50 protein-coding genes are annotated in these 57,671 nt (G+C 42.6%); 32 read left to right on the plus strand and 18 right to left on the minus strand.

What is annotated here, in order from left to right; all coding sequences use genetic code 11:
- Positions 1-69: 69 nt before the first annotated feature.
- From AC19MX_RS06465 to AC19MX_RS06505, 9 genes are all read right to left on the minus strand, one after another.
- On the minus strand, positions 70-1,158 hold the full coding sequence (locus tag AC19MX_RS06465) for a methyl-accepting chemotaxis protein (protein ID WP_498297156.1): 1,089 nt from the start codon (positions 1,156-1,158) through the stop codon (positions 70-72).
- A 208-nt stretch (positions 1,159-1,366) separates the two neighbouring features.
- The gene (locus tag AC19MX_RS06470; protein WP_498297158.1) at positions 1,367-2,182 is read right to left on the minus strand and encodes a sterol desaturase family protein; all 816 of its coding nucleotides are present in this window, start codon (positions 2,180-2,182) and stop codon (positions 1,367-1,369) included.
- Positions 2,179-2,850, minus strand: a complete 672-nt coding sequence (locus AC19MX_RS06475) for a CDP-alcohol phosphatidyltransferase family protein (protein ID WP_498297159.1) — start codon at positions 2,848-2,850, stop codon at positions 2,179-2,181. The genes AC19MX_RS06470 and AC19MX_RS06475 overlap by 4 nt, the downstream gene beginning before the upstream one ends.
- A gap of 99 nt (positions 2,851-2,949) precedes the next feature.
- The gene (locus tag AC19MX_RS06480) at positions 2,950-3,615 is read right to left on the minus strand and encodes an ATP-binding cassette domain-containing protein (RefSeq protein WP_498297161.1); all 666 of its coding nucleotides are present in this window, start codon (positions 3,613-3,615) and stop codon (positions 2,950-2,952) included.
- 8 nt (positions 3,616-3,623) lie between these two features.
- Positions 3,624-5,276 (minus strand): ABC transporter permease, encoded by a 1,653-nt coding sequence (locus AC19MX_RS06485; RefSeq protein WP_498297257.1) that lies wholly within the window; start codon positions 5,274-5,276, stop codon positions 3,624-3,626.
- 50 nt (positions 5,277-5,326) lie between these two features.
- Positions 5,327-6,511, minus strand: a complete 1,185-nt coding sequence (locus AC19MX_RS06490) for an ABC transporter substrate-binding protein (protein WP_498297163.1) — start codon at positions 6,509-6,511, stop codon at positions 5,327-5,329.
- A gap of 94 nt (positions 6,512-6,605) precedes the next feature.
- On the minus strand, positions 6,606-7,361 hold the full coding sequence (locus AC19MX_RS06495) for a DUF547 domain-containing protein (RefSeq protein WP_498297259.1): 756 nt from the start codon (positions 7,359-7,361) through the stop codon (positions 6,606-6,608).
- Between the two features lie 233 nt (positions 7,362-7,594).
- Positions 7,595-9,748 (minus strand): dihydrolipoyl dehydrogenase family protein, encoded by a 2,154-nt coding sequence (locus tag AC19MX_RS06500; RefSeq protein ID WP_498297165.1) that lies wholly within the window; start codon positions 9,746-9,748, stop codon positions 7,595-7,597.
- Between the two features lie 11 nt (positions 9,749-9,759).
- Positions 9,760-12,120 (minus strand): TonB-dependent receptor, encoded by a 2,361-nt coding sequence (locus AC19MX_RS06505; protein WP_498297260.1) that lies wholly within the window; start codon positions 12,118-12,120, stop codon positions 9,760-9,762.
- A 233-nt stretch (positions 12,121-12,353) separates the two neighbouring features.
- Here AC19MX_RS06505 and AC19MX_RS06510 point away from each other — a divergent pair, with 233 nt between their 5' ends.
- The gene (locus tag AC19MX_RS06510) at positions 12,354-12,767 is read left to right on the plus strand and encodes a hypothetical protein (protein WP_498297167.1); all 414 of its coding nucleotides are present in this window, start codon (positions 12,354-12,356) and stop codon (positions 12,765-12,767) included.
- Between the two features lie 169 nt (positions 12,768-12,936).
- Here the strand turns inward: AC19MX_RS06510 and AC19MX_RS06515 are convergent, their stop codons facing one another.
- A complete protein-coding gene (locus tag AC19MX_RS06515; protein WP_498297169.1) occupies positions 12,937-14,958 on the minus strand; it encodes a cytochrome c/FTR1 family iron permease in 2,022 nt (673 codons plus the stop codon).
- Between the two features lie 604 nt (positions 14,959-15,562).
- On the opposite strand from AC19MX_RS06515, the gene AC19MX_RS06520 reads away from it, so the two are divergent.
- Complete coding sequence (locus AC19MX_RS06520) at positions 15,563-16,222, plus strand: flagellar brake protein (protein WP_498297171.1); 660 nt, start codon at positions 15,563-15,565, stop codon at positions 16,220-16,222.
- 124 nt (positions 16,223-16,346) lie between these two features.
- Here AC19MX_RS06520 and AC19MX_RS06525 read toward each other — a convergent pair whose 3' ends face one another.
- Entirely contained in the window at positions 16,347-17,753 is a 1,407-nt protein-coding gene (locus AC19MX_RS06525; RefSeq protein WP_498297172.1) for an FAD-dependent oxidoreductase, read from the minus strand.
- A gap of 2 nt (positions 17,754-17,755) precedes the next feature.
- On the minus strand, positions 17,756-22,204 hold the full coding sequence (gene gltB / locus AC19MX_RS06530; protein ID WP_498297173.1) for a glutamate synthase large subunit: 4,449 nt from the start codon (positions 22,202-22,204) through the stop codon (positions 17,756-17,758).
- 522 nt (positions 22,205-22,726) lie between these two features.
- On the opposite strand from gltB, the gene mnmL reads away from it, so the two are divergent.
- The 3 genes from mnmL (at position 22,727) to oxyR (ending at position 25,397) form a co-directional block, all read left to right on the plus strand.
- A complete protein-coding gene (gene mnmL, locus AC19MX_RS06535) occupies positions 22,727-23,692 on the plus strand; it encodes a tRNA modification radical SAM protein MnmL/YtqA (protein ID WP_498297175.1) in 966 nt (321 codons plus the stop codon).
- A gap of 228 nt (positions 23,693-23,920) precedes the next feature.
- The gene (locus AC19MX_RS06540) at positions 23,921-24,286 is read left to right on the plus strand and encodes an Hpt domain-containing protein (RefSeq protein ID WP_432399324.1); all 366 of its coding nucleotides are present in this window, start codon (positions 23,921-23,923) and stop codon (positions 24,284-24,286) included.
- Positions 24,287-24,479: 193 nt separating this feature from the next.
- Positions 24,480-25,397, plus strand: a complete 918-nt coding sequence (oxyR, locus tag AC19MX_RS06545) for a hydrogen peroxide-inducible genes transcriptional activator OxyR (protein WP_432399323.1) — start codon at positions 24,480-24,482, stop codon at positions 25,395-25,397.
- Positions 25,398-25,404: 7 nt separating this feature from the next.
- On the opposite strand, the gene AC19MX_RS06550 is transcribed toward oxyR, so the two are convergent.
- The gene (locus AC19MX_RS06550; protein ID WP_432399322.1) at positions 25,405-26,433 is read right to left on the minus strand and encodes an adenylate/guanylate cyclase domain-containing protein; all 1,029 of its coding nucleotides are present in this window, start codon (positions 26,431-26,433) and stop codon (positions 25,405-25,407) included.
- A gap of 233 nt (positions 26,434-26,666) precedes the next feature.
- Positions 26,667-27,335, minus strand: a complete 669-nt coding sequence (gene mutH, locus AC19MX_RS06555) for a DNA mismatch repair endonuclease MutH (protein ID WP_498297177.1) — start codon at positions 27,333-27,335, stop codon at positions 26,667-26,669.
- A gap of 1,053 nt (positions 27,336-28,388) precedes the next feature.
- Between mutH and rppH the strand changes: the two genes are divergently transcribed.
- From rppH to AC19MX_RS06570, 3 genes are read left to right on the plus strand one after another with little or no spacing between them, the layout of a single operon-like run.
- A complete protein-coding gene (gene rppH, locus AC19MX_RS06560; protein WP_432399320.1) occupies positions 28,389-28,907 on the plus strand; it encodes an RNA pyrophosphohydrolase in 519 nt (172 codons plus the stop codon).
- Between the two features lie 24 nt (positions 28,908-28,931).
- Positions 28,932-31,169 (plus strand): phosphoenolpyruvate--protein phosphotransferase, encoded by a 2,238-nt coding sequence (ptsP, locus tag AC19MX_RS06565; protein ID WP_498297179.1) that lies wholly within the window; start codon positions 28,932-28,934, stop codon positions 31,167-31,169.
- Between the two features lie 55 nt (positions 31,170-31,224).
- Entirely contained in the window at positions 31,225-32,025 is an 801-nt protein-coding gene (locus tag AC19MX_RS06570) for a sulfite exporter TauE/SafE family protein (protein ID WP_498297180.1), read from the plus strand.
- A gap of 71 nt (positions 32,026-32,096) precedes the next feature.
- Here the strand turns inward: AC19MX_RS06570 and AC19MX_RS06575 are convergent, their stop codons facing one another.
- Positions 32,097-32,948 (minus strand): thymidylate synthase, encoded by an 852-nt coding sequence (locus AC19MX_RS06575; protein ID WP_498297182.1) that lies wholly within the window; start codon positions 32,946-32,948, stop codon positions 32,097-32,099.
- Between the two features lie 204 nt (positions 32,949-33,152).
- On the opposite strand from AC19MX_RS06575, the gene nhaA reads away from it, so the two are divergent.
- The 5 genes from nhaA (at position 33,153) to AC19MX_RS06600 (ending at position 36,497) form a co-directional block, all read left to right on the plus strand.
- Positions 33,153-34,337, plus strand: coding sequence for a Na+/H+ antiporter NhaA (nhaA, locus tag AC19MX_RS06580; RefSeq protein WP_498297184.1), 1,185 nt, complete (start codon positions 33,153-33,155; stop codon positions 34,335-34,337).
- Positions 34,324-34,710 carry a hypothetical protein gene (locus AC19MX_RS06585; RefSeq protein WP_432399315.1) on the plus strand — a complete coding sequence of 129 codons (387 nt, stop codon included), beginning with the start codon at positions 34,324-34,326 and terminating at the stop codon, positions 34,708-34,710. Before nhaA ends, AC19MX_RS06585 begins: the two co-directional genes overlap by 14 nt.
- Positions 34,711-34,841: 131 nt before the next feature.
- Positions 34,842-35,765: a transcriptional activator NhaR gene (nhaR, locus tag AC19MX_RS06590; RefSeq protein WP_432399314.1), complete on the plus strand. Its 924-nt coding sequence runs from the start codon at positions 34,842-34,844 to the stop codon at positions 35,763-35,765.
- Positions 35,766-35,785: 20 nt separating this feature from the next.
- The gene (locus tag AC19MX_RS06595) at positions 35,786-36,034 is read left to right on the plus strand and encodes an FAD assembly factor SdhE (RefSeq protein WP_432399501.1); all 249 of its coding nucleotides are present in this window, start codon (positions 35,786-35,788) and stop codon (positions 36,032-36,034) included.
- Positions 36,015-36,497 carry a protein YgfX gene (locus tag AC19MX_RS06600; RefSeq protein WP_498297186.1) on the plus strand — a complete coding sequence of 161 codons (483 nt, stop codon included), beginning with the start codon at positions 36,015-36,017 and terminating at the stop codon, positions 36,495-36,497. The genes AC19MX_RS06595 and AC19MX_RS06600 overlap by 20 nt, the downstream gene beginning before the upstream one ends.
- A 134-nt stretch (positions 36,498-36,631) precedes the next feature.
- On the opposite strand, the gene nadB is transcribed toward AC19MX_RS06600, so the two are convergent.
- Complete coding sequence (gene nadB / locus AC19MX_RS06605) at positions 36,632-38,248, minus strand: L-aspartate oxidase (protein WP_498297188.1); 1,617 nt, start codon at positions 38,246-38,248, stop codon at positions 36,632-36,634.
- Positions 38,249-38,482: 234 nt separating this feature from the next.
- Here nadB and rpoE point away from each other — a divergent pair, with 234 nt between their 5' ends.
- From rpoE to AC19MX_RS06665, 12 genes are all read left to right on the plus strand, one after another.
- The gene (gene rpoE / locus AC19MX_RS06610) at positions 38,483-39,061 is read left to right on the plus strand and encodes an RNA polymerase sigma factor RpoE (protein ID WP_498297190.1); all 579 of its coding nucleotides are present in this window, start codon (positions 38,483-38,485) and stop codon (positions 39,059-39,061) included.
- Positions 39,062-39,087: 26 nt separating this feature from the next.
- Positions 39,088-39,699 (plus strand): sigma-E factor negative regulatory protein, encoded by a 612-nt coding sequence (locus tag AC19MX_RS06615; protein WP_498297192.1) that lies wholly within the window; start codon positions 39,088-39,090, stop codon positions 39,697-39,699.
- Between the two features lie 40 nt (positions 39,700-39,739).
- Positions 39,740-40,672 carry a MucB/RseB C-terminal domain-containing protein gene (locus tag AC19MX_RS06620; RefSeq protein WP_432399309.1) on the plus strand — a complete coding sequence of 311 codons (933 nt, stop codon included), beginning with the start codon at positions 39,740-39,742 and terminating at the stop codon, positions 40,670-40,672.
- A 229-nt stretch (positions 40,673-40,901) separates the two neighbouring features.
- Positions 40,902-41,375: a SoxR reducing system RseC family protein gene (locus AC19MX_RS06625; protein WP_432399500.1), complete on the plus strand. Its 474-nt coding sequence runs from the start codon at positions 40,902-40,904 to the stop codon at positions 41,373-41,375.
- Between the two features lie 206 nt (positions 41,376-41,581).
- On the plus strand, positions 41,582-43,372 hold the full coding sequence (lepA, locus tag AC19MX_RS06630) for a translation elongation factor 4 (protein ID WP_432399308.1): 1,791 nt from the start codon (positions 41,582-41,584) through the stop codon (positions 43,370-43,372).
- A 192-nt stretch (positions 43,373-43,564) separates the two neighbouring features.
- Positions 43,565-44,479: a signal peptidase I gene (gene lepB, locus AC19MX_RS06635; protein WP_432399307.1), complete on the plus strand. Its 915-nt coding sequence runs from the start codon at positions 43,565-43,567 to the stop codon at positions 44,477-44,479.
- A complete protein-coding gene (gene rnc, locus AC19MX_RS06640) occupies positions 44,479-45,159 on the plus strand; it encodes a ribonuclease III (protein ID WP_432399306.1) in 681 nt (226 codons plus the stop codon). Before lepB ends, rnc begins: the two co-directional genes overlap by 1 nt.
- Positions 45,156-46,160 carry a GTPase Era gene (gene era, locus AC19MX_RS06645; protein WP_498297193.1) on the plus strand — a complete coding sequence of 335 codons (1,005 nt, stop codon included), beginning with the start codon at positions 45,156-45,158 and terminating at the stop codon, positions 46,158-46,160. The genes rnc and era overlap by 4 nt, the downstream gene beginning before the upstream one ends.
- A 45-nt stretch (positions 46,161-46,205) precedes the next feature.
- On the plus strand, positions 46,206-46,919 hold the full coding sequence (recO, locus tag AC19MX_RS06650; RefSeq protein WP_498297195.1) for a DNA repair protein RecO: 714 nt from the start codon (positions 46,206-46,208) through the stop codon (positions 46,917-46,919).
- Positions 46,920-47,014: 95 nt separating this feature from the next.
- Positions 47,015-47,752, plus strand: coding sequence for a pyridoxine 5'-phosphate synthase (gene pdxJ / locus AC19MX_RS06655; protein ID WP_498297196.1), 738 nt, complete (start codon positions 47,015-47,017; stop codon positions 47,750-47,752).
- Positions 47,752-48,132 (plus strand): holo-ACP synthase, encoded by a 381-nt coding sequence (acpS, locus tag AC19MX_RS06660; RefSeq protein ID WP_498297198.1) that lies wholly within the window; start codon positions 47,752-47,754, stop codon positions 48,130-48,132. The genes pdxJ and acpS overlap by 1 nt, the downstream gene beginning before the upstream one ends.
- 115 nt (positions 48,133-48,247) lie before the next feature.
- Complete coding sequence (locus AC19MX_RS06665) at positions 48,248-48,769, plus strand: Mpo1 family 2-hydroxy fatty acid dioxygenase (protein ID WP_498297199.1); 522 nt, start codon at positions 48,248-48,250, stop codon at positions 48,767-48,769.
- Positions 48,770-48,854: 85 nt separating this feature from the next.
- Here AC19MX_RS06665 and AC19MX_RS06670 read toward each other — a convergent pair whose 3' ends face one another.
- A complete protein-coding gene (locus AC19MX_RS06670) occupies positions 48,855-50,144 on the minus strand; it encodes an HlyC/CorC family transporter (protein ID WP_498297201.1) in 1,290 nt (429 codons plus the stop codon).
- A 151-nt stretch (positions 50,145-50,295) separates the two neighbouring features.
- Positions 50,296-51,084, minus strand: coding sequence for a cytochrome C assembly family protein (locus AC19MX_RS06675; RefSeq protein ID WP_498297203.1), 789 nt, complete (start codon positions 51,082-51,084; stop codon positions 50,296-50,298).
- Between the two features lie 274 nt (positions 51,085-51,358).
- On the opposite strand from AC19MX_RS06675, the gene ffh reads away from it, so the two are divergent.
- The 7 genes from ffh (at position 51,359) to tyrA (ending at position 57,546) form a co-directional block, all read left to right on the plus strand.
- Positions 51,359-52,732, plus strand: coding sequence for a signal recognition particle protein (gene ffh / locus AC19MX_RS06680; protein WP_188955533.1), 1,374 nt, complete (start codon positions 51,359-51,361; stop codon positions 52,730-52,732).
- Positions 52,733-52,961: 229 nt separating this feature from the next.
- Positions 52,962-53,213: a 30S ribosomal protein S16 gene (gene rpsP, locus AC19MX_RS06685; protein WP_160053063.1), complete on the plus strand. Its 252-nt coding sequence runs from the start codon at positions 52,962-52,964 to the stop codon at positions 53,211-53,213.
- A gap of 25 nt (positions 53,214-53,238) precedes the next feature.
- Entirely contained in the window at positions 53,239-53,769 is a 531-nt protein-coding gene (gene rimM / locus AC19MX_RS06690; RefSeq protein ID WP_160053064.1) for a ribosome maturation factor RimM, read from the plus strand.
- 15 nt (positions 53,770-53,784) lie between these two features.
- Positions 53,785-54,531 (plus strand): tRNA (guanosine(37)-N1)-methyltransferase TrmD, encoded by a 747-nt coding sequence (trmD, locus tag AC19MX_RS06695; RefSeq protein WP_160053065.1) that lies wholly within the window; start codon positions 53,785-53,787, stop codon positions 54,529-54,531.
- Between the two features lie 33 nt (positions 54,532-54,564).
- Positions 54,565-54,918: a 50S ribosomal protein L19 gene (gene rplS, locus AC19MX_RS06700; RefSeq protein WP_188955527.1), complete on the plus strand. Its 354-nt coding sequence runs from the start codon at positions 54,565-54,567 to the stop codon at positions 54,916-54,918.
- A 385-nt stretch (positions 54,919-55,303) separates the two neighbouring features.
- Positions 55,304-56,395 carry a 3-deoxy-7-phosphoheptulonate synthase gene (locus AC19MX_RS06705; RefSeq protein ID WP_498297205.1) on the plus strand — a complete coding sequence of 364 codons (1,092 nt, stop codon included), beginning with the start codon at positions 55,304-55,306 and terminating at the stop codon, positions 56,393-56,395.
- A gap of 11 nt (positions 56,396-56,406) precedes the next feature.
- Complete coding sequence (gene tyrA, locus AC19MX_RS06710; RefSeq protein ID WP_432399297.1) at positions 56,407-57,546, plus strand: bifunctional chorismate mutase/prephenate dehydrogenase; 1,140 nt, start codon at positions 56,407-56,409, stop codon at positions 57,544-57,546.
- Positions 57,547-57,671 lie beyond the last annotated feature (125 nt).

Here is a 57,671-nt window from a genome sequence, read left to right on the forward strand (position 1 = left end):
ATGGCCAAAAACCGCTGGCGGAGCGTTATCCTGCCAACGGTTTTAAATCGATAATTGAGTTAAAGAGGGCTATTGGTGCTGACTTTGCGACAATAAATTATCGATGGCTTTCACTACGCGAATACTGGCATCTTCCATGGTTTCAAGATGAGCTAAAATCGTGGATTCATCACCAGATTGCATGGCTGCAACCGCGGCTTTACCTTCGCTATGCACAGTTTTATGTGGTTGCTCAATCGCCTTAAAGCTGGATAAACTAGCAAACTGCTGGCCTTCGCCATGGTAATACCATTTGCCGAGTCGACATTCGGTGTGACTGTTGACACTGGCTTTGCTGTCTTTATTGGCTAATATACTGTAAACGTTACTCTTCCAGACGCTATGGTCTAACTTCACCGTGGTTAAAAATGCGGTCATTGACGCTTCACCAATAACACGTTTCATTACACCAGAGCTTTGCAGCACTTCGGTAACCACTTGATCAATTTGTTCTGACGAGACGGCTATTTCACTTGAACAAGTTTGGTTGGTTATCACAACTTGTTTAATTTGTTCGGTTTGCTCTATGACCGTTGCAACTAATTTTTCAATATTGGCACTGGCGTCATGAGCATTACTGGCTAATTGCCTAACTTCACTGGCAACAACGGCAAAGCCTCGACCAGCATCTCCCGCACGCGCCGCTTCAATGGCAGCATTAAGCGCAAGTAAGTTCGTTTGTTCAGAAATTTGTTGAATTGATGACACCAGATTGCTGATGCCATTAGCGGATTCGCTCAACTGTGCTGCTGTCGCCATACTTTTTTCTGCATGATCATTTAAATGCCCTGCACGGCCTTTTAAGTTACCAATAGCGACACGAGTCTGATTAAACAGTTTGTCTACTTCAGACAACATCTGTTTTTCGTCATCTAACTTGATTGAGTTCGCCAGAGTGGTGTCTCGGATATCGTTGAGCATCGTGGCGCCTTGTAACTGTAAATTAGCGCGTGCTGCATCGTATTCAGATTGATTATCAGACGTCGTTAATTGCTCGGTTAAGGTCGCAACACGTTGTTGTAATTGAGTGAGTTCATCACTATGTTGTTGCTCTTTTCTAACAATTTGATGTTCTAGGTCGGCAATGCGGGCTTTCAAGCTTTGGGTAAAACCGATCATAGTTACTCTATTGGTTATTTGTATATTAGTAATATAGTGGTCAGGTTTTACTGTTTAATCAAGCATTGTAGATGTTACGTATCACAAATTGAGAGAATAAAAATCACAACATTAAATGAACTAATGAGTATGGAGTTCTCTTTATACTTTTTAATACAACACGTTGCCGTTAACTTAACTTGCTGTATTACAATAAGATTCTAAAGTGTTATTTGTTCTTGTTACTAAACGGCATCCACAATAAACCGTTTAACCATGCATTTTGTTTTGCGTTTGGGTATTGGGTTAACCCTATATCGATTTGATTATCAGGTTTACTGGCTTTGGCGGTATAAGTGCCAAAAATTTTGTCCCACCAGATAATACTAAAACCAAAATTACTGTTACTTTCGGCCATTATCTGGCTGTGATGAATGCGATGCAATACCTGGGTGACCAGAACCAAGCGAGCTAGTTTTTCAGCTTTGGCGGGTAAGCGTATGTTGGCGTGGTTAAAAATAGCAAAGCCATTGAGCAATATCTCAAACAAGATCACCGCTTCTGCAGGGATACCCAATGCCACAATGGCAATCGCTTTTATGCCAAGGCTGGCAATGATTTCGATAGGGTGAAAGCGCAATGCGGTGCTGCTGTCGACGTGGCGGTCAGCATGATGCACTTTGTGCAAACGCCATAATAATGGAATGCGATGAAACAACCTGTGCTGCCAATAAATCAACATGTCTAACAGCAGTACACTGACGCCGATATTAAGCCAAAGCGGTAAACTCAAATAATGTAATAACCCCCATTGTTGTGAGCTGACATATAAGGCGAAGCCGGCTAAACCTAATGGCAGTATTAATCTTGCGATTAGTGATGAGATAATTAACAAGCCAAAATTACCCAACCACCTTGTTGCCATTGACGCTGCTTGAGGGGCTTTGCTCAGTGTTCTGGCTGGAAATAATAATTCCAGACTCATCATTAACACTAAAATGCTTAAAAACACGCCCAGTCGGATTGCTGCCATATCATCTATCATTTTTTAGGCTCCTCAAGGTTATTCTTTTGCTGGTGATTGGCTTGCAGGTTAGTAGGGTGATTTTTTAAGGTGTTATAACCACCATGAATACGGGTGAAAATAGTAATTGCCCCTAAAAAAGCAAACGTATAAGCCAGCGCTGGAAAGTAAGTCGGCCATAAACAGAATGCCACAAAAAAGCCGATAGTTTCTGTGCCCTCGGTCAGGCCATTCAAAAAATAAAAGCTTTTATGGGCAAACTGCGGCCGCGGTAGATTGAGTTTTTCGGCTGGGATTGCAAAAGCTAAAAAGCTCGAACCTGTTCCGATAAATACCGTCAGCAGCACCGCAGCGGCTAACGCGTTTTCATTGGGATTGGCGAGTGCAAACCCTAAAGGAATCGCGGCATAAAACAAAAAGTCGAGACAGATATCTAAATAACCCCCCGATGGCGTAGTGTGTTTTTGATGACGGGCAAGGGCACCATCAAGTCCGTCAATAATGCGGTTTAATACGATAAATAATAATGCTACGTACCAGGCTTGTAGAGCTAAAAAAGGCACTGCTAACATTCCAACCACAAAGCCGATGAGTGTAAGTTGATCGGGTTGTACTTGTTTTTTATCCAGTAGCAATACAATCGGTTTAAGCATGGGCTTAATCACTGGCGTAATAAATCTATCTAGCATTTGTGGTTTCCAATTAATTGATACATTTGTGGTTTATGTATGTTGAATAAAGTGTGTTGAACAATATCTCTAGAATAACCTGTACCTATTTTACCCACGCTAAAACAGCGAAATAATCTTCCCGTGAGCGGCATCAGCATCGCTTTGGTCATGAGTGACCATAATCGCGGGCAGTTTGTGCTGACGAATTTGCTCAAACACCAGTTGACGCGTTTCTTGGCGTAATTGGCTATCAAGCTTACTAAAAGGCTCATCAAGTAAAATGGCTTTGGGCTGACTTAATAACACCCTCAGCAGTGCGACTCTAGCTTGTTGTCCACCCGATAAGCTTTGTGGGCTGCGATGCTCTAAACCGGCTAATCCTACTTGAGATAATGCCTGGCTAATATCCGCTTGGCGTTGTGACTTGCCACCCGCTGGCATAGCGAAGCTAATGTTACCGGCGACAGTGAGGTGCGGGAACAGTAAAGGGTCTTGATATAATAAGCCAATACGACGCATGTGGCTGGCAGTGTCAGTGATGATCTGTCCATTTAGGTATAAATTGCCTTTGGCGCTGAATCCTTTAGGCAACATACCGGTGAGCCAATTTAACAACGTCGATTTCCCGCTACCCGACGGCCCCATGATGGTCAAAATATCACCGCCGGCAATGGTTTCGTTTAATGACAGCAACACCTGTTGTTGTCGTTGTATGCTTAACTGTTCAATCACCAATGAAGAGGTGTTAGAGCTTGGCGCATTTGTTTGCTCTGGCGTTGGCATATGTGTCCTTATTCGCGGTGTGTTAACAGCATTTTAGGCAGTGCCCATGCGAGCAGAAAACCAAGCGCTGGGAGTAACATTTGGACTAAGGCATAAACTGCACTGGTACGTCGGCTGGCGCCATTAGCCAGTGATACCGCCTCAGTGGTAATGGTGTTGATACGGCCACCGCTAGCTAATAATGTAGGTAAATATTGACTAAAGCTAATGGCTAAGCCTAATGCACAGGCTATTAAAATTGGCGCCAGTAACATGGGCAGTTTTATTTGCCAAAATATTTTTGCCTGGCTAGCGCCTAAACTGGCGGCGACATGACTAAAGCGTGGATCTAAACGCCGGTAACTGCTGGCCAGCGATAAAAATACATAGGGCAATACAAAGAGTAAATGCGCTAGTACCACATTGATAAAAGTATGGTGGCTGTTGATTTGTTCCAATACCCACACCAGGCCAAATAAAAACGCAATGCTGGGAATAAGCAAAGGTAAGTAAATGATCACGCTGCTTAATTTTGATGCTGTTTTACTGGTGTGTTGCTCGGCTTCAAGTGTCAGTAAAGTCAATACAATGGCTAATCCTGTGGCACAAAATCCAATTAACAACGTGTCGAGTAATGGCGTGTGCATTTGTTGTAATGCAGATTGCCAGTGCTGACCAACAAACGTCTGAGGCAGCAGATCAGGATAAGCCCAAAAACCTGCGAAAGACCATAACACCATGCCCAGCAAGGCTAAGCCGATAATCGTTAACATCATCACGGTTATTACGTGAGTGATGTTTTGCATGATGGCGCCGGCATATTCGCGCTTACCATTAACCAACATAGATTGAGACAGGGTTTTAATGAGCTTTTCAGCGAACCACCAGCCAAGCAGTAAGAGTAACGTCAATGCTATTTGTACTATAGCGCCAGCGGAGGCTTTAATACGCAAGCTTAAATCGACATCATGAAACCATTGCATAATGGCCACCGCAAGCGTTGGTGGACTATTAGGACCTAAAATTAAGGGGATTTCGACACTGGCACTGGCATAGGCGAGTACGGCTAAAATCGGTAAGCGCAAAAAGGGATATAAGCTGGGAAGCACGACTTTAAAAAAAGCAGTCATCGGGCAATAACCCAGGCTTAAGGCCACTCGATGTTGAGCGCGCAGCGTATGGCCTAACTCGGGCTGTGCCAGCACACCCAGTGCCATTAACAATAAAAAAGGCAATTCTTTGAGGGTTAAGCCTAAAATAATACTTAGGCCCATTGCATCATGTGGGAATAGCCAGTCGGGTGGTGTCTCCCAGCCACTTAACCAGGGTGACACCAGCCGTGAAAACATCCCTGACGGGGTAACTAAAAAGCCAATGGCAATCGCCGCCGCAGCATGCGGGATCACTAAAATTGGCCCTAACAAGCGTTGAATATAACCCAGCCAAGGGCTAGTAAAGTAACTGCCTAAAATTAATATGGTAATGACAAAAGCCAGTAAGGTACTGATAAAGCTGGTGGACACACTGAGCAGCGCCATATAGCCAATGCCGGGAGTTTGCCATAAATCAACAAAACCATTGATATTAAATTGAGTGTGTCCAAGGACCGGAAACCAGCCAAAAGCCGGTAACACCACCGCAATTAAACCGCCCATAACCGGCAGCACTAACAAAGCCATCATTAAATAGGGACTACTGCGAACCAGGGTATTAAAACCACTTTTTGATGTTATCACCGCATCACCCCATAACGTTGTAACCACTGGGTTGCAATGACTTTAGTCCAACTTGGGTGCGGTTCGCTCAATGCAGGACTGATATCTTGGTTAGCGATATTGGCACTTGGGTGTGACAGTGAGGGTGGAGCAAACCATGCCTGTTGAGCTGCAGATAATTGCGATAAAGCAATCACACTGGTGTCGCCCCACACGTTTGCCTGTTGTTTTTTGGCCTGAGCTTTTGGGCTGAGTAAAAAGTTAACCACCAATTTAGCGCTATTTGTATGCGCTGCATTATAAGGAATGGCAATAAAATGGATGTTGCTTAAACTGCCATCACGCATGCGATAGCTTCTGGTGCTGTCTGGTAAATCAAAACGCGCGACAGCGGCTGGCACTTCGGCGGCTGAAAAGGTAAATGCCAATGCCAGCTCGCCATCGCCCATTAATCGGCGCAGTGCTAAACCGCTAGACATAAAGTGTTGACCTTTACGCCATAAGTTTGGATGTAAATCATTTAAGTATTGCCATAGGGCTGGCAATAATAATGCCTGGCTTTGAGCGCTCGCGGGTTGATAAAGCCTATTTTTTATTGCGTCGGTTTGGTTGTCATTAAGCGCAATGAGCGCGTATTTTAAAAAGCTCATGGCTAAAAAGTCAGGCGGCTTAGGGTAACTAAATCGCCCTGGATGTTGTTCGGCCCACAGACTTAATTGTTGTAATGTTTGTGGTGGCGTTTGGGTCAATAAGCTGTCGTAGTAAAACGTCAGTGCCGCTTTGCCCCATGGCGCCTCCATGCCTTGAGTGGGTACGCCAAAATCACGGGTCATGGCCGGATTATTATCAGGATCGGTTAAGGCAAAGTTGGGCAATTGCGCAACCCAGTTTGGCGCCAATAATTGATGCTTTGCCATCGCGGCAAAGTTTTCGCCATTAATCCACACTAAATCGACTTGACCGTTATTATCGTTACTGGCTGATTTTTCGGCCAATACTCGGCTAACGGCTTCGCCTGTGTCGGTGAGTTTGACATGGTGTAATGTGATTTGGTATTGCTGCTTAACTTGCTCTGCTACCCACTGAATATAGCGATTGATTTGTGGATCGCCGCCCCAGGCATGAAAGTACACATCCTGGTTAACACCACGCGTTTCAATCTCTTCCCATGCGGCAAACTCATTGGTTTGTGCATAAGCCACGCTCGTCCAAAGGCAAGTATATACACTGACACCCAATGCCAAAACCGCCACAATATGCTTAATTATGTTAGATATTTTACTGGAGAACATTGGCTTATCGAACCGCATTTAACGACCAGTTGTAGTCGAGGTAATCGATATCTAATTGCTGCTTGTTCGCGGTAGCTTGCTGAGCACCATTGAGTGTTAACGCGTTAGGGTACAGTAATAAAAACGCCTCAACAGAATCTGCCCCGGCAAAACCTTGAGTAAAGTCATCGCCATACCATTTAAAAATGGCAGACAAATAGACCGTGTCACCTTTGGCATAATTGCGGCTAGTGTCAGCTAAAAAACGCTTAGTTTGTGCATCGAGTTGTTGCTCAAGCTTAGCGCCGGTATAGGCTTCTTCAAGCAGCGCTGGGCAGCCAATGCTGGCACAATTTACGGCGAAATGAATTCTAGGATCGTTATATCGATCGCTACCACGGATCAGTTTATGTTCAATATCATTGAGGCTGCGGGTTTTGCCAAGTAAAGGAATAAAGCTTTTATCCCAAGGCGAGCTAAAAAATCCGCCGAGATCTTTAATTGACTCAATATCGGGATATTTAGTTAAGATAAGCTCAACGGTCCAGGCGTTATAAGCATTGATTAAAAATGCCAATTGCGTCGATTTATCCCAAGCATCAAATTGTGCCTGGCTGATGTTGCTTAGCTGCTCGAGGTAACTTTGCAGTTGAATGCGTTGCTGCTGCATTGCCGCATAATCTACCGCGCTACTGCTGCCATGATTAATCGGCTTTACGTGCTGATTCACCAGGGCTTGCCACTGTTGGTGTATTGTCTGCTCAGTTGTTGCCGCTGGCATTGCATCGGCAGCCACACTGATTTGGCTGAATAGCAAGGTGCTACAGAGCAGTGGCGCAATGACAATGCTTGCGACAAATGCCTTGAATATTGTACTCATTTTATTTGGCTCTCTTACTGCTATTGGCATAATCCCTTGCTGGGCAGTTTGCTATTGATTCATGCGTGTTTCTTTAAATATGCGTCAGCTAACCTGGGTTAACTGACGCCATCATTGGGCCGTCTTTTAAAGAATTAACCACGGCGCCATGTGTGATATTTTTCTAACCAGTGCAGTACAGTTGCCGGCGCGTGATTACGTTTCCACTCGCCTGCAGCGTACTTGTTGCCTTCGGCCCACGTTGGGTAACTGTGGATAGTCCCTAAAATCTTATTCAGCCCTAGGCCGTGTTTCATCGCTAATACAAACTCAGCAATTAAGTCGCCAGCATGTTCTGACACGACAGTAACGCCTAAGATTTTGTCTTTGCCTTTTGGGGTGATGACTTTAATAAACCCGTCGGTGGCACTGTCGGTTATAGCGCGGTCAAGCTCGGCAAAATCAAAGCGCGTGACTTCATAATCAATACCTTGTTGCTGAGCTTCGTATTCGTTTATCCCTACACGGGCCACTTCTGGATCGATAAACGTGGTCCATGGAATAACGCGGTAATCGACTTTAAATTTTTTCAAATGACCAAACAGCGCGTTTACTGCAGCGTACCAGCCTTGATGTGCTGCAACGTGAGTGAACTGATAAGGCCCAACAATGTCACCAGCGGCATAAATATTAGGGTATAGCGTTTCTAAATATTCATTGGTTTGAATTGTGCGATTGGTTTCAATGCCTAACTCTTCTAAACCGTAACCGCTTAGACGAGCACTGCGACCGACGGCGCATAATAGCTGGTCGTATTCGATGGCTTGCTCCTGGTCTTGATGTTTAACGATAAGGTATTTTTTACCTTCGCGCAGTTCACAGCGCAGGGCCTGGTGTGAGGTTAAAATGTTTACGCCACTTTTACGTAATGCCTGGGTGGCAAACTCAGACACTTCAAGATCTTCTTTGATCATGATGCGCTCGGCCATTTCAACTTGAGTGACCTGTGAGCCTAAACGGGCAAAGCTTTGGGCAAGCTCTGAACCTATTGGGCCGCCGCCTAACACCACTAATTTTTGTGGTGCGCTATCGAGTTTGGCAAATTCGTCCCATAAGGTGTCACTGGTAACATAACCGACTTCTTCAATACCTGGTAATGGCGGTACAAATGGGCGGGCACCAGTCGCAATCACAATGCTGCGCGCGGTTAGGCGAGTGGTATTGCCGTCTGGGTAGGTAATTTCTACTGTCCATGGGTCGATTAATTTGCCGTAGCCTTTGACCACATCAACACCTAAATTGGTGTAACGCTCAACACTGTCGTGCGGCGCAATATCGGCAACCACTTGATGTACACGTGCCATGACTTTTTTAAATGAAAACTCAGGTGTGGTGTCTTCTAGGCCGTAATGATGGGCATTACGTATCTGCTCGGCTATTTTGGCGCTTTTGATAATGGCCTTGCTTGGCACGCAACCGTAGTTTAAACAGTCGCCGCCCATTTCTCCGGCTTCAATTAAGGTCACCTTGGCTTTAACTGCTGCGGCAATATAACTGGTTACAAGACCACCCGCGCCAGCGCCAATCACAATAAGGTTGCGATCAAATTTAGCGGGTTTAGTCCATTTGCTGTATACGCGACGTTTTTTGATCATGTTAACAATAGCCTTAGCGATAAGCGGGAATAAGCCTAATAGTGCAAATGACAAAATTAGGTTGAACGATAAAATGTTCGATAAGCTGTCGATTTGTGCTAATTGAGTACCGGCATTGACGTACACAAAGGTGCCCAAAAACATACCGACCTGGCTTACCCAGTAAAAGGTCCACGACTTAAACGCGGTAACGCCCATTAGCATATTGATTAAAAAGAACGGGAAAATAGGCACTAAACGTAGAGTAAATAAGTAAAATCCGCCTTCTTTTTCAATCCCTGCATCAATCGCCGCTAAGCGCTCTGGAAAACGTTGTTTAATGGAGTCTCGTAATAAATAACGCGAGACTAAAAAGGCGAGTGTTGCACCAATACTAGAAGCAAAAGAGGCAATAATTACCCCTTCCATTAAACCAAATAGTGCACCTGAGGCGATGGTAAGAATTGCAGCGCCGGGTAGTGATAATGCCGTTACAGACACATACAATGCAAAGAAACCACCAATGACTAAGAAAGGAGATTCTTGGCGCAGTTGGCTAAATTGCTCCATTGATCCCTTTAGGCCATCAAGGGTGAGTAGCTGGTTTAAATCGAAGTGGAAAAATAACCCCACCATCGTTGCTGCAATAATAAGTAATACGATTTTTTTTAACATGTTTTATAGCCTTAAAATGAATGCTGCAATGTCAGGGTGGCATTAACCGGTAACTCAGGGTAAACCAAGGTAGAACCGAAATAGCCGCCTTCAAATACTGGACGCCAGTTCTTTTGGTTGGTGACGTTATTGACGTCTAATCTTAAACTTGTTTGTTCGCTAAAATCATAACGAGTATTGATATTGAGCGTGTACTGATCGCGAATATACACAGTCGCTAAATAGTCCAATGGGTAACTCTTGGTATATAGACCGGAGAAACCGACTTTCCATTTCTCAGTAATCGACATTCCACCATTAATTGTGAACGTTTGTTCAGGCAAACCTTGTACACGGCGGTCAGACGCTGCAAATGAAGCAAAGTTTGGCGCGCCAACTCCTGTGCCAGCAATGATATCTGGGCGTGAATTATCAAACGTATCGGCCACTTGAACCGTATCCTGGCTACTGGCAGAGTTATCATAACGCGCGTCTAAGTAACTGTAACCAGCGCTAAACCAGTAAGGGTCGGCGTCATAAAAGGCTTGCGCCTCAAATCCTTTAGTGCGAATACCTGTGTTGCTGCCATCACGATTTCGCAAACTGCGTTTTTGATCAAACACTGCCGCATCGACATACCAGGCGCTATCGCTTGGCGAATATTTAATGCCCACCTCAGTTAAGGTATTTTCGGTGGCAAAGTTTTGGCTGCTAATTTGGTTATTGGCGCCTAACGTGGTGCCGCCCGCCATGCTATTTGAGGTCGATTCGTTATAACTGGCGCTGGCATAGGTGGTGATAAAATCGCTGAGCTGATAGCTAATACTGATTTGCCCCGACTCGAGCATTTCATTAATTGAATCACTGGCGGCAATTTGCCCTTGGGGCGCTAAAGCATCTCGAGCTTCAACGTCATAAAAGTCGGCTCGATAGCCTATGCTGGTCGACAGTTTGTCGGTCCATTGGCTGTTGTGTTGAATCGCGAGGCCGGTTTGCCAGCTGGTTGAGTCTGTGGTGTCAGATAATGAATAATCGCCACTGTCATTTCCATCAATGTCGTATTGTGCACCAGGTGATACAAACACCCCTGGGCGCAGCTCAACCAGCCTTGCTTGCTGTTCTGCAGTAAGTGGAATTCGGCGGTTTTCAATGGGTCCGGTTAAATCAATCGGTAAATCCGCTTCGGTGGTAAATTGGCTGTAACCTAATACTTTGTTGTAACGAATATCAACAGCGGTAATAGTGCTTTGGGCATCGTTCCATTGATAGGCTAATTCAACTCGGTTTTGTGCGGTATCAGCGCCATCGATGATTTCAACAAAACTGTTTTGGGCAATTTCTTCGCGCTCTAAATGCTGGTAGTAAGTAATGTTTTTAAAGGTGGCTTTATCACTTAACTCACGCACGTAGGTGCTGTGAAGAATAAACGTTTGGGCGTTATTGATGTTGTCTGGATCGGTTAACACTTGGCTGCGATCAATGTTAACTAATCCGGTTGGCGATACGATAGCATTGGCGCCAGCGATGGTGCTGCCGTTAGGCTGAACACCCTGGCCAGTAACATATAAACCATGGTCGATTAATGCTTGAGTAGGGCGGTTAATCCCCGCGTTGTCGGTAAAGTCGACATCATAGTATTCGACATTGATGTCCCAGGTGCTGACATCGTCTGGCAATAGCCGAAATGCCACAAAAATACTGTCGCTTTGAAAACCAGAGTAATCGTAATAGCTACCGTTATCGATGTGCTCGACACTTAAACGAACACCACTTTGGTTTTCAACTATATCGGTTGCTACATCTAATTGAGCACGGTAATGATCCCAACTGCCTGCCGATGCGGTAAGTTTGGCAAATTTGTCATTAGTGGGCGCCACTTTAGAGTGCACATTCACAAAACCACCATTACGTTGGCTGGTGCCTAGCAATACAGGGGGCGCACCTTTTACTACATCAATTTGATCAATGGCGTTAAACGACATCGGAATACCGAAACCATTATTACCTGCTTGGCGGCGCACACCGTCTTGGTATAACTCGCCTAACTGACCACGAATAGTTGGCAAACTTGATGCGCCAAAGCCGCTAGCCGAATAACTATTAGGGCTGACTTTTTGAATATCTGACAAGTCGATAATATTAAGCTGTTCAATCATCTCACTGGTAATAGGCGTTACCGAGCGCGCAATATCTTTAAGCGCAATACCATCACCAAAAGGGCCATCGACAGTGCTGTTTTTAGGTGACAAACCCTTATCGTTAATGGCTTTGCCTGACACATGAATCACTTCGATAGTAGAAGTGTCTTCTGCCGCGACTGTTAACGAAGAGAATAGGGCTAAACCAACAGCTAGCGCTGTTAATGAACGGTTTGGATAACGATAAATAGGCATAATATTTTCTGCTGTGATGAACATGGCCTAAAAGACCTAATGATTAACGAATTTATTACAACCATCTTATGCCAAATTTTGTTTGTTTAGAACTTAATGGCATAAGTGGTTGTGCAATATCATCTGAGTTTATTCGGTCCATTGGGGGCTGGTTAACTTTTGTCGTTAATACCAGTTTAGCCTATTAAAAGCTCAGCAGAATGAGTTTTATTTATATTTTTTAAGGAATTAAGATGCAAACAACACTTACTAGCAATGTTCAAAGTAAATTGCAATGGTCGTTATTGTCTTTACGCTTAGGCGTATTTTTAGTGATGCTCGTGTGGACATTGGATAAGTTTGTCAATCCTGGCCATAGCATGAAGATATTCGAGAAGTTTTATGGGATTGGTGGTGTGAGTGAAGTCGCAGCGTATGTTATGGGTGGGTTACAATTATTATTGGTGTTTGCCTTCGTGCTTGGGATTAAAAAGCGCATCACTTATGGGGTGATATTCTTAATGCACGGTGCGTCAACCTTGTCGGCCTTTAATCAATATTTTGATGCATTTAATAACTTATTATTCTTTGCTGCATGGCCGATGTGGGCCGCGTGTTTTGCGTTGTACCTGTTAAGAGATGAAGACACCAAGTTTACGGTAAAATAAATCGCTGGTGACTTAACTGATAAAAAGGCCGACTAAATATTTTTAGCCGGCCTTTTTATTGGGCGCTCAAAATTAAATCATAATAGTAAGCAATACTGTTAAATAATACTGTTAAACAATCAATCCAAGCGCGATTGGAGCCTTACCAGGATGCCGCTAGTGAGTGTTATTAATTTGTATCACGATTACGAATAACCATAACGCTAAATAACACGACTATCACCATTTGCGTGCTTAAGCCTTGCCAGGTAGAGGCTATGCCTAACCAGCTAATCGACACATCTATAGGGAAGGGCGTCAGGCTGATTACAGCTGCTTCTTGTAGCGCCGAAATCCCTTTACCCGCCAAGATAAACGCTAAAATAAGCATAAAGTAAGAGCTTACAGCGAAGAAGCGAGCCAGCGGTAATTTAACGGAATAACGCATCATTAACCAAGCAATAACCGCCAAAATAGCGATGCCAGCGAGCAAACCATAAGCCAAGTAACTGACTTGTTCATTGCTGCTTGCAGAGCCTACGGCTTGTGTCAGTAATGACTGATAAAACAAGATGGTTTCAAATACTTCACGGTACACCGAAATGAATGCCAGACCCGTGAGTCCCCATAAGGTCCCGGTGTTTAAATGACGATCGACATTGTTTTTAATGTAACTTTGCCATTTAGACCCCTGGGTTTTACTGTGCATCCAATAACCCACATAAAACAACACTAACGCGGCTAACAGTGCTGCCCCGCCTTCCATTAACTCCCTTGAGGCACCGCTAATACTGATTAGGTTTTCTGCCGCCCACCAGGTAAAGACGCCCGCTATAAGAGCTGATATCCACCCAAAATGAACAAATTTAAGCGCATCACTACGCTGAGTTTTTATTAGCACTGTCATTAAGGCGATGATCACTAACAGTGCTTCTAATCCTTCACGTAGCAAGATGATTAATGCAGCCGAAAACATCGCGTTATTGGATAGTGATTGCCCGGTTAATACCGTGTCGGCTTGGTCTAGTTGAGTCAGAATACTGGTCAACTGTTGATTGACTTGAGTATCTTGTCCTGCTGTTTTTAGGATGTTTCTGAAATTAAGCAGTTGGCTTTCGATTGATTTACGCAAACCACTGTCGTGAGCATCTAGGTTGTTTTCGATTAATTCAAAACCATCAAGGTAGGCGCTAACGGCTAAGGTTTGTGCTTGTGCAAACTCATTTGCTTGGTAGGCTTTGACTGCAGCCTGTAAGTTGCTACGTGTCAACGAGATAGGCGACTGTGCATCCTGAAACAGTAACTCAGGCTGCGCACGTAATAACTCCAGTTGCTTGCGGTCAATATTGGCATTTTGTTCGAGTAACTGTGTCGGATTACTATTGACCCATTGCTGTAATTCAACATTCGTGTCGTGTTTGATGTGTTCTGTGGTTGTCGATGATGGCTCAAACGCTAAGCTGCCAACATAGAAAGCCAGTGACCAACGTTGTTGATCGTTTAACTCACTAAAGGCACGCATGGCACTGCCATCTAAACCATCAGAAATCGCATCGTAAAGTCCCAGTAATGATCGATTTAAGGCCCGTTCTTGATCGGTAAAATTAGTCGGCTCTGGTGACAGTGATTTAGCTAACGGCCCGTTGCCTTGGCCTAAATCACCATGACAAGTTGAACAGTTTTCGATAAAAAATTGCTTTACATGCTCTTTAGTTACAAGCTGTGTTGGTAGCACTAATGCCGGAGATTGGCTTAATAATTGTTTACGTATTTTTTGACTCAGCCCTTGAATAACATCCAGTGATGCTTTGTCTGCAATGACTTGCTGTAGCTGTATTGCGTCAGCGTTAAGTGAATCGGATTTATCGAGTGAGAGTAGATTCGCTTTTTCGATAATGATGCTAGCAAATTGCTGCATTTCAGCAAACTCATCAGGGTTAGCAATTTGACCGTCGGTCACCGCTTCTGAGTAATCTACGCCAATGTATTCGGCTAATTGAAGAATTTGCCGAGTCTGTTTGACTAAGTCTTGTGATGTTTGAAGTGACGTTTCTTGTTGTACTTCTTGTGATACTTCTTGTGATGTAAGTGTCGTATTTTGTGCCCATAACGATGTCGAAAACACCGAGATAATGGCAATGAATAAACAACGATTAATAACAGACGATGTGATCCGTTGTCGCCATAACGTGAAGCTGTTGAAAGTATCCAAGAGATTACCTTAATAGAAATGGAGGCGTTGATCGAGATACTGGATCTATCAATCAAACCAGGATGACAAATGATAATGATTGGCATTCTACTTTTTTGTTTACTGCTAAGCAATCACACTATAAGCGTGTTAATTAATGCGATTAATTTCGATAAGGCACATTTACCGGTTAATCATGTATGCAGTCACTGTTTAAGGTCAAAATAAGGCTTTTTTGTATATAAAACAGATTGAGGTGTTTATTTTTGTGCGGAGTTGTTACGGGTGTGTGGCTTACTTGCCACGAGTATTTAGTATTAATTATCACCGTTTGATATAAGTAGCTTCAGTATGAGATGAGAATGCACATCGTATTCTGCTTTATTGGGGTTATTCTGATTCTCTTAGAATAAGCATGATGAATAAGCTCGTTGAAATGTTTGGCGCTCTATTTTACTAATAACAAGACATTTGGGTTTACATATTTAGACATCAGTTAATGACAGTGGCGACTAGTGAGCCACTTTTACGCTAAACTTGGTATGTTATTGTAAGTTAAACATAGTAATTAGAATGATAAAAAGGTTAATGATGCAGAGCAACACAGTGAAAGGTAAAAATGAACATGCCAGCTAGCGCTTCGCTTAATGATGACCTGCGTTTAATTGATATTGGCATGGATCTGTTTATTGAGATCCACTTTGCCAATGGCAAAAAATTACAATCTCGTTCAAGCCTGATTGGTTATCAAATTAACCGGTTTATTTTGATTGAGTTTCCAACCAAAGATTTTTCAGAAGCGTATCAGCACATGCTTGCCAATGCCGAAATCGTGGTAAGGGCAATGACGAATAGCGGCTTTAAAGACATTATCGCTTTTAAAACGTCAATATTATCGGTGGTAAACCAACCTGTGCGCATGTTGTGTTTGAGTGTGCCTAAGTCTATTACCAAGAAACAAGTTCGTGAGCAATTGCGCGTCGATATTAAGCAAGATGTGTTTATTATGCACGACGATAATAAAATTAATGCCAAAATGCTCGACTTTTCATTGACGGGTTGTTTTGTCACATTGGCGCCTAAATCAATGAATATTGAGCAAAATGCAGAAATACATGTGGCGATTTCGATTGATGAAAACTTATCCGGTATTTTAACCGGAACCGCGGTTAAGGTGCAGCAACTTGAGGGGGAAATGACCGTAGGGGTAAAGTTTTCGAACGAACATCCGGAATTAAAAAACACCTTGTTTAGCCATTTCTTAGTGAGTACAACCAAAAAATAATGACTGCGTTTAGCGATTTTGAGACAAAAAAATGCGCATCATAATGATGCGCTAAAATTCACAAGCAAACTCGGTATATTATGTCTAGCCTATAATCCATCACAGGCTAAGCTTTTCAATCTTGTTAATCTAAAAAGTTTAAAATCCCCATCGCAGCATCACGACCTTCTGCAATTGCTGTCACGACCAAGTCAGAACCACGGACCATGTCGCCACCGGCAAACACTTTCGGGTTAGTGGTTTGGAATGGATTGTCATCAGTCTTAGTGGCTTTTACCAAGCCCCACTCATTGGTTTCGATACCAAAATCAGTAAACCATGCCGCTGGACTGGCTTGGAAACCAAAGGCGATGATCAGAGCATCAGTTTCTAGAATACTTTCGCTTCCAGGAATAACTTCTGCACGTTGACGGCCACTTGCATCAGCTGCACCCATTTGGGTTTCAACATACTCGATGCCGACAACGGTGCCATCTTCTGCTTTAATCGATACCGGTTGGCAGTTGAATAAAAACGTGACCCCTTCTTCGCGCGCATTTTGCACTTCACGGCGAGAGCCTGGCATGTTGGCTTCGTCACGACGGTATGCACAAGTCACGCTTTTAGCGCCCTGACGTACAGCTGTACGCACACAATCCATCGCAGTGTCACCGCCACCAAGCACCACGACATTTTTACCTTCTAGGCTTAAATAAGGCGTTGCGCTGTCTTCTGTCCCCATGATGTGGTGAGTATTCCCAATCAAGTACGGTAAGGCTTGAATAACACCTTGTGCGTCTTCATTGGGTAATTTCGCTTTCATGGCTGTGTAAGTCCCCATGCCGAGGAATACCGCATCGTATTCATCAAGTAAACTTTGAAAACTAATATCTTTACCAACCGTGACACCCATTTTGAATTGAATGCCCATGCCTTCAAGTACAGAACGACGCGTAGCCATTACCGCTTTATCAAGTTTAAATGATGGAATGCCATAGGTAAGCAAGCCGCCAATTTGTGGGTATTTGTCATACACCACAGCTTGTACGCCATTGCGCGCTAAAATGTCGGCACAGCCTAGACCAGCTGGTCCAGCGCCAATAATCGCTACACGTTCTTTGCGTGGTGTTACTTGGGTCATGTTGGGACGCCAGCCTTGAGCGATGGCAGTATCGGTAATGTATTTTTCAACATTGCCGATGGTGACCGCACCAAAGTCGTCATTAAGCGTACATGCACCTTCACACAAACGGTCTTGCGGGCATACACGACCACAAATTTCAGGAAGGGTATTGGTTTCGTGCACCAGGTCTGCCGCTTCCATAATGCGACCTTGTTCAGCCAGTTTTAACCAGTTTGGAATGTAGTTATGCAGCGGGCATTTCCATTCACAATACGGGTTGCCACAGTCAAGACAACGATCTGCTTGCTCTTTAACTTCAGGCTGAGTAAACGGCTGATAAATTTCAATAAATTGCGTAGCACGTTTTTTGGCTTCATGTTTTACGGGGTCAGCTCGACCCACTTCGATAAATTGAAAGTCATTGCTCATGATTATCCTGCCTTTACAACTAATTCCGGACTCTTCTGCTCTATTTTAAGCAGGTCAGCAACGGCAATATTCTTCGGTTTAACCAGTACGAAACAATCTAACCAGTTTTCAAAATCACTTAAAATTAAGTTGGCGTGTTCACTGCCGGTTTCTGCGAAGTGAGTTTCAATTAGGCCTTTTAAGTGCTGCTGGTGGATGGTCGATTCTACTTTTTGAGTATCAACCATTTCAGTGTTTACGCGGCGGTTAAAGCGACCAAATTGGTCAAACACGTAAGCAAAGCCACCTGTCATACCGGCGCCAAAGTTAACCCCTGTTTTACCTAAAATCACCACGATGCCTCCGGTCATGTATTCACAACCGTTATCACCGACACCTTCGACAACAGCAATTGCCCCTGAGTTACGTACGCCAAAGCGCTCGCCGGCTTGACCCGCTGCAAATAATTTGCCGCCCGTAGCGCCGTATAAACAGGTGTTACCCATAATGGCGCTACGTTCACTTTGGAACGGGCTGCCAATCGGTGGATGGATAACAATCTTGCCGCCAGACATGCCTTTGCCGACATAGTCATTGGCATCGCCGCATAACTTAAGTTCTAACCCTGGGCTGTTCCACACACCAAAGCTTTGACCTGCACTGCCGTTAAAACCAAGTCTAATAGGCTCTTTTGCACCTTTAACACCAATTTTAGTGGCAATAAAGCCCGACAATGCTGCGCCAACAGAGCGATCAGTATTGTTAATAGAGTATTGATACGAGTACGGCTCGCCAGCTTCAACAGCCGCTGAACAGTCGGCCAATAACGTTTGGTTAAGCTGACCCACATCTGACGGTGGATTAATTTCTTTCCAGGTCAATGCTGAGTTTGGCTTAACTGTTGGCTTGTATAAAATAGGCGTTAAGTCTAAACCACGTTGTTTATCGGTTTGACCTTCAAGCGCGTGTAACCAATCACTGCGCCCCACTAAGTCTTCAAACTTGACTACCCCTAAGGCCGCCATCCATTCACGGACTTCTTGAGCCACAAACTCAAAGTAAGTCATCACACGTTCTGGCAAGCCGTGGTAGTGATTCGCACGTAAGTTTTTATCTTGCGTTGCAACGCCTGTCGCGCAGTTGTTTAGGTGGCAGATACGTAAGTATTTACAACCCAGTGCGATCATTGGCACAGTACCAAAGCCGAAGCTTTCAGCACCTAATAATGCCGCTTTAATCACGTCAGTACCGGTTTTTAAGCCACCATCGACTTGTAAGCGGATTTTATGACGTAAGCCATTTTCAACTAGCGACTGATGCACTTCTGCTAAACCTAGTTCCCATGGCGAACCTGCATATTTAACCGAGGTAATTGGGCTTGCGCCTGTACCACCGTCATAACCCGATATGGTTATCATGTCGGCATAAGCTTTAGCGACACCGGTAGCGATGGTACCCACACCCGGTTCTGAAACCAGTTTGACCGACACGAGAGCTTTAGGATTGATTTGTTTTAAATCAAAAATCAGCTGAGCTAAATCTTCAATTGAGTAAATATCATGGTGTGGTGGTGGCGAAATTAAGGTAACACCAGGACGTGCATGACGAAGACCTGCAATTTCAACACTGACTTTATGTCCCGGTAGCTGACCGCCTTCGCCTGGTTTTGCCCCCTGAGCCACTTTAATTTGCAATACATCAGCGTTAACAAGGTAATGTGCTGTTACACCGAATCGGCCCGATGCAATTTGTTTAATTGCCGAGTTACGCTCGCTGTTAAAGCGTCTTGCGTCTTCTCCACCTTCACCAGAGTTAGAGCGGCCACCTAAACGGTTCATTGCAACCGCTAATGCTTCGTGAGCTTCAGGGCTTAATGCACCAATACTCATTGCTGCACTGTCAAAGCGCGAGTATAGCGTTTGTGCACCTTCAACTTTATCAATTTCAATAGCATCAAGTTGGCCTTTAATGCCAATAAGATCGCGTAACGTTGCCACTGGGCGGTCATCCACTAAGCGAGCAAACTTTTTGTACTCAACATAATCTTGGTTTTTAAGCGATGATTGTAAAGTGTTTACCACATCTGGGTTAAAGGCATGGTATTCACCACCTTCAACATATTTTAGAAGCCCACCTTGCGGTAATGGCACATGCGCACGATAAGCCGCGGTGTGAAGAATTTTTTGATCGCTTGCGATATGTTCAAAACCCACGCCTTCGATACGGCTAATTACGCCTTTAAAGCATAATTCAATAACGTCGCTTGCCAGACCCACTGCTTCAAACTGTTGGCTACAACGGTATGAACCAACGGTACTGATGCCCATTTTAGACATGATTTTACGTAAGCCTTTTTCAATGCCATAACGGAAGTTAAGCATTAATGGGGTCACGTCTTCTATTTGATGTAATTTTGCCATCGCAGAAATTGATTCATAGGCAAGATATGGGTAAATGGCCGTTGCGCCAAAACCCAGTAACACCGCAAAATGATGCGGGTCACGTGCTGATGCAGTTTCCACAATAATGTTGGTGTCACAGCGCAGGCTTTTATCGACTAAACGCGTTTGCACAGAACCAACAGCCATAGCAGCAGGGATCACTTGGGCATTTTGTGCCACAGCGCGATCAGACAATACTAATAGCGTTGTGCCACTGCGCGCTAAGCGCTCTGCTTCATCAGTAATACGATGAATGGCTTGCTCTAAGCTTTCGTGAGCGTCGTAGTTTAAGTCGACTGTGTTAGCGCGGTAGTTGGTGCTGTCTAAACCGAGTAGTTGGTTAAAATCACTGAACAATAATATCGGTGAGTTAAACATGACGCGGTAAGCATTGCCTGTGGTTTCGCTAAATAGGTTTTGTTCGCGGCCCACACATGTGGCTAACGACATCACGTGCTTTTCACGTAATGGATCGATAGGCGGGTTGGTAACCTGAGCAAATTTTTGGCGGAAGTAGTCATATAACGAACGTGACTTTTTCGACAAGACTGCCATTGGGGTATCGTCACCCATTGAGCCGATTGCTTCTTCACCTTGACTTGCGAGCACCCAAATAACTTGCTCTAGCTCTTCGCGAGTAAAGCCAAATTGCTTTTGGTATTGCAATAATGTTTTGCTATCAAAACCGCTCGCACCTTGTTTCGTCGGTGCCATTTGTTCAGCAGGGATCAAGGTTTGGCTGTTTTTGGCCATCCATTCTTTGTAAGGATGACGACGCTTTAGGTCATTATCGATTTCGAATGATTGGTATAAACGACCATTTACAGTGTCTAGGACTAATAACTCTCCAGGACCGACACGGCCTTTTTCAATCACTTCATCAGCCGCATAATCCCAAATACCGACTTCTGAGGCTAAGGTTAAAATCCGGTCTTTGGTGATCACATAACGAGAAGGGCGCAAACCATTACGGTCAACGGCACAAGCCGCATGGCGACCATTGGTCATTACAATACCCGCTGGGCCATCCCAGGGTTCCATGTGCATTGAGTTAAAGTCATAAAAGGCTTTTAGCTCGTCATCCATTTCCGGGTTTGATTGCCACGCAGGTGGAATAAGCAAACGCATGGCGCGGTATAAGTCCATACCACCCGATAACAGCATTTCTAGCATATTATCTAAAGAGGATGAATCTGATCCCGTTTCGTTCACAAATGGGGCTGCTTGTTGTAAATCTGGTAACAGTGGCGAATTAAATTTATAAGCACGAGCGCGTGCCCATTGACGGTTACCCGTAATGGTATTGATTTCACCGTTGTGCGCTAAATAACGAAACGGTTGTGCTAATGGCCATTTTGGCGATGTGTTGGTAGAAAAGCGCTGGTGAAACAAACAAATAGCACTTTTTAAGCGAATGTCGGCAAGGTCTGTATAAAATGAAGGCAAATCTGCCGGCATCATTAGGCCTTTATAGACAATCACCTGGCCAGATAAGCTGGCGACATAAAAATCTTTGTCATCGGTAATTTGTTGTTCAAGACGACGGCGCGCCATATAGAGGCGACGTTCAAGATCTTTTTCACGCCATCCCACTGGCGCATTAATCAGAACTTGGTAAATTTGTGGCAAACTTGCTCGGCCAATCTCCCCCAGAACATCTGGATTAACCGGAACCTTACGCCAACCAGCAACACTCAGTGTTTCTCTTTGTAGTTCTTTTTCTAAAATTAATTTAGCTTCGTCAGCGCGTTGTTCGTCTTGGCTGAGAAATAGCATACCAACGGCAAACTTTCGGCTTAAGTGCCAATCGTTTTCTGCTGCGATAGCTTCAAAGAAACCCGTAGGCATTTGCATTAATAAACCACAGCCATCACCTGTGCGTCCGTCAGCTGCAATACCACCACGATGCTTCATTCGATCGAGACCATGAATTGCGGTGCGCACAATGCGATGACTAGCGTCGCCGTCCATTTGTGCTATTAAACCAAATCCGCAATTGTCACGCTCAAAACTGGGATGATACAAGCTCATACAAAAAACCCCCTAAACCTCTACTGGATACGACTCGGGGTAAATGTGAAACATTCCATAGATATGCACCCGAACCATTCAAATTAAACCGAGAATGCATAAAGGTCAAACCAAAAAAATGCAACAAACTGAAATATAATTACCAAAAAAGCGTAACAACCTATCAAGTTTACGTTAACGTCAACTGCAATTATGTTGCTATAACCTTCTGAATAAAAACAATTTTAGAAAGTATTCAAACAAATGATTACCTTTTGGCAACAATTCGTTAAAATTGTATTTGAAATAAAAATAATGAATTTTATTTCAAATACAGTTAATGGGTAAAAAATTATTCTAAATGAGTAAATATTCATTTTTAGTCATATAAATACACTTGGCATTGTTTTAAACGATTTTCCCTTCAATATCTCAGTTTGCAGCATACTTGAGTTGATCGAGCATTTTATTGATTTAGCACCAAGACAGACGTTTAACTGCTCCCTAAACTGACGCCCTTTTGATAAATATTAAGGGCTTATTGTGGGCTTAGACGATTACGTGAATACTTTTGGCTCTTACTGCAAAGCCCGATATGGTGAGCGCATCAAAAAACTCACTATTGACGCGCAATTTACCTGCCCAAACCGTGATGGCACACTAGGTATTGGTGGGTGTACCTTCTGTAATGTGGCTTCATTTAATGCTCAGCAAGGTCTCGAGCAGCCCATCTCTACACAACTTGCTGAAGGAAAGTTGCGAGCACATTTATTTCCTCATAATGACCAAAAAGCTCGGCATGCGAAGGTGTCGAGTGCCAAGTATATTGCTTATTTTCAAGCATATACGAGCACCTATGATGAATTTAGTCTGTTAAAACGCAAATACGATCAAGCCATTGAAGATAAAGATATCGTGGGTTTACATATTGGTACCCGTCCTGACTGCGTGCCAGATGACGTGATCGATTTATTGGTTGAGTACCAACAGCAAGGCCTTGATGTATGGTTAGAGCTTGGATTGCAAACAAGTAATGCGCTAACGCTAAAAAGGATTAATCGCGGCCATCTCTTAAATGAATATCGTAAAACCGTTCATGCAGCACGTTCACGTGGCATTAAGGTATGTACGCACTTAATTTTAGGTTTGCCTGGTGAAACAACGGTTGATTACTTTAATAGTTTACAAACCGTATTAGGCATCGGTGTGGACGGGATCAAATTGCATCCTTTGCATATCGTAGAAGGCAGCACGATGGCAAAGCAATGGCGCTATAAGCCTACGCCTTTATTAACTCTCGAAGAATATGCTTCTGCTGCGGCCACGCTTATTCGCCATACGCCTGAGCACATTATTTATCATCGCGTTACCGCTTATGCTAAAAAGCCGATGTTACTCGCACCAGACTGGTGTGCTTATCGCTGGGATGGATTAGTTGCGATTGTTGATGAACTTCGAGAATACGGTGGTCAAGGCAGTGCATTGATTGGCCAGTACAAAACCGCTTAGCATTATGTAGAGAGTTAGGGTGTTTGCATTTTTAATCGCCTAATTGAATGAATTACTACCAAAATGAGCTTTTTTTAAACATTGGTAATACCAGTGGTACCATGGTGTTAATCAGTTGTTATCATTTCAAATAAAAGCAGTGCAATCCATTGGCAAGTCTTGCATAGGGTATTTTACTGGGTATTATGTTTGTAATTTTATAGCGTTAGATTTTATAGAGGTGTCACCATGGCCACAACGCAGTTAGACTCAATATTGGATCTCAATACACTTGAGCAATATATCAGTGCCATTGGTGCTGGGACTTTATTAAAAAGCGTGGTGTTATTTGAGCAGTTAATGCCTGAGTATGTCAGTAGCTTAGTTAAAGCGGATGATGCAAGCGACAAAGAAACCTTATGTGCAGAAGCACATAAGTTTAAAGGTGCGGCAGGTTCTGTTGGGTTAAAGCGTATTCAGCAATTTGCTCAGTTGTTACAACATAGCGAAGAAGCAAATTGGGATGCGGAACATAAAACTTGGCTTGGCCAAATTGTTGAGCATGCAGCTAAAGATTTACAGCAATTAAAAGAGTACTTAGAAGCTAAAGCCTGATGAGCATTAAGCTCGTATGAGTACGCTGTTAACCATAAGCTTTTAACAGTAAGCTCATCGCAATGAAAGAGAATGCCTCATGTTGATGAGGCATTTTTTATGGGCGTTTGTCATGTCCTCGTTATCATAAACTTGTTATTCGGCCATATTTAATTCATTATTCGAATCAACATCGACAAGGGCAATCGCTTATATGAAAAATCTTCCTAGCCTTAAAAATCTATATTATTTAGTGCATTTACATCAAGAACAAAACTTCAACCGTGCTGCAAAAATGTGCTTTGTGAGTCAATCTACGCTTTCAAGTGGTATCCAAAATCTTGAAGAACAACTGGGCTACCAACTCATTGAGCGTGATCATAAGTCATTTATGTTTACTGCCATTGGTGAAGAGGTGGTTGAGCGTGCGCGAAATATATTAACCAATGTGGATGATTTAGTTGAGCTGGTTAAAAACCAAGGTGAGCCAATGACGGGTGAAATCCGTTTAGGCTGTATTCCAACGATTGCACCATTTTTACTGAGTCGTGTGGTTAAGTTATGTCAGCAAGATTACCCTAAGCTGAGCTTATTATTAAAAGAAGACACCACTGAGCGTTTGCTTGATGCATTAGCTAAAGGCGAGTTAGATTTACTCATATTGGCATTACCCGTTGATACGAATGGTTTTCATAGTATGAAAGTCGGGATTGACCCGTTTAAGATGGTCATGCATAAAGAGTTATCAGAAGGTGTTGTACAGCCTATTGATTATCAAAAAATGCCAGATGAGAGCATCTTTTTACTGCAAGCAGAGCACTGTATTACGGGCCATGCGATTACAGCATGTCAGTTAGGAGATAGTTCCAAGGTGAATCCATTTGCGGCAACCAGCTTGCACACGTTAGTGCAGATGGTTAATAGCAAATTAGGCACCACTTTTTTACCTCAGATGGCTATCGACACCGGAATCTTACACGACACCGATTTAATCGCGATGGACCCACCTGGTGAAGCACCTTACCGAGATATTGGGTTAGTGTGGCGTCAAACAACCAGCCGTATTTCGACGTTTAGAACACTAGGCTTAGCCATTCAGAAAAAGTTATTAGCACAAGAATTGCCTAAATAACCACTGCTTAATCGTTAAGATGAGCGGGTTTGATGGGAGCAGCACCAAAGACTTCAATTGGGTGTTGCTTTCCTTTTAGGACGATAGGCCCTAAATCTGTTAATTGATATTGGCTATTTTGCTGTTCAAGACGATGCACCACATCCCCAGATAACAACATTCTTTGGCCTAATGGATTACATTGATCTTGCAGCCTTGCCAGCGTGTTAAGCACATCACTAAAGAAACTAATCTCTTGTTTATGCACGCCAACTACTGCCGCAACGACTTGGCCACAATGTGCCGCCGCTTTAAATTTAGGCACAAACCCATATTGCTGCTCAAAATATTGAGTTTGCCATTTGAGTTGCTGGCAAAATTCAAAATAAATGTTCATACAGCGATCGTGCTTTATTCCTTGCTCTAAAGGCCAATGGATTAATACCGCATCGCCCATATAACGATAAATCTCAGCTTCATTGTCCGATACGGTATCGGCCAACATACTAAAGCTGTCTTGAATTAAGCGACTAAAGCGATAATCACCTAGAGTCTCAGCATGTGCTGTCGATGACACCATATCGATAAACAAGAATAATTGATGTTCATATCGAGGTTTATGATATCGACCTAAGCCGATATTCAGCAGCACTTTAGGTCCCACTAACAGTGCCATTTGCTCGATAAACGCTAAGCTGACCCGTACCACAACAAGATAGACCACCAACGCCTGAAATGATGGACTGTAAATAATGTGAATGCTGAGCATTTGTCTTAGTGTCACCATGTGGTTGTCAATTGCCCACATATTTAAAAATTGAGTGACATAAGCAAGGGTGGTCGCGCCGAGGAGTAAAAACAGGCCTTTAAATACAACTGAAAATAAATAAGGCAGGCGGCTGATTGCGCTAAAGTCGGCGATTAAATTCGACATCCAATGCAATCCGCCAAAGATAAACCCCATAAATACCGCAAGCGTGGCTAAATCGGCATTACTAATGGCCCAATCGGGAAGCTGTGCAGATTGTGAATAGCGAAAAAACACAAATGACGCCATTGCGACGCACCAAGCAAACACGGCGAATAATAATTTTTGAGTCTGACGGCGTGCTTTCACTAGGAAATTAAGGGTCCGAATGGCTTAGTAATAAGCGGTGTAGTTTATAGAATAACGGTTCGGTTGGGATAGTTTATTTGTGATGTAGATCAAGAGATGTGCAGAAAAATGTGTCCCAGTGCAAACTTTTGTCCTGATGATGGAACTCGCGACCAATAATCGTGGACGTTAATTTAGGCAAATGCATTATTTAAAATTTGTTGCGTAAACTCGATTTTCAGATAAAAGCCACGAGGATTAGATAACTGTATGCTGCCATTTTCGGCAATACTTTCGGTTAATGTATGGCTATTAGCGGCTTTAGGCCGAAGCTGCAACACCTCACCATGACGAGCTGTAATTTTATCGACCTTACCCAATGCGATAAGCTCCATAATTTCTTCCCAATCTTGTTGCAGTTGTTGCGCTTGCAATGCATTAGGTTGCCACAAAATGGGGGTGCCTATGCGTCGTTCTCCCACAGGGATGCTGCGCTCACCTTCAACAGGTACCCACAGCACGTGTTGCAACTTATGAAATACAACACTGTCTTGCCATGTTAACCCTTGAATGTTGATCAGTGGCGCCACGGTGACATAAGTGGTTTCGAGCGGCTTACCTTTATAGTCAATAGGGATGGTTTTTAGCTCAACACCGAGGTGAATAAAGTCAGGTTGTGGTTTTGAACCTGCTAAAGCGCCTAATTCAGATTCGATCAATTGCCCAACCCAACCTTTATCGCGTCTTAGGTTCTCTGGTACCGCTATTTGGTTATCTGCTGCAATATCCGCAAGACGGATACCCGCCATATCATGCGCTCTTTGCATTAATTCATGAATGTCTTTCGGGGACGATTTTGCCATGATCCAACAGGTACCTTTGTATTGATGCAAGTCATCGATGAAAATAAGTGTCTATATAAGTGTTCTATATTTGGTAACCGTTAACCCGCTTAACATGCTCTAACTGTTGGATAGACGTGTGGATACGCCAACCGTAGGATATATTGAGGCTAACCTTAGCAGTGCCAAAAACAGCGTGCAGTATGCTAGCAAGTATTGATTAACAATAACAAGTTTACTGAGTGCAAATTTACTGGTTAAAAAACAACCTTAAATGTTGAGGGTAACAAAATACAATTGCATGTTGTTTTAAGGTATTGTTTTAAAAATGTTTTTTCGTTTATTTGTTTAGATGGTTTTGACTTGTCCCAAGTTACTCTCTCTTTTCCCTGTATTTCACACATAGTTATCCACAGATTTAATGGATAACTGTTATTCTCAATGTCTTTAACTGATTAAAAAGGTCAAGTCAACGCAATAAAATGGCTTTTTTAACAGTTTAATTTAAAAAAAGCCTTGTTATTTGTGCATAACTTATGAGGTGCTAGGGTATTTAGGTCACTTATTTGTTGCTGTTCGTTTTTTGCTCAAATATTGCGATCGATCGTATTTTTTATTTTGACATACAATTAAGCTGTTGTATTTATATGGTATTATCGTGTCAGTTATATGGTTCGTAAAAATGGTTTACTGCCGGTTTTTACATCTTAATCAAGGTTTACCAAAGTTTCGAACAGAGATATCCACAGATTTTGTGGATAATCGACAAGTGTAATGGATTTGGCTGTTGATAAAGTCTATTTGTACACAATGTTATTCAATTATCCACAATGTAGGGTATGGGTTGCGCTGCATAGTCGCTGTTAATCGTGGGTGCTTATTGCCTTGCTTACAATGAAATGGATGAGTGAATTCGAGCTAAGTGTTAAGCAAAGACTTATTTTTATGCAATTTCCTGATTTTAATTTAATTATCCCGCCATGTAAGGTGAATTGAGGGTAAATAGAGGTTTGCCGATAGGCATGCTTTGTGAAACAATCAAACGATATAAAATTTGTTAATTTTGGAGTCCATGTGATTGATAGCGACGGCTTTCGCGCAAATGTGGGCATCATTATCTGCAATAAATTTGGACAAGTAATGTGGGCTCGGCGTTTTGGCCAACATTCATGGCAGTTTCCACAGGGTGGGTTAGATGATGGCGAGTCTGCAGAAGAAGCCATGTATCGTGAACTTTACGAAGAAGTGGGGCTGAGACCCGAGCATGTTCAAATTTTAACATCCACTCGCTCCTGGTTACGTTACCGTTTACCTAAGCGTTTGGTTCGCCAAGAAAGCAAACCCGTTTGCATTGGCCAAAAGCAGAAATGGTTTTTACTACAATTAAAAGGTCACGATAATACCATTAACTTAAATTCTTCAGGTCATCCAGAATTTGATGATTGGCGTTGGGTGAGTTATTGGTATCCCGTTCGTCAGGTAGTGTCTTTTAAGCGCGATGTATATAGAAAGGTGATGAAAGAGTTCGCATCGACGACATTAGCGCTGCAAACGCGCGAATTGAGTAACAAACGAAGCAAACAACGGAGTTAACTGATTTCATAGAGGGTTGGAACAGTGTTAAGTATGCTCAGGGATATCACCCAAGCGGTAGCGAGAGCGAATAGCTTGGAGAGTGCATTAAATATTTTGGTGGCGCAAACGCGTATCGCGATGGCGACGCATTGCTGTTCTATTTATATCCTCGAGCAACAAAACTTGGTGCTATCGGCCACTGAGGGACTTGAAAAGTCCGCAGTCGGCCGAGTCAGTATGCCCCTTTCAGAAGGGTTAGTCGGCTTAGTCGCCCAACGTGAAGAAGCCGTTAATTTGGCTGACGCACGTATTCACCCGCGTTTCAAATTATTCCCCGAAGCTGTTGAAGAAGAGTACCGAGCCTTTTTGGCGGTCCCCATTATTTTTCAAAAATTGGTTGTTGGCGTCATTGTTGTACAGCAACCTGAAGCTAGACAGTTTAGCGAAAATGAAGAAGCATTTTTGATGACGCTGGCTGCCCAGCTTGCGGTTGTGATCAGAAGTCTGAAGCATAAAGCTGCTATTACGAATGTTCAGCATCAAGTTGTATTTAATGGTGTCACGGCATCGAGTGGCATCGCAATTGCCCATGGTTTAGTGCTCGGTGGCACGATTTCATTGGAGCAGCCAGAATTACATTGCGCCGATATTGACAGTGAATTACGCCGACTTAAACATGCCATGCAACGCTGCAGTGATATGTTGTCTTCTATTTCACAGCGTTTTGAGCGCGAAAAGTCGGGCGATGTAGCCTCTATTTTTACCGCATTCCAATTACTACTCGACGAGTCTAGCTTAGGCGGCGAATATGCGCGCGAAGTTGCACTTGGTTGGCAGTCAGAGTCAGCAGTGAGCCGCGTCTCTCTTCGTTATATTGAACAATTTTTGGCGATGGAAGACCCGTACTTAAAAGAACGGGCTAGCGATATTCGAGAACTCGGCCAAAAAGTGCTACGACAATTGATTGAGCCTGGGCGCTTAGAGGTCGATCCTGATAAGCCGGTTATTTTAGTGGCTAAAGAAGTAGATGCGACATTACTCGCTGAATTTCCAAGGCAAAAGCTAGCGGGGATTGTAACTGAGCGCGGTGGGGTCAATGCCCATGCTGCAATCTTAGCCCGTGCTTTAGGTGTCCCTGCTATTGTGGGCACAGAAGATATTCTGTCAGCGGATATCGATCAAAAATTATTAGTGCTTAATGCAACGCGAGGCCAACTACTCGTTTCACCTTCTCCTGCAGTGATTGAAGAATATCAATTACTGCTTGATGCTGATGTTGAAAAACAAAAGCAATTTTCTGCAGAGTTGAGTTTACCGTCGATTACAACAGACGGTCAGCGGATCCAGCTATACCTCAATGCAGGCTTGTTAAGCGGTATTGCGTCTGAAATTGCCGAAGGTGCCGATGGCATTGGTCTTTATCGTACCGAAATCCCCTTTATGTTACATCAACGCTTTCCAAGTGAAAGCGAACAAATCAATGTTTATCGCCAAGTGCTTAGCGCTGCAGGTGAAAGACCTGTGGTGATGCGCACATTAGATGTGGGTGGAGATAAGCCGTTACCGTATTTTCCGATCAAAGAAGATAATCCGTTTTTAGGATGGCGCGGTATACGTTTGTCGCTCGATCATCCCGAATTATTTTTAGTGCAGTTACGCGCTATGTTACAGGCGGGTGGCAAAGGTAATCAGCTACAAATTTTATTACCTATGGTGAGTAACCTCGATGAGATCGATCAAACCTTGGCTTATCTTGAGCAAGCGTTTACTGAATTAAACCAAGAATTCAACACGATTTTAGTGAGACCTAAAGTGGGTGTCATGCTTGAAGTGCCCGCGTTACTGTATCAATTACAAGACGTAGCCAAACGTGTCGACTTTGTGTCTGTGGGCAGTAACGATTTGACCCAATATCTGTTGGCTGTCGATCGCAATAACCCCAGTGTTAGCTCCTTATTTGACAGTTATCATCCGGGGATCTTACGTGCGCTAAAAATGGCTGTAGATGATTGTAAACGTTATGATTTAGACGTGAGCGTTTGCGGGGAATTAGCCGGTGAACCCTATGGCGCATTATTGTTAGTGGCGATGGGCTACCATAAGTTGAGTATGAACCAAGCCAGTTTAGCCAGGATTAACTATCTACTTAGACGTGTTTCACAGCAAGATTTATCTGAGTTACTTATCATTGTGCTGCGCCAATCTAATGGCCAACAAGTACGAACTTTATTAGCTAATTTTTTACAAAAACATGATTTAGATGATTTAATTAATCCGTAAATAGTCAATGTTATGATGTTTGACGGTATATCGCGCTTATTAAAAGGATGTCGTTATGGATAGTATGCTGCAGGTGTTTATTATTTGTCTGTTGCTTGGTTCAATTGTCGGCTTCTTGGCGGGATTGTTGGGCATTGGTGGTGGGCTCATTATTGTGCCAGCCTTATTATATATCTTACCGTCAGTTGGCGTGAGTGTAGGGCAGTTAACTCACGTCGCGATTGCTACCTCACTAGCGTCCATTATTTTAACGTCTATGTCATCTGCTACTGCTCACCATAAACGCGGTAATGTGCCTTGGGCATTATTTAAACCGATCATGCCAGGTATTGTGGTCGGCTCTTTGGCCTCTGCATTTGTTTCGGAACAAATTTCATCTGCAGATTTACAACAAGCTTTTGCTATATTTGTGGTGTTAATGGCAATACAAATGGCCTTTCCATTTAAGGTTAAAACCGGCGACAACATGCCGAAGTTTGCCGTGCTGTTTGGTATATCCATTGTGATTGCGCTCATTGCTGGTTTAATGGGGATTGGTGGCGGTGTATTGCTGGTGCCTTTCTTAAGTTATTGCGGATTACAAATGCGCCAAGCCGTTGGATTTTCATCGGTAACGGGTATGTTTATCGCAATTTCTGGCACCATTGGTTACATCATTGCAGGCTTTGATGCACCAAATTTACCCGAGGGTGCATTTGGGTTTATTTATTTACCTGCACTATGCGGCATCATTATTAGTTCAATATTGTGTGCTCCGCTTGGGGTTAAAGCAGCCAGTTCTTGGCCTACGCCAGTATTGAAAAAAATCTTTGCCTGCTTACTCGTCGTCGTTGGATTAAAACTTTTATTGAGCTAACTCAATAAATCAGTGACGAGTAAAAAACGCCCTTGTTCAGATGTTGAACAAGGGCGCATTCGTATTAAGTATTACACTGCAAAAGGGTATTTAATGGCATCGTGATGTTCATAGCCTTCAACGCTAAAATCATCTAATGTTACCCAGGTTTCAATGTCGTTTAAGCTGGTGATGTTGGGATTGATAATCAACTTTGGTGAACCAAATGGTTCGCGTGTTAATTGAATATCACGCATCGGCGCCAGTTGATCTTCATAAATATGGGCGTTAACGATTTTATGATATGCCTTGCCAGCTTTGTGGCCAGTTATTTGTGCCATTAAGGCCAGTAATACATATACTTGAACCATATTGAAATTGAGCCCAAGCGGTACATCACAACTGCGTTGAGTGCTGTTAAGGTATAAAGTGTCACCTAAGAGCGAAAAATGATGTTCGTACATACAAGGGCGTAGACATCCGAGGTCAAAAGCGCCAGGATGATAAAAAGTTAAGATTTCACCACGGTTATCAATGCCGTTACTGAGGTCATCGACTATTTGCTGTAGTAAATCAACATGACCCCCAGTCGGTTTTGGAAACGCGCGACCCAGGGCGCCATAAATTAGCCCCATATCATCATGGCCTTTACGGTTTGGGTTATTAAGCCAAGCTTGGTTTTCGTTGGCGTTAGCGTCCCATGTTTTGGTGCCTAATGCTCTAAAGTCAGCTGCATTTTGATAACCTCGTAAATAGCCGAGCACTTCAGCAATGGCTGATTTCCAAAAACTTTTACGCGTGGTAACTAGCGGGAATTGATTGTTGCCAACGTCGTAAACTAAATCGGCGTTAATGACGGTAAGACATTTTTTGTTGGTTCGGGCATTATTGACCCATTCACCTTCATCGACAATGCGTTTGCACAGATCTAAATACTGTTTCATTTGGTTCAATTCCTTTTTTGCTTTTAGCGATTATACCTAATCAATGCAACCAAATCTTTAGGCGCAAATTTTAATTTAAGGCTAAATTTGAAGAGCAAAGCGACAAACACCTCGGTTAAACCGAGTTAACTAGTAGAAAGAATCGATTATGATTGTTTGAATGGATACTGTAGAGTCAATCTATTGTTCATAAAGGAGTGTTATATGGAACGTGCAATTAGAAACTTTGTCAGTCAAGAGTCAGCTGGTGGTATTTTGTTGATGGTCGCTGTGGCCTTGGCAATGTTACTCGCTAATTCGCCTTTAGCGGATTTATATCAGGGCTTCTTGAGTACCGGAGTACAATTGCGTGTAGGCGAACTAGACATCAATAAGCCACTATTACTCTGGATTAACGATGGCTTGATGGCATTATTCTTTTTACTCATTGGCCTTGAAGTTAAACGCGAGCTGTTAGAAGGCGCGCTTTCAAGTGTTGCGAAAGCTTCTTTACCGAGTTTTGCCGCGATTGGCGGTATGGTATTTCCTGCATTATTTTATTTGGCGTTTAATTACACGAATCCAGAAACCCAAGTGGGTTGGGCTATTCCTGCTGCAACGGATATTGCGTTTGCGTTAGGTATTATGGCGCTTTTGGGTAGCCGAGTGCCCGTGGCATTAAAAGTGTTTTTATTGGCGTTGGCTATCATTGATGATTTAGGCGTAATTGTGATCATTGCGCTGTTTTACAGCACTGATTTATCTATGATGAGTTTAATTATTGCTGCAGTGTCTATTGTATTAATGGTAGCTCTGAACCGCAGAGGTGTAAGTGCTATCACGCCTTATGCAATAGTGGGTTTTGTATTGTGGGTTGCGGTATTGAAATCAGGCGTTCATGCAACATTAGCAGGCGTTATTATTGCATTTTGTATTCCATTACGAGACAAAGCAGGCGCTTCGCCATCAGGGCGTTTAGAGCATAAATTACATCCTTGGAGTACCTTTTTGATTCTACCGGTATTCGCTTTTGCTAACGCGGGCTTGTCATTGACCAATATGTCTTTCGAGTCATTCGCAGAACCGATTACGTTAGGCATCATGATGGGATTGATGTTTGGTAAACCGATTGGAGTATTATTATTTAGTTACGCGGCAGTGAAACTTAAATTAGCCGAATTACCTCCGGGAATAGGTTGGAACCAGATTATCCCCGTTGCAGTAATGTGTGGTATTGGCTTCACTATGTCAGTCTTTATTGCGTCGTTAGCATTTGAACATTCACCAGCAGCATATGGTGATTATGCAAGATTAGGCATTTTAACAGGATCGTTATTTGCAGCGCTGATTGGTTATTTTTGGTTAGCCAAAGTTCTGCCTAAGACAGGAGAGAACCATGAAACTATTTAAATTATCCCTAGGGTTATTACTAAGTGCGTTTGTTATACCCGCTTCAGCAAACTCGTTTGATGTTTGTTTAAAGTCATCAGAGTCGGCTACGTGTCAGAGTTATTTAGAGGGTGTTGTCGATGGTGCGCTGATGTACCGCGACAATCAGGCTAAAAAACGTATTGACCCTAATAACTATGAATCGCGGGCACTAAAATACCGTGCTGGTAAACGCTATCAAACAGCCAACGTTAATTACTGCTCAAGCCACATATTAATTAAAGAAGAAGTGGTTTCTGCGTTAACGGAGCAAGTGTCATTAAACAATGTGAGTAATAGCGATGAGTTGGAAACCGTTATTACCAGTCTAATGGATTGCCCACGACCTAAGTAACGATTGTGCAATACAAACGCAGCCTAAAGGCTGCGTTTTTGTATAAGCATTTATCGCGAAAATACTCAATTATTTGCCATCGTAGTTTTTTGCTATAGTAGAGTGATTAATTTTTTAGGTTGTTGAATGATATGCAGCATTTAAACTATAACCATCTGTATTATTTTTGGATGGTACAAAAAAAAGGCTCGGTGACTAAAGCGGCCGAAGCTCTGTGTCTTGCACCGCAAACCATTACAGGGCAAATACGTGCACTAGAAGAGCGTCTGAAAGGGTCGCTTTTCAAACGTGTCGGACGAAATTTGGTCGCGACTGAGTTAGGTGAGTTGGTTTTTCGCTATGCAGATAAAATGTTTAGCCTGAGTTATGAAATGCTCGATTTACTCAATTATCAAAAAGATGATTCACTGTTATTTGAGGTGGGTATTGCGGATGCGTTATCTAAAGCGTTAGTCAGCAGAGTATTGTTAACCGTTATCCCTAATGACGGATCGGTGCATCTAGCGTGTTATGAGTCGACTCATGAAAGCCTTATCGAGCGTTTGCGCGAGCATAAATTAGATATGATTTTATCGGATTGTGCTGGTGGGTCATTAAAGTACCCTGAAATTCTGTCGAAAAAATTAGGTGAATGCGGTATCAGCTTTTTTGCTGCAGAAGCATCAACACTGCCTTTTCCTGCTTGTCTTGAAGAGCGTAAATTGCTTATTCCGGGTAAGCGCACATCACTTGGGCAGCAATTACATCGTTGGTTTGCTGAAAAAAACCTAAACGTAAATATATTAGGCGAGTTTGATGATGCCGAGATGATGAAGGCGTTTGGTTATTTTAATCGAGGCATTTTTGTCGCACCGTCTATTTATCGTCATGATATACTGTCACAAGGGATGGTTTTACTTGGTGAAACCAGCGATATTCAAGAAGAATATCATGTCATGTTTGCTGAGCGCATGATCCAACATCCGGCGGTTAAATCATTATTAGCCACTGATTTTGGTGATTTGTTTGCTGGGTTAGATCTACAAGTACAAAGTTTTGAACATCGTATTAGCTAGTAGGCATCAGGAGATTTGTGTTGGAATTAATGAATATTGCTCGTGTTCGCTGGGCATGCCGTCGCGGAATGTTAGAATTAGATGTCTTGTTTCAACCGTTTGTTGAAGCACAATATGAAACATTGAGCGATGCTGACAAGCAAACGTTTATCCGCTTATTAGAATGTGAAGACCCTGAGTTATTTGCTTGGTTTATGGGCCATGAACAATGCCCTGACGCGCAATTAGCCGATATGGTAGTGAAAGTCCGTGGACGAGCCGCACCTTAAGGCTTCTGCAACTTCTACCCGCTCTTTTAGCACTCATCAGCATCAATTTGCGTTGAGTGCTTCATTTCTATATCGATTTGCTCTGGTGTGTTTTTTTGCCGTTATGTTGTGCAGTTTTTTAGCTTGGCCAGACTCTTCATCATCTTTATATTTATTTATACAACGATTACTGGTTATGTTAACTCTAGGGTTGCTGATTTATTGTTGGCGTAAATTAACCTTATGGTATTACGTGTTGTGCATTGATAATTCTGGTGGCGCAACATTGACAGATGCCGTATCTGAGGTTTGTCGAGTAGAGTTTAGTCGCCACCCGATAGTGAATCCATTAGTGTGTATTATCTTTTTACGAGAGGTAAAAACCGGTGAAAAACGATGGGTGTGGGTATGGCAAGATATGTTAACCGACACAGAGTACCGCACTCTATGTCGGTTGTTATTACAACGTAAACTGGTTCACTAACCCTTCGTGCAGCATTTTTTGACCATGTTTACTGCATTATCGACTTTTTATGTAGAATCACTACATATCAAAGTCTCTGCCTTGTAAAAATGGCCAACAATTCACTGTAAACAACCTTTAAAAATTAATCTTCCCTAGCGTCCAGGCTGCAAAATAGTTGGCTTGGGGTTATCAATTTGTTCTGGATAGTCGATGTTGTAATGTAAACCGCGGCTTTCTTTACGATCCATTGCACAACGAATAATCAACTCTGCAACTTGTACTAAATTACGCAGTTCCAGTAAATTATTACTGACTCTAAAGTTTGAGTAATATTCTTCAATTTCTTGTTGCAGCATCAAACAACGTCTAAGCGCGCGCTCTAAGCGCTTATCGGTGCGCACTATGCCAACGTAATCCCACATAAAAAGACGTAATTCGTGCCAGTTATGGGCAATAACAACTTCTTCATCTGAGTTACTGACTTTACTTTCATCCCAAACCGGTAACGGACAAGGCATGGCAATTTTATGCAGCTGACTTTCAATATCTTGAGAGGCTGCTCGTGCAAACACCAAGCATTCCAATAATGAATTACTGGCTAAGCGGTTCGCGCCATGTAGGCCTGTATAAGCCACTTCACCAATAGCGTATAAACCGTTGATGTCGGTTTGGCCGTGCAGATCAGTCATTACGCCACCGCAAGTGTAATGGGCAGCAGGCACCGCTGGAATAGGATCTTTAGTAATATCGATACCTAATTCAAGACAACGCTGATAAATGGTTGGGAAATGTTTAATGATAAAATCAGCAGGTTTGTGGCTGATGTCTAAATAAACACAATCGGCCCCGAGTCGTTTCATTTCATAATCGATGGCACGCGCCACAATATCACGCGGTGCCAGTTCGGCACGCTCGTCAAAATCGGGCATAAAACGGCTACCATCAGGACGCCGCAAAAAGGCACCTTCGCCTCGTAAAGCCTCGGTGAGTAGAAAGTTTCGGGCATTGGGGTGAAATAAACACGTAGGATGGAATTGATTAAACTCCATATTAGCGACACGACAACCGGCGCGCCATGCCATGGCTATCCCGTCTCCACTGGCGATGTCTGGGTTAGAAGTATATTGATATACTTTTGAACTGCCTCCTGTCGCTAGAGCTACAAACTTTGCTTTGACGGTTTCGACATGCTCTTGATCTCGGTTCCATACATAAGCACCAAGCACTCGATTACCCGGGCGGTTGAGTTTGCGCGTAGTAATTAAATCGATAGCGTTATAACGCTCTAGCACCGTGATATTTGGGTGTGCAAGGGCACGTTCTTGTAATGTGGTTTGTACTGCTTTACCGGTAGCATCTGCTGAATGTAAAATACGCCGATGGCTGTGGCCACCTTCGCGGGTAAGATGGTACGGCATGGCTGCAGTGCTGTCTCCGCCGGCCGTTTCTTCTTTATCAAATGCGACGCCACAGTTAATAAGCCACTGCATTGCGCTTTTGGCGTTTTCTGCGGTATAGGTGACAACGGATTTGTCACACAGTCCTGCGCCAGCAATTAAAGTATCACTTACATGAGACTCAATTGTGTCACCTTCATCAAATACTGATGCGATTCCACCTTGTGCATATAAGGTTGAGCCTTCAGACAAAGGGCCTTTAGAAAGAAGAATTACTTTTGATTTTTCAGCTAGATGTAACGCTAAAGTCAGTCCTGCAGCGCCGCTGCCGATGACCAAAATGTCAGATTGGTGTTCAACTGCTTGTTTCATCAGGTATCATGGTGTGGCCAAGTGGTTTGATTATAGTAAATCAAATTATCTAGGCTGGGTACTTTTACAGCGTGTTTTATTGCGGTTTTGCTTAGTTATTTTAATTACATCTCAAAATAATTAACTTTTTTTAATTCAATATCGAACTTTTTTCATATCAGTGAGTCTACTTATATGAACAGGATTCGAGCGACTGAGAAATCAGTATTACAGATTTAGGAGTAGTCGGCTCGGATGAGTGGACAATATAGTGATCAACAATTAGTTGAACGAGTACAGCAAGGCGATAAAAACGCATTCAACCTGTTAGTGCTAAAGTATCAAAATAAAGTGATGAGTTTGATTTCTCGATATATTCGCAACCAAGCGGATGTTCAAGATGTAACACAAGAAGCCTTTATTAAAGCATATAGAGCGTTAGCGAATTTTCGTGGTGAGAGTGCATTTTATACTTGGTTGTACCGTATTGCGGTAAACACCGCAAAAAACCATCTTACTTCACAAGGGCGCAGAGCACCTGCAAACGATGTTGATATTGAAGATGCAGAATATTATGAAGGTAGTGATGCGTTAAAAGAGTTTGCATCACCCGAGCGTTTATTAATGAAAGATCAAATGAGTAAAGTGATCTTCGACACGCTTGATACCTTGCCAGAAGAATTAAAAATGGCGATATCGCTCAGAGAGTTAGACGGTATGAGTTACGAGGATATTGCCAATATTATGGATTGCCCAGTCGGAACAGTAAGATCTCGTATCTTCCGAGCCCGCGAAGCAATCGACAAACAGCTCCAGCCTTTGCTGGAAAAGTAACTGCCTTAACGTTAAATAGGTGAAAAATGCTTAAATCAAGTCAAGAATGGGTATCTGCAGCAGTTGATGGTGAAACCGATGAAAACTCATTGGCACAACTTTCTGCTGACGTTGATTCACATGCACAATGGCAACGTTATCACATGATAGGTGATACGATGCGCGGTGAATTACCCGCGACCATTGACTTAGACCTTTCTGCTAGCATTATGGCGGCAATTGAGCTTGAACCGACAATTATAGCCCCTAAAGCGCAGCTCAAAGAGTCGACAGAGCAAGTTGCTTCTAGTCCTGCTAAAACCAGCAATGTTGTGCCATTTTTCAAACAGTTTGGCCAATATGCTATCGCAGCGACAGTTGCTATGGTAGCCATTGTGGGTGTGCAATCTTATAATCAAACTAATGATGCTGAGTCGCCACTACCGGTATTAACAACACGTCCTTTAGTGGGTACCGTGTCGCCTGTGAGTTATCAAACTGGGGCAGTACAAAGTCAGCAAAATTACTCAAACGATCAAGTGATTGAACAACGTCGTCGTATTAATGCTTATATTCAAGACCATATGTTGCAACAACGCTTGAATCCAGGTGTGGTTATCGACGAAAATAACAATCAAGATGCTGCGGTTAAACCTTAATCCGTAGCGAAACCTTGCCTCATCATTCTTAGGAGTTAGCTTGCGCCTTATCCTGCTAGCACTGTTAGTTTTAACCTTTCCAACACACGCTGAAGAAGATTTATCTGCAAAAGCTTGGCTTAAAAACATGAGCCAAGCGTTACAAGATAAACAATTCAAAGTCTCTATTATTCAACTTCAAGCCGATCATATACGTCCACTGGTTTACATACATGGTATCGTTGATAATCAAGAAGTTGCATTACTTGAATATCTCAATGGCCCACCTAAAAATGCAGTTAGGGTGGGGAATCGCGTTACTTTTATTGAACATGATCAACCCGCGTACAGCGTCAGTGCCCCACGAATTCAAGGAGTATGGCCTGCTGCGTTAGCCGGTGATATTAGCCAACTTGAAAAAGGCTATCAATTTGTCATAGGCGGGCGCAGTCGTATTGCTGGTCGTCCAGGCCAAATGATCCGTTTATTGGCTAACGATGAAAATCGTTATGATGCACAAGTTTGGGTTGATATGGACACTTACTTACCGCTTAGATTTGATACGCTAAATAAAGAAAAACAACTACTTGAACAAACTATGGTGGTTGAGTTAGTGGAGCTTACTGAGCCTGCAAATATTTTGATCGAAGCTGCTAAGCAAGATTGGCCAGCGGTAATCAATCAAGCAGAGCGTACAGACGGTAAAAATTGGCAATTTACTTGGCTACCACAGGGATTTGATGTGGTAGTGCGTGATCATCATCGTCTGATCGGGATACACGAACCTGTCGAGTATGTTGCGTTAACCGATGGATTAGCCAATATTTCAGTTTATGTGGCTCGCTCAGGTGAAAACCCGATGCCGAATGAATTGCTCACCCGTAATGGTTTATCTATGGTGGTTGTCAAGGTCGGGACGCTTGAAGTGGTCGCTATTGGTAAGGTTCCTTCAGAAACGCTAGAGCGTATAGCAAACAGTTTGGTGTTAAAGTAGCCCCCCTCAAGATTAAAGCATCTATAAAATGATGCTTTAATCTATTGCTTACAGCCCTAATTACCCTCGTGTTGTTTTTTCTATATCTATACTACTGGTGCAGGAATAACATCGTGCGGAAAGGAATAACCGTGTTATTTCGCTTTGTGTTAATATTGTGTCATCCGAGGTTATAGGTCGTTTTATGAGCCAATCAACAGTGCCACAATCAACATCTTCACAATCAACAATGATGGAAGAAATTGCTCGCGTGGTTGATTATCAACAAGGCTGGGCTACCGTTGAAGTTGAATTAAAAAGTGCCTGTAATCATTGTGCCAGTAGTGAAAACTGCGGTACATCAACGATTGCCAAAGCTTTTTCAGTAAAAACGCAACGCTTTTCATTACCTGCTGATAAACCTTGCCGTGAAGGCGACTTACTGAAAGTCGGCTTGCCTGAAAGTGTGATTATCAAAGCTGCCGCATTAGTTTATTTATTACCTTTGCTTGGTTTATTTGTCTTTGCCACATTTGGTCATTTATTTGCTGCTGGGCTCGATTTAAGCACGAACGCGTTTGCGATGGTTTTTGGTGCGATTGGCGCTGTCATCGCTTGGTTTATCGGTAAACGTTTAGCCAGTAAAATAGAAATGGATGCATCGCCAGTGATCATTGCCTATTTAGGTCAAGAAGTCGGTGTTATTCGTGCTCATCAAGCCTAAATTAGTCATATTTCGGTAAGTTAATACTTAATTCCTGCTTTAACAGGCCCTATTAGGGCTATAATCAACCACATAAACTTGGCATTTTGACCTATCTTAGCGGCAAAATAGAGACTATTGCTGAATCTGATTGGTATTGCCCCCCTAATCAGGTACAATTTGCCACCTTAATTTTAATCAAATTTAGTAGTAGTCATTGCAGCATAATGAAACACATTAGAAACTTCTCGATTATTGCCCATATCGACCATGGTAAATCAACTTTATCCGATCGCCTGATCCAGGTATGTGGCGGCTTAACTGACCGTGAAATGGCTGCACAGGTTTTAGATTCAATGGATCTAGAACGTGAGCGTGGCATTACGATTAAAGCCCAAAGCGTAACACTTGATTACCATGCAAAAGATGGTAATACCTATCAATTAAACTTTATTGACACCCCCGGCCATGTTGACTTCTCTTATGAAGTATCACGTTCGCTTGCCGCGTGTGAAGGTGCATTATTAGTTGTTGATGCTGGACAAGGTGTAGAAGCCCAAACACTTGCAAACTGTTACACCGCACTAGATATGAATCTAGACGTTGTCCCTATTCTTAATAAAATTGACTTACCACAAGCTGAGCCTGATCGCGTCGCTGCTGAAATTGAAGATATTGTCGGTATTGATGCTAAAGACGCAGTGCGTTGTTCTGCTAAAACGGGTATCGGTGTCGATCTTGTTTTAGAAGAAATTATTGCCAAAATTCCACCACCAGTTGGTGATGAGAATGCGCCATTACAAGCATTGATTATTGATTCATGGTTTGATGCCTACCTTGGTGTTGTTTCTTTAGTGCGTATTAAACATGGCGTATTGAAAAAAGGCGACAAGTTTAAAGTGATGTCGACCGGTATAAACTACAATGCTGACCGTGTAGGTATTTTTACGCCCAAAGAAAAAGATACACCGGAACTGCGCGCAGGCGAAGTGGGTTATGTTATTTCGGGTATTAAAGAAATTCACGGTGCACCAGTGGGTGATACGTTAACTCACGCAAAAAATGGTGCAGACAAACCGTTACCAGGATTCAAAAAGGTCACGCCACAGGTTTATGCCGGTGTGTTCCCTATTTCGACTGACGAATACGAAAACTTCCGTGATGCGCTAAACAAGCTGAGCTTGAATGATGCGTCGCTGTTTTTTGAACCTGAAACCTCGAGCGCGCTCGGTTTTGGTTTCCGTATCGGTTACTTGGGCTTACTCCACATGGAGATTGTTCAAGAGCGTTTAGAGCGTGAATACAACCTCGATTTGATCACCACCGCACCGACGGTTGTGTACGAAGTTGTGATGAACAATGGCGATATTGTTTACGTTGATAATCCGTCGGATTTGCCTGCTCTTAATAATATCGAAGAGCTACGTGAGCCGATCGTTGAAGCCAACATCCTCGTACCAAAAGAATACTTAGGTAATGTGATTACTTTATGTATTGAAAAGCGTGGCTCGCAAACCAATATGGTTTATCACGGCAACCAAGTGGCAGTGACTTATCACTTACCAATGGCCGAAGTGGTAATGGACTTCTTTGACCGTCTAAAATCAACCAGTCGTGGTTATGCTTCACTCGAATATAACTTTATTCGTTTTGACGCGGCAGACATGGTGCGTTTAGACATCTTAATCAACGGCGACCGTGTCGATGCTTTAGCGATGATTATTCACCGCTCTAACATTCGTCATCGTGGTTTAGCACTCGTTGAAAAGATGAAAGAGCTTATCCCGCGCCAAATGTTTGATATTGCCATTCAGGCCGCTGTAGGCAGTCAGATTATTGCGCGTTCAACGATTAAAGCATTACGTAAAGACGTTACCGCTAAATGTTATGGTGGCGACGTATCGCGTAAGAAGAAACTGCTTAACAAGCAGAAAGAAGGTAAAAAACGCATGAAGCAAGTGGGTAACGTTGAAGTGCCACAAGAGGCATTCTTAGCGGTACTTAAACTAAACGATTAATTATAATTAATTGTTTTAATTTGCTTAATAACGCCGCGCATTGCGGCGTTATCGTTATTTTTACTATATATTTTGTAACACTCAACAGGGTGAATGTTTATTCGTTAATCACCATACTGGAATGAGTTAAATTGGGTTATTACCCAAACCATATGGAAACATTTACATCATCCTGCAGGAGATAAATCAGTAATGGCAGCCTATTTTTCACTTATTTTAGTGCTCGTAACCTTAGGTAGTGGTCTTATCTGGTTGATTGACGTTATATTTTTTGCGCCTAAACGCCGTGAAAAGCTGGCATTAGCTCAAGCGAACTCAAATCAATTGAGTGCTGATGCGATTGATAAAATTGTCCGTGAACCGATTTTAGTGGAAACCGCGCATTCTATCTTTCCGGTTATCGCATTTGTGATGATTTTACGTTCATTTATTTATGAACCCTTTCAAATACCCTCTGGTTCAATGATGCCAACATTGCTTGTTGGTGATTTTATTTTGGTTGAAAAATTCAGCTATGGTTTACGTGACCCAGTATGGCGTAGCAAATTAGTGGAAACCGGTGAGCCTGAGCGCGGTGATGTGTTTGTATTCAAATACCCTGAAAATCCAAAAATTGACTACATTAAACGTGTAGTGGGTTTACCAGGTGACAAGATTATTTACCGTAATAAGCAGTTAATGATTCAAGCAGCCTGTGACACAGCTACCGATTGTGCCGCGCCTAAAGTGATTGAACATACTGAGCTAAATCGTGGTGAATTTAGCCAAAACGATACGCCATTAATTCGGTTAAGTGAGCAGTTAGGCGATGTTCAACATGACATTTTGATTAATCCAGCGCGTCCTGATTTTAGACAACACTTTTATCCTCAGCCAGGCTTGCCTGCTGGAGAGTTTGTTGTTCCTAAAGGTATGTATTTTGCGATGGGTGATAACCGCGATAACAGCACTGACAGTCGTTTTTGGGGCTTCGTGCCTGAAGAAAACTTAGTCGGCAAAGCGGTTGCTATTTGGATTAGTTTTGAATTTGACCGCACCCCGAATGACTGGTTACCTACTTGGGTACCAACTGGTGTGCGTTTTGATAGAGTAGGTGGAATACATTGATGGAACCCATTAAAAATTTGCCGCGTTTGTGCCGTACTTTAGGTTACGAGTTTAACAATGTTGAGTTACTTACTCAGGCATTAACTCATCGTAGCGCAGCAAATAAACATAATGAGCGTTTAGAGTTTTTAGGTGATTCGATTTTATCGATAGTGATTTCGGATGCGTTATATCACCAATTTCCGAAGGCGACTGAAGGTGACTTAAGCCGCATGCGCGCAACCTTAGTTAAAGGTGACACGCTGACGTTAATCGCCAAAGAATTTAAACTCGGTGACTATTTATTTTTAGGTCCTGGCGAGCTAAAAAGTGGCGGGTTTAGACGTGAGTCAATTCTGGCTGATGCTGTAGAAGCTATTATTGGTGCCGTATACCTTGATGCCAACCTTGATGTTTGCCGTGGTCTATTATTGAGTTGGTATGAAGAAAGATTAGCAAATATTAAACCAGGGATTAATCAGAAAGATCCTAAAACCATTTTACAAGAGCACTTACAAGGCTTTAAAAAGCCATTGCCTGACTATCAGGTTGTTGCTGTAGAAGGTGAAGCGCATGATCAAACCTTCACGGTAGAATGTAAAATTAGCGAATTGAATCAAGTTGTCACTGGTGTGGCAAGTTCTAGAAGAAAAGCTGAACAGCTAGCCGCTGCTCAGGTATTGGAGTTACTGAATAAATGACAAAAAAAACAGACTTGCCAGCAGGTGCTAATCAAGAACCTAGCTTAGATGAACTGCTGGCAAGGATGAACCAAGCAGCCCCAACCGCCGCCGCAAAATTTGATGTGACATATTGTGGCATGGTGGCTATTGTCGGTCGTCCTAACGTAGGCAAATCGACACTTTTAAACAAGTTGCTTGGCCAAAAAATCAGTATTACTTCTAAAAAACCGCAAACGACTCGTCATCGTATTATGGGCATTCATACAGATGGCCCTGGCCAAATCGTGTTTATTGATACCCCAGGTTTACACATTGAAGAAAAACGCGCCATTAACCGTTTAATGAACCGAGCAGCAGCCAGTTCATTAGCGGATGTTGCAATGGTAATTTTTGTGGTCGACGGCATGACCTGGACCGCAGACGATGAAATGGTATTACAAAAGCTCAAGCATCGTAACGATGACCGAAAAATCATTTTAGCGATTAATAAAGTCGATAATATTAAAGATAAGGAAAAGCTATTTCCTTATCTAACTGAGCTTGCTCAGAAGTTTGATTTTGACGAGATTTTGCCAATTTCAGCCAGTAAAGGCACTAACGTGCAACGCATTTTAGAGATGGCTCGTGAGTCGTTACCTGAAGCGCCGTTTTACTTCCCTGAAGACTACGTTACTGATCGTTCGCAACGTTTTATGGCCTCTGAAATTGTTCGTGAAAAGCTTATGCGCTTTTTAGGTGATGAACTGCCTTATGATGCCACAGTTGAAATCGAGCAATTTAAAATGATGGACAACGGTGTCTATCAAATTAACGCACTGATTTTAGTTGAGCGAGAAGGCCAAAAACGTATGGTCATAGGCAATAAAGGTGAGCGCATTCGTACTATTGCCACTCAATCACGCCTTGATATGGAAACGTTATTCGACAATAAAGTGTTTCTTGAAGTCTGGGTTAAAGTGAAATCAGGTTGGGCTGATGACGAACGAGCTTTAAGAAGTTTAGGTTATGGCGATGACTAAGTCGCCAACGTTCCTTATATTCGTTATTTTGTAGGCATGGCCACTATGAAACGTGGCTATGTGTTACATCATCGACCCTTTCGCGAGTCGAGTGTGATTGTCAATTTATTGATAGAAGGCGTGGGGCGAGTCGATGCCATTACCCGAATGGGTTCAGGCAAACGGTCAATTAAAAGTATTTTACAACCATTTCAACCGCTGATTATTCAATTTAGTGCTCAATCTGAAGCCAAAAACCTCGGCTTAAAAAACATTACCCAAATAGAGTCTGCTGCCCCAGCGATGCCATTAACCGGTGATAGTTTATATTCCGGCTTTTATCTTAATGAATTATTGGTACGATTATTATCAGTAGAGCATCAGGCTGAAGGGCTTTTTTTAGCGTATCATCGTGCGTTAATGTCACTTGCTAAAGGTTTTTGCTCCAGTCATTTACGTTATTTTGAAATGGCATTATTACTTGAGCTAGGTGCTTTCCCCTCATTAAATTACGACTATCAAGGCCATGAGCTAGAGGCGCAATGCAGCTATAGGTTTGTTGCGCAAAGTGGTTTCTTACCCGTGGTGCAAACCAAAGAGTCGAGTTTCACGCACGGTAAAGGCTGTTTATCAGGCGCAATGTTGTTAGCATTGGCATCGCACGACTTACAAACAGATCATCTTAATCAAGCAAAGGGCTTAATGCGTTATTTGTTGACGCCTTTGTTGGGAAATAAGCCCTTATTAAGCCGGCAATTATTTACCAAAAATGCACAATAAAGCTTTTCTTATTATGACGTGAACCAAGTACAATTTAGTTCGTACAAAATCACGGTAAGTCCAATTCTTCGTTTATTAATATTAAGGAGCTCGGTGTGAGCGGAATTTTATTAGGCATTAACATCGATCATATCGCCACTTTACGTCAAGCTCGTGGCACTAATTATCCCGATCCAGTTCATGCAGCCGCTGTCGCTGAACATGCCGGTGCTGATGGTATTACGATTCACTTACGCGAAGACCGCCGTCACATTCAAGACCGCGATGTTTACTTATTAGCAAAAACCCTTAAAACACGCATGAACTTTGAGTTTGCTGTTACTGAAGAAATGATTGCTATCGCGTGTGATATAAAGCCTGCATACGCGTGTTTAGTCCCCGAAAAACGTGAAGAGTTAACGACTGAAGGCGGTTTGGACGTAGCAGGGCAGTTAGACAAAATCACCTCAGCTGTGACCCGTTTAGCTGAACAAGGCATTAAAGTTTCGCTTTTTATTGACGCAGATAAAACCCAAATTGACGCTGCCGTTGCTGTGGGCGCACCTTACATAGAAATCCATACAGGTTGTTATGCTGATGCACAAACCGATGCCGAACAAGCCCAAGAACTCGCACGAATTGCCGAAATGGCAAGCTATGCTCACAGTAAAGGCTTAGTAGTGAATGCAGGGCATGGCTTGCATTATCATAATGTTAAAGCGATAGCAGCTATTCCAGAATTGTATGAATTAAATATTGGTCATGCGGTAGTGGCTCGAGCTGCAATTGATGGTTTAGAAACAGCTGTGCGTGATATGAAAAAATTGATGCTGGAAGGCCGTAGAGGCGAATAATGGCAATTGTGGGTATTGGTACCGATATTGTTGAGATAGCCCGTATACACGAGCAGCGTGAACGCCTAGGCGACAGATTGGCTAAACGTGTACTCACAGAGCCTGAACTCGCAATATACATGCAGTCTAAGCAAGCAGAGCGTTTTTTAGCAAAGCGCTTTGCTGCTAAAGAAGCCGCCGCTAAAGCGTTAGGTACAGGTATTGGTCGAGGGGTTTCGTTTCAGCATATCCACATCGACAATGATGACAATGGCGCTCCGATGATCCGTTTTACTGACGGTGCACTTGCTCGTTTAACACAACTTGGTGGCAGTAGAGGGTTTATCAGCATTGCTGATGAACAACATTATGCGGTAGCCACTGTAGTATTAGAGCGTTAATTTACCATTACGTTTTCATATAAAGGCGCATAGGCGCCTTTTTTTGTACCTTTTAAAACTAAGTAAACTAGGTTAAATTAACAAGATAACAACAACTAATAACATGAGACTCGAGATGAAATCGGCAGTAGAACAATTATCAACTTATAAAAGCGTTCATTTAAACCCTAAAAATATACGCACTCATTTTGTTGGTGTTCCAATGATTATTTGGTCGGCATTTTTGATGTTCGGTACACTGCGATTAGCATGGCAGGACTATCAAGTGAGTGTAGCAATGGTATTAACATTGGTAGTATTAGCTTATTACATGATGCTACATGTGCGCTTAGCCCTAGGGTTAGTGTTGTTTATTATACCGGTACTTTATACCACTGAAATGGTGGTTCATACTGAACATCCTATGTTGATTGCCTTAAGTGTTTTTGCGTTAGGTTGGGTCATTCAATTTGTTGGTCATAAATATGAAAAAGCCAAACCTGCTTTTATGGATGATTTAAATCAACTGTTAATAGGTCCATTTTTCTTGATGGCAGAACTCTATTTTATGTTTGGTTGGGAAAAAGATCTTGCGGCAGAAATTAAACCACTTGCCCGAGATAAACGCCGCGCTTTAGAAGCGAAATCACATGGCTAATATCGAATAAAAAACGGCTTCATTAAGACACAAAAAAGGCGCTCAATGCGCCTTTTTTGTTGCTTGCTAACCAATGTTGCTGAGGTTATTCATCATCATTCTCAGCAGCTTTAATGTCTAAATGACTGGGTAACACTCTTACTGCTTTAATCATGTTATCAGCCACTTCAATCACTTCTAAATGGTAACCCGCAATACGCAAGCTGGTATTGGCAGCAGGAATGTCTTCGAGAAACTCAATGATAAGACCATTAAGGGTTTTAGGGCCATCAATAGGGAAGTTCCATTTCATTTCTTTATTGAGATCACGAATGTTTATCGTTGCGTCAATTAAGAAACTGCCATCTTGTTGGATGTTAATGTCTTCACTTGGCGTGGTAACCATTGACGTTGTAAAGTCACCAACAATTTCTTCTAGAATATCTTCCAGAGTCACTAAACCTTGAATGTCGCCATATTCATCAACGACCAAACCAATGCGCTCTTTGTTTTGTTGGAAGTTTGTCAGCTGTACGTTCAGTGGAGTGCCTTCTGGTATGAAGTACAACTCTTTTACTGCGCGAAGCAAAGAGGACTTACTGAATTGTTCTTTAGATTGTAAGCGTAACGCATCGCGTAAGTGAATAAAGCCTACTGCATCATCAATATTGTCACGGAAAACCAATACACGTGTATGAGGGCTTTGAATCACCATTTTATTGATCAGCTTAAAGTCATCATTAACGTTTATCGCGTAAATGTCAGAACGCGAAATCATGATGTCTTCAACAGTGACTTTTTCTAAATCAAGAATAGATAACAACATTTCTTGGTGACGCTGTGGAATGAGTGCGCCAGCTTCGTGTACAACTGTACGTAACTCTTCTTGGCTTAATGCGTCACTTGTTTTAACAGTTTTAATACCCATTAGGCGTAAAAAACCTGAAGTGATTAAGTTAATCGCTTTGACAAAAGGTGATAGCAATATTAATAGCCAGCCTAATATCACACTCGAGGGAAATGCTATTCGCTCAGGGTGCAACGCCGCAAATGTCTTAGGGGTTACTTCTGCAAAAACTAACACAACAATAGTTAATACACCGGTTGCAATCGCCACGCCCATATCGCCAAATAAACGCATACCAATAATAGTTGCTATGGCAGAAGCTAGAATGTTTACCAGGTTATTACCGATGAGGATTAGACCGATGAGCCGATCAGGACGATCAAGCAGCTTTAAAGCGCGCTGTGCTCCGCGATGACCACTGCCTGCAAGATGCCTCAATCGATAACGGTTTAAGGTCATCATTGCAGTTTCTGAACCAGAGAAATAAGCAGAAATGATAATTAAAACTGCAAGAAAAATAAAAAGTGCGCTGGTAGATATAGCGTCCAAAAAAGGGCCCCATTAATACATTAAAGTTGGTAAATATCACCAATACATAAAATTTGAACAGTCATTATTTATTAATGACTGTTTGTGTCAAGTTATCTTATTTGATGAATCAATGATAAACAGCTTGTTATCTGGCTGTTAAGTTACAAAACTAACTTAATATCAGTTCTTTAACAATTCTTGCACCAAAATAGGCCAACGACAGTAAACCTGCGCCAGATAAACTATAGATAACAGCGGTACGAATTCTACAGCCTACGGTATATTGTTGCCACAACATAATGGCATAAACTACCCACGCTATCATTGATAGTATGGCTTTATGGCCTTTACCATCTACAAACATGTCATCTAAATATACAAATCCAGTCACCAAAGACAAACTTAACAACACAAATCCGATAATAATTAAATGATAAAGCTGCCTCTCAACCGTCATTAATGGCGGCATTGCTGGGCTCATCATCATTTGTTTCTTTTTAAGCTTATTTTGGATAAATGACAATTGAATAGCATATAACGCGGCTATCATCAGGGCGCTGTAAGCCATTAAAGAGAGCACAACATGAGCTAAAATTTCAGGATGAAGCTCGAAGTGGGTCATATATTGCGGTGGCAGTAACCATAACAATGCCACAGACAACACTGAGCAGGCATAGACCACAGGGACAACAATAATCACTTTTAAACGCGGCATAGTGATAGTAAAGGTGAAAGCGATAATCCAATTCACCAATGAAATCACATTGGTTAGGCTAAAATTTTGGCCATCAATTGTAAATATGGCATTTGATAACGCAAAGCCATGCAACACCACTGCAATACTAGACGCTATCATTACCGCTCTGCGGTTAGGGCCTTGTGCATGAAATAGTCTGCTGGTGACTAACACTAAAGCAATGCAATAAAACAGCATGGCGCCAGCTGAAAAAATAACCATTTGAAATCAACCTGTCAAAGTAATGAAAGCGTCGCTGAAAAAGCGGTAAGCGCGATAAAAATATTGCCGACGCACCGCAATCTCATTATTTGTCTTAGATTAACATGATCACCCCCTAATATGGCAGTGACCTGAGGCTCAAAATTTAACAGTATCTTACCCTTAGCTGCAAATAATTTACCTAATCACGATAACTGATCGCCGCAAGTATCGTAATTTAGAGTGGCTTGGGTATAATAGCCACAATTATCGATATGCTGAAAAGAGCTGGCCAATGTTTGAAAATTTATCCGACAGACTGTCACGCACACTAAAAAATATTAGTGGCCGTGGTCGCTTAACAGAAGACAACATTAAAGAAACCTTGCGTGAAGTGCGTATGGCGCTGCTTGAAGCAGATGTCGCTTTACCTGTTGTTAGAGAATTCGTTAACAGCGTAAAAGAACGCGCTGTAGGTCAAGAAGTATCAAAAAGCTTAAGCCCTGGGCAAGCTTTTATTAAAATCGTCCAAAGTGAGCTTGAAAAAGCCATGGGTGAGTCTAACGAAGCGTTAGATTTAGCGGCGATACCGCCAGCCGTTATTATGATGGCCGGTCTACAAGGTGCGGGTAAAACCACCTCTGTCGCTAAGCTAGGTAAGTTCCTACGTACTCGTCACAAAAAATCTGTGTTAGTGGTCAGTGCTGACGTATACCGCCCAGCGGCAATTAAACAGTTAGAAACGTTAGCATTAGAAGTTGACGTTGAATTTTTTCCATCAGATGTTAGTCAAAAGCCAGTAGATATTGCTAAAGCGGCAATTAGCTACGCCAAGCTTAAATTTATTGATGTGGTGATTGTCGATACGGCAGGTCGCCTACACGTCGATGAAGCCATGATGGATGAAATCAAACAACTCCATGCTACGGTTAAACCGGTAGAAACCTTGTTCGTGGTCGACGCAATGACCGGGCAAGATGCGGCCAATACCGCCAAAGCATTTAATGAAGCATTACCGCTAACCGGTGTTATTTTAACTAAGGTAGACGGCGATGCGCGTGGTGGTGCGGCGTTATCTATCCGTAACATTACCGGTAAACCAATTAAGTTTTTAGGTGTCGGTGAAAAAACCGATGCGTTAGAACCGTTCCATCCAGACCGTATTGCGTCACGCATTTTAGGTATGGGTGATGTGTTGTCACTCATTGAAGAAGTTGAACGCGGTGTCGATAAAGACAAAGCAATGAAACTTGCTTCAAAAGTAAAATCGGGTGGCAGCTTTGACCTAGAAGATTTTCGTGAGCAATTACAGCAAATGAAAAACATGGGCGGCATGATGAACATGCTTGAAAAGTTACCTGGTGTAGGTCAATTACCACCAGAGGCTTTAGCTCAAGTCCAAGACGGCAAAATGACCGGTCAAATGGAAGCCATCATCAACTCGATGACAGCCAAAGAGCGTAAAAACCCAGACTTAATCAAAGGGTCTCGTAAACGCCGAATCGCATTAGGTTCTGGCACTCAAATTCAAGACGTTAACCGTTTATTAAAACAGTTTACCCAAATGCAGAAAATGATGAAAAAGATGTCTGCAAAGGGTGGCATGAAGAAGATGATGCGCGGAATGAGCGGAATGTTACCTCCTGGGATGAAATTTCCAGGACGTTAATTGAGCCATCTTTTATACATAAATGCAGTTAATTGATACACACATCAGTTGGTTAGGTTATGTCTTTACAATTAAGGTCGCTAAATCGGTGATTTAAAAATCATCAGATTTGGTTGCAATAGTTCAAAAGTCAGGTAAAATCTTCCGGCTTTCTTTCTGGGACTCTTCGCGAACACGGAGTTCCAGTTTTTATTTTTGCTTCTAGCAAATCATTAGAGGAATAAAACGCATGGTTACCATTCGTTTAGCTCGTGGCGGCGCAAAAAAGCGTCCATTTTACAATATCGTTGTTGCTGATAGCCGCAATGCTCGTGACGGTCGTTTCATCGAACGTGTAGGTTTTTTCAATCCATTGGCTCGTGGCCAAGAAGAAACTTTACGTTTAGATCTTGATCGTGTTGAGCACTGGGTTGCTACTGGCGCTGCAACATCTGAGCGTGTTGCAAAACTGATCAAAGACGCACGTAAAGCTGCTGCTTAATTGCGTATTAAAAAGGTATAGATAGATGAGCGATAACCAACAACCAATCGTACTGGGTAAATTAGGATCCAGTCATGGTATTAAAGGTTGGCTTAAAATCACTTCCTATGCCGATTCTGTTGAAGGTATTTTTGATTATTCGCCTTGGTTGATTAAAGAACAAGGTGTTTGGCGTGAAGTTAAGGTCGCACAGTGGCGTTTTCAAGGTAAGGCACTGGTTGCTGAACTTGAAGGTGTTAACTCTCGAGAGCATGCGCAAATGCTCACTAATTGTGAAATTGCGATTTTGCCAGAACAAATGAAAGACCTCGCTGATGATGAATTTTATCACCGTGATCTTATCGGCTGTGAAGTGACCAATATAAACGGCTATAACATGGGTATTGTCGACCAGATCGTGGAAACAGGATCAAACGACGTACTTCTGATTAAAGCTAACGCTAAAGATGCCTTCGGCAAAGTGGAACGTATGGTCCCCTTTGTCCCCGAGCAATTCATCAAACAGGTGAATTTGCAAGAGAAACAGATTTTAGTGGACTGGGATCCTGACTTCTAAGTCGAGGTACAACATATGTGGTTAGGGGTAATCACCCTGTTTCCAGAGATGTTTCGTGCCGTTACAGACTTTGGTGTTACGGGTCGAGCCGTCAAAAGCGGCCTGCTAGAGGTGCAAACGTGGAATCCTCGTGATTTCACCCATGATAGACACAGTACTGTGGATGACCGCCCTTATGGTGGTGGCCCGGGAATGTTGATGATGGTGCAACCTTTACGCGATGCTATCCATGCAGCAAAAGCTGCTGCAGGTGATGGGGCAAAAGTGATTTACTTGTCACCTCAGGGACGTAAGCTGGATCAGCAAGGCGTGACTGAGTTGGCTAAATCAGACCGATTGATTTTAGTGTGTGGTCGATACGAAGGTGTTGATGAACGCATTATTCAAACGGAAGTGGATGAAGAGTGGTCTATCGGTGATTATGTGCTTTCGGGCGGAGAATTACCGGCAATGACGTTAATCGATTCAGTGGCTCGTTTAGTACCTGGTGTACTAGGCAAGCAAGCATCAGCAGAGCAAGATTCTTTCTCTGAAGGTTTACTGGATTGTCCTCATTATACACGCCCTGAACAATTGGATGGCATGGATGTACCGGCAGTGCTGTTAAGCGGTGACCACGAAAAAATTAGACTCTGGCGTTTGCAACAAAGTATCGGAAGAACTTTTTTGAGACGACCAGAATTATTTGAAAATCTAGCTCTGACTGACGAACAAACGACTTTATTAGCGCAGTTCGTGAATGAAACGGACAAGTCCGCATAGTCAATGCTCAGTTAATTCTAGAATGGAGTAGTTATGAACAACATCATTAAAATGCTCAACGATGAGCAAATGAAAACAGACGTACCTGATTTCGGTGCTGGTGATACAGTAGTGGTTCAAGTACGTGTTAAAGAAGGTGATAAAGAGCGTCTTCAGGCTTTTGAAGGTATCGTTATCGCAAAGCGTAACCGTGGTCTGCACTCTGCATTCACAGTACGTAAAATCTCTAATGGTGAAGGTGTTGAGCGTGCTTTCCAGACGCATAGCCCATTAATTGCTAGCATCGAAGTTAAGCGTCGCGGCCGTGTACGTCGTGCTAAGCTGTACTATTTACGTGAGCGTTCAGGTAAATCTGCACGTATCCGTGAAAAATTGGCAACTAAGTAATAGTTACCGATTAAAAATAAAGATGCAGTGTTCGCACAACAACCCGCCGAAAGGCGGGTTTTTGTTTGTGGGGCTTTTAAAAAATCATAACAATTAATAAAGTAAGAAATAGTTAAGAAAGTGATAACAATTAATTAAATGATAACAGCGGGTAGAAAGGTCTCCGCGAAAAGCACAAAATTCATGGCTGTTTTTATACATCACATCTTCACGAAGTCGTTTTTTACTCCTTTGTGTAAATAAGCCTTGCTCTAGGAGCTTTGCACAGGCATAGTTGCTTTAACGTTGTAATGGTGTAGCGGTACAAAAATACAATATCACTGTGCAATACCTAAACATAAATCTATTAGTGACCTTTGGTCTGTCGTCAAAAGAGAGTATTAGTATGCAGCAAGATACGATTAACAATGTGCACATCAGTTCAGAGCAAGTTTTAGTCACTCCAGCAGAGTTAAAAAAAGAACTGCCACTCTCTACTCATGCTTATCAATATATTCTTAATGCACGTAAACAAGTCGCTGATATCGTGCATAAACGCGACAACCGTGTGCTCGTTGTGACCGGTCCTTGCTCTATTCATGATATCGATGCCGCCAAAGAATACGCATTAAAGCTGAAAAAACTCCATGATGAGTTAAGCGGTGAATTTTATATCTTAATGCGTGTCTATTTTGAAAAGCCGCGTACTACCGTGGGGTGGAAAGGATTAATTAATGATCCTGATATGGATGAGTCATTTGATGTTGAAAAAGGCTTAAGAATGGCACGTGAGTTAATGATTTGGCTTGCAGAGCTTGAGCTTCCCATCGCAACAGAGGCATTAGATCCCATTAGCCCGCAGTATTTATCTGAGCTCGTGACCTGGTCTGCCATTGGCGCAAGAACCACAGAATCTCAAACTCACCGCGAAATGGCATCAGGCCTTTCGATGCCAGTGGGCTTTAAAAATGGCACCGACGGGAAACTCGAGGTGGCCATTAATGCACTCAAGTCTGCAGCAAGCAGCCATCGCTTTATGGGTATTAATCAAGAAGGCCAAGTGGCATTACTACAAACGGCTGGTAATCCAGATGGACATATTATTTTACGTGGCGGTTCAACACCCAATTATGATGCGGTGAGTGTTGCACAAAGCGAAGCGCAAATTCACAAAGCAAAACTCAGTGCTCGTTTGGTCGTTGATTGTAGTCATGGAAACTCTTCAAAAGATCATTTGCGTCAGAAAAACGTTTGTGAAGACGTATTTAACCAGATTGAGACAGGTAATAAATCGATTATCGGTGTTATGCTTGAAAGTAACCTCAATGAAGGAAATCAGAGTTCAGATAAGCCATTAGCAGAGCTAAAATACGGTGTTTCTGTTACTGATGCATGCATTGATTGGGAAACCACTGAAACCATTTTAAGACAAGGCGCTAACCAGTTGTCTGCAGTGTTACCGAATCGATTCGATATGCTACAGGTTGCCAACGGTTAATGGATAATAATATGAACGAAAAGACGACGGCTGATCTTGAGAATTTACGCGACCTTATTGATGGTGTCGATCAGCAACTGTTGCATTTACTGCGTAAACGTCTTGATTTAGTTGCTCAAGTTGGTGCGGTAAAGCATTCTGCTGGCGTGCCAATTTATGCGCCTCAGCGCGAAGCATCAATGCTGGCGAAACGTCGTGCAGAAGCACAAAATATGAATGTGTCGCCACAACTTATCGAAGATATCTTGCGCCGATTAATGCGTGAGTCTTACTTGAATGAAAAAGATGTTGGCTTTAAGCAAGTTAAGCAAGATTTAGGGCATGTAGTCGTGGTTGGCGGCCAAGGTAAGTTAGGCCAGTTGTTTACCCAAATGCTGACGCTGTCTGGTTACAAAGTAAAAAGCATTGATAAGAATGACTGGCAAGATGCTAATGCTATTTTTGACGGGGCAGGCTTAGTGATTGTCACCGTGCCGATTAATGTTACCTGTGAAGTTATCCGCGAGAAATTAACCCAATTACCATCAAATTGTATTTTAGCAGACTTAACCTCTATTAAAGAAAAGCCGCTAGCAGCGATGCTAGCCGCCCATAAAGGCCCTGTAGTCGGTTTACATCCTATGTTTGGTCCTGATGTAGGTAGCTTAGCTAAACAAGTCGTGGTGGTCTGTCATGGTCGTCAACCGGAGGCTTACCAATGGTTATTGCAACAAATTGAGATTTGGGGCGCACGAATTGTTGAAGCTGAAGCTGAACGTCATGATAATGCGATGCAACTTGTTCAGGCAATGCGTCACTTTTCGACTTTTGTTTACGGTTTAAATCTGTGTAAAGAAGAAGCCGATATCGATAATCTATTACAGTTTAGCTCGCCTATTTATCGATTAGAGTTAGCTATGGTCGGCAGATTGTTTGCTCAAGATCCTGAACTTTATGCCGATATAATTTTTGCCCAACAAGGCAGCCAACATGCGATTAGTGATTATTTAGATAATTATCGTGATGCGCTTGCCATGCTTAAATCTGGTAATCGCCAAGAGTTTGTTACGCAATTTCAACGTGTCGCAAAATGGTTTGGTGATTTTGCGCCTCAGTTCCAACATGAAAGCCGTGCAATGTTACAATCAGTCAATGATATGAAGACAGGTTAATCATTTTTAATCGATCAAATTATTGCCAAACAATAACACAAAGCTTATGTTTAGCTAACGAGATGAACCGATTTTCGGGTTTATTCATCGTTAGCTAATATCTAAAAAACTTGCCTTCGGAGGAA

The organism is Shewanella sp. MF05956 (assembly GCF_059758055.1).

Coding starts and splice junctions, on each gene's coding strand:
- AC19MX_RS06465 (WP_498297156.1), bottom strand. CDS start 1,158: ATGATCGGTTTTACCCAAAGCTTGAAAGCCCGCATTGCCGACCTAGAA.
- AC19MX_RS06470 (WP_498297158.1), bottom strand. CDS start 2,182: ATGATAGATGATATGGCAGCAATCCGACTGGGCGTGTTTTTAAGCATT.
- AC19MX_RS06475 (WP_498297159.1), bottom strand. CDS start 2,850: ATGCTAGATAGATTTATTACGCCAGTGATTAAGCCCATGCTTAAACCG.
- AC19MX_RS06480 (WP_498297161.1), bottom strand. CDS start 3,615: ATGCCAACGCCAGAGCAAACAAATGCGCCAAGCTCTAACACCTCTTCA.
- AC19MX_RS06485 (WP_498297257.1), bottom strand. CDS start 5,276: ATGATGGCTTTGTTAGTGCTGCCGGTTATGGGCGGTTTAATTGCGGTG.
- AC19MX_RS06495 (WP_498297259.1), bottom strand. CDS start 7,361: ATGCCAGCGGCAACAACTGAGCAGACAATACACCAACAGTGGCAAGCC.
- AC19MX_RS06500 (WP_498297165.1), bottom strand. CDS start 9,748: ATGTTAAAAAAAATCGTATTACTTATTATTGCAGCAACGATGGTGGGG.
- AC19MX_RS06505 (WP_498297260.1), bottom strand. CDS start 12,120: ATGCCTATTTATCGTTATCCAAACCGTTCATTAACAGCGCTAGCTGTT.
- AC19MX_RS06510 (WP_498297167.1), top strand. CDS start 12,354: ATGCAAACAACACTTACTAGCAATGTTCAAAGTAAATTGCAATGGTCG.
- AC19MX_RS06520 (WP_498297171.1), top strand. CDS start 15,563: ATGCCAGCTAGCGCTTCGCTTAATGATGACCTGCGTTTAATTGATATT.
- AC19MX_RS06525 (WP_498297172.1), bottom strand. CDS start 17,753: ATGAGCAATGACTTTCAATTTATCGAAGTGGGTCGAGCTGACCCCGTA.
- gltB (WP_498297173.1), bottom strand. CDS start 22,204: ATGAGCTTGTATCATCCCAGTTTTGAGCGTGACAATTGCGGATTTGGT.
- AC19MX_RS06540 (WP_432399324.1), top strand. CDS start 23,921: ATGGCCACAACGCAGTTAGACTCAATATTGGATCTCAATACACTTGAG.
- oxyR (WP_432399323.1), top strand. CDS start 24,480: ATGAAAAATCTTCCTAGCCTTAAAAATCTATATTATTTAGTGCATTTA.
- AC19MX_RS06550 (WP_432399322.1), bottom strand. CDS start 26,433: ATGGCGTCATTTGTGTTTTTTCGCTATTCACAATCTGCACAGCTTCCC.
- mutH (WP_498297177.1), bottom strand. CDS start 27,335: ATGGCAAAATCGTCCCCGAAAGACATTCATGAATTAATGCAAAGAGCG.
- AC19MX_RS06570 (WP_498297180.1), top strand. CDS start 31,225: ATGGATAGTATGCTGCAGGTGTTTATTATTTGTCTGTTGCTTGGTTCA.
- AC19MX_RS06575 (WP_498297182.1), bottom strand. CDS start 32,948: ATGAAACAGTATTTAGATCTGTGCAAACGCATTGTCGATGAAGGTGAA.
- nhaA (WP_498297184.1), top strand. CDS start 33,153: ATGGAACGTGCAATTAGAAACTTTGTCAGTCAAGAGTCAGCTGGTGGT.
- AC19MX_RS06585 (WP_432399315.1), top strand. CDS start 34,324: ATGAAACTATTTAAATTATCCCTAGGGTTATTACTAAGTGCGTTTGTT.
- nhaR (WP_432399314.1), top strand. CDS start 34,842: ATGCAGCATTTAAACTATAACCATCTGTATTATTTTTGGATGGTACAA.
- nadB (WP_498297188.1), bottom strand. CDS start 38,248: ATGAAACAAGCAGTTGAACACCAATCTGACATTTTGGTCATCGGCAGC.
- rpoE (WP_498297190.1), top strand. CDS start 38,483: ATGAGTGGACAATATAGTGATCAACAATTAGTTGAACGAGTACAGCAA.
- AC19MX_RS06615 (WP_498297192.1), top strand. CDS start 39,088: ATGCTTAAATCAAGTCAAGAATGGGTATCTGCAGCAGTTGATGGTGAA.
- AC19MX_RS06625 (WP_432399500.1), top strand. CDS start 40,902: ATGATGGAAGAAATTGCTCGCGTGGTTGATTATCAACAAGGCTGGGCT.
- lepA (WP_432399308.1), top strand. CDS start 41,582: ATGAAACACATTAGAAACTTCTCGATTATTGCCCATATCGACCATGGT.
- lepB (WP_432399307.1), top strand. CDS start 43,565: ATGGCAGCCTATTTTTCACTTATTTTAGTGCTCGTAACCTTAGGTAGT.
- rnc (WP_432399306.1), top strand. CDS start 44,479: ATGGAACCCATTAAAAATTTGCCGCGTTTGTGCCGTACTTTAGGTTAC.
- era (WP_498297193.1), top strand. CDS start 45,156: ATGACAAAAAAAACAGACTTGCCAGCAGGTGCTAATCAAGAACCTAGC.
- recO (WP_498297195.1), top strand. CDS start 46,206: ATGAAACGTGGCTATGTGTTACATCATCGACCCTTTCGCGAGTCGAGT.
- acpS (WP_498297198.1), top strand. CDS start 47,752: ATGGCAATTGTGGGTATTGGTACCGATATTGTTGAGATAGCCCGTATA.
- AC19MX_RS06665 (WP_498297199.1), top strand. CDS start 48,248: ATGAAATCGGCAGTAGAACAATTATCAACTTATAAAAGCGTTCATTTA.
- AC19MX_RS06675 (WP_498297203.1), bottom strand. CDS start 51,084: ATGGTTATTTTTTCAGCTGGCGCCATGCTGTTTTATTGCATTGCTTTA.
- ffh (WP_188955533.1), top strand. CDS start 51,359: ATGTTTGAAAATTTATCCGACAGACTGTCACGCACACTAAAAAATATT.
- rpsP (WP_160053063.1), top strand. CDS start 52,962: ATGGTTACCATTCGTTTAGCTCGTGGCGGCGCAAAAAAGCGTCCATTT.
- rimM (WP_160053064.1), top strand. CDS start 53,239: ATGAGCGATAACCAACAACCAATCGTACTGGGTAAATTAGGATCCAGT.
- trmD (WP_160053065.1), top strand. CDS start 53,785: ATGTGGTTAGGGGTAATCACCCTGTTTCCAGAGATGTTTCGTGCCGTT.
- rplS (WP_188955527.1), top strand. CDS start 54,565: ATGAACAACATCATTAAAATGCTCAACGATGAGCAAATGAAAACAGAC.
- AC19MX_RS06705 (WP_498297205.1), top strand. CDS start 55,304: ATGCAGCAAGATACGATTAACAATGTGCACATCAGTTCAGAGCAAGTT.
- tyrA (WP_432399297.1), top strand. CDS start 56,407: ATGAACGAAAAGACGACGGCTGATCTTGAGAATTTACGCGACCTTATT.